This is a genomic window from Flavobacterium pectinovorum (assembly GCF_900142715.1).
Classification (GTDB): Bacteria; Bacteroidota; Bacteroidia; order Flavobacteriales; family Flavobacteriaceae; genus Flavobacterium; species Flavobacterium pectinovorum.
In genome coordinates this window covers 230,391-288,061 of sequence record NZ_FRBX01000002.1, presented here as the reverse complement: position 1 = coordinate 288,061, position 57,671 = coordinate 230,391, and the positions used below count along the sequence as shown (strand labels likewise).

Sequence of the window (57,671 nt, the reverse complement as noted above, 5' to 3'; positions counted from 1 at the left end):
CTTTTTCCGCAGAATCGAATTGGTTATTGTGAGCTGTATTCCTATTGCCCTAACAGGAATTGTTACGGCAGGAATTATGGGCATTTTTGGTATTCAGATGAATATTTTCAGTATGATTGTCTGTACTTTGATTTTTGGACATGGTGTCGATTTTAGTATTTTCATGACAAGTGCGTTGCAAAAAGAATACACAAACGGAAAAAACGAAATTGCAATTTACAGAACGTCAATAATTTTGGCCGTTATCACCACTATTTTAGGAATTGGCGCGATGATTTTTGCAGAGCATCCAGCACTTAGATCTATCTCATCAGTTTCCTTAATTGGGGTTTTTGCCGCGTTGATTATCACGTTTATCTTCTACCCGATTCTCTTTAAATTATTTATATCAAATCGTTCGAAAAAAGGAAATCCTCCTTTTGTTTTGCGAACTTTTATTCATGGTGTAATTTCATTTACCTATTATGGTCTTGGCGGAATTTTAATGTCCCTTTTCAGCATCACAATCATGCCGATTATTCCAATGAAAGAGAAAACGAAAATGAAGGCGTTCCGTTATTTCATTTCAAAATTCATGAATTCAGTTTTGTATTCGAATCCTTTTCTTCATAAAAAAGTTATCAATAAATACAATGAAACTTTCGAAAAACCAGCCATAATTATTGCCAATCATACCTCGTTTATTGATATTCTGGCAATGGGAATGCTGAGTCCAAAAATTATATTTTTGGTAAGCGATTGGGTTTATAATTCTCCTATTTTTGGCGGAACGGTTAGAAAAGCAGGATTTTATCCGGTTTCTGAAGGAATTGAAGGCGGTGTTGAACATTTGCGTCAAAAAGTAAACGAAGGATATTCGTTAATGGTTTTTCCGGAAGGAACCCGTTCAGAAAGCAATCAAATTAAGCGTTTTCATAAAGGTGCTTTTTTCCTTGCCGAAGAATTTAATCTGGATATAGTTCCCGTTGTTATTCACGGTGCTTCAGAAGCGATTCCGAAAGGTGATTTTGTTATTCATCACAGTCAGGTTACGGTTTCTATTCTAGAAAGAATTGCGCCTGATAATCTTTCTTTCGGAAAAAATTATGTTGAAAGAACGAAACAATTAAGTTCCTTTTTTAAAGAGGAATATCGCAAGATTCGTCAGGAATTTGAAGGTTCGTCATACTTCAAAAAAATGCTGATTCACAGTTATGATTATAAGGAAATGGAAGTCATAAAAAGTGTGAAAAGCAATCTCGAAAGTCATTTAGAAATCTATCATCGTCTTAATAAACATCTTTCGGCGAAAGCCAAAATATTACATTTAGCAAATGATTATGGGCAGTTGGATGTTTTACTTACATTGCAGGAACCGCAGCGAAAAGTAGTTTCTTTTATCAATGACGAAGAAAAACGATTGGTTGCAAAAACCAATTATTTCCTCAAAAAAAGAAAAATTTCTTATTTAGAAAATATTGATTTGGTGTTACAAAATGAATACGATGCTGTTTTAATTTCTGATGAAAATATTAGCAACATCGAAAAAATTGCTGCCGTAACTTCCACTATTATTTTAATCGATAATTCAGGTTTAAAAAACACATTGCTTAACTTTGGTTTTTCTTCTGATTTGGAAGAAAATAATATAATTGTATTAAAGAAAAATTAAATGAAAGAGCAGTATGATGTTGTAATTGTAGGCAGCGGTTTAGGCGGTTTGGTCTCGGCAATTATTCTGGCCAAAGAAGGTTACAGCGTTTGCGTGCTCGAAAAAAACAATCAATACGGCGGAAATCTGCAGACTTTTGTTCGCGATAAAACCATTTTTGATACCGGAATTCATTATATCGGCGGTTTAAGCGAAGGAGAAAATCTGTATAAATATTTTAAATATCTGGGCATTATCGATCATTTGAATTTAAAAAAAATGGACGATAATGGTTTTGATATTATCTCTTTTGATGATGATGAAAACGAATATCCTCACGCACAGGGTTACGATAATTTTGTCAATCAGTTAGGTGTGTTTTTTCCGGATGAAAAAGAAAATATTGAAAAATATTGTGACAAAATAAAAGTGATCTGCGAATCTTTTCCTCTTTATAATTTGCAATGGGAAGGAAAATATGACAATGAAATCCTGTCGTTAAATGCAAAAGAAACCATTGACGCTTTTACTGAAAACGAAAAACTAAAAGCGGTTTTGGCGGGTTCTAATTTTTTGTATGCCGGTATTCCGGATAAATCGCCTTTTTACGTTCATGCCCTTTCGGTAAACTCATATATACAAAGTTCATGGCGCTGTATTAATGGTGGAAGTCAGATTACGAAACAGCTTTTAAAACAGCTCAAAAAATACGGCGGGGAATTTTATAAATACAAAGAAGTTGTAAAATTTAATGTTGAAGAAAACAAAGTAACTTCTGTAGAAATGAAAGACGGAACTCGGGTTTCTGCATCTTATTTTATTTCGAACATTGAACCCAAAACTACTTTGAAAATGGTAGGCGAGGAACATTTTAGAAAATCTTTTTTCAGCCGTGTTCAAAGTCTCGAAGGTGTTATTTCTGCGTTCAGTTTATACATTGTTTTTAAACCGGAAACGTTTAAATACATCAACCATAATCATTATCATTTTAAGAAAAGCAGCGAAGTCTGGACTTGTCATGAATATGATGAAGAATCCTGGCCAAAAGCATTTATGGCTTCTATGAATGCTTCTAAAAAACAGGAAGAATGGGCAGAGGGAATGACTTTTATTACCTATATGAAATATGATGATGTTGCTCCGTGGGTAAATACGTTTAATACAACTGCCGAAGAAAGTGATCGTGGCGAAAGTTATGAAGAATTTAAAGCCCGAAAAGTCGAAAAGTTTCTAAAAGAAATCGAGATAAAATTTCCGGGAATTAAAGAATGCATTCAGTCTATTCATACTTCTACCCCGCTTTCTTACCGCGATTATATTGGCGGCAGCAATGGCAATATGTACGGTTATGTAAAGGATGCCAGCAACCCGATGAAAACATTGATTCCGTCAAAAACCAAACTGGACAATCTTTACCTTACAGGTCAAAGTATTAATATGCATGGCGTTTTGGGCGTAACAATTGGAGCGGTTGTTACCTGTTCTGAAATTGTTGGAAAAGAATATTTAGTAACTAAAATCAATCAGGCATCTGAATAAAAAAGTGTTATGAGAAACCAGTTTGTACATATATCCTTTATATTTTTTATACTGATATTTGTTTCTTGTGGTACCTCAAAATCAATGCATCATTTGCCGGAAATTTCAAATTATAATACCGTAAAACCAGTTGTAACAAAACATTCAAATGCACTTTTTACATCTGGAAAAAATTCACTTTTAAAAAACAAACAAGGCCTTTGGGAATTGTATGTTGAAGGCGATCCATTAGAAATTGGACTTAGAACCGGAGCTTTATCAGATTCGCTTTTAAAGAAACAGGAACAAATATTTTTCGGCAGAATTGAAGATATTGTGCCTTCAAAATTTCAGCAAAATTTACTTCGGAATTTTTTAAAATGGTACAATCGAAAATTATATTTGAATGTTCCCAATGAATATCAAACGGAAATTTACGGCGTTTCGCAATATACTTCGCAGGATTTTAATAACATCGCACCACAATATCAACGCAGTTTATACCTGCATGCCGCGCACGATATTGGTCACGCTCTGCAGGATTTGGCTTTGGTTGGCTGTTCGTCTTTTGCTGCCTGGGGTGAAAAATCTGAAGATGGAAATTTGATTTTAGGTCGTAATTTTGATTTTTATGTTAATGATGCTTTCGCAGAAAATAAAATCGTCGCGTTTATAAATCCGAAAGAGGGCTATCCCTTTATGACTGTTACCTGGCCCGGAATGGTGGGTACGGTTTCGGGAATGAATAAGGAAGGTTTAACGGTAACGATCAATGCCGGAAAATCGAAAATTCCGATAATTGCCAAAACACCAATTTCGATTTTAACTCGGGAGATTTTACAGCACGCAAAGAATATTGATGAAGCAGTTGCAATTGCAAAAAAAAGACAATTGTTTGTTTCAGAATCTATTATGGTTGGAAGTGCACACGATAATAAAGCCGTTTTGATTGAAGTTTCTCCAGAAAAAATGGATGTTTTTGATGTCGCAAACAGCAATCAATTAATTTGTTCAAACCATTTTCAAAGTGATGCTTTTAAAAATGATGAACGAAATCTGTCGCAAATTGCCAACAGTCATTCTAAATATCGTTATGACAGAATGCAGGAACTTTTTAGCGAAAACCCAAAAATTAATCCAAAAATAGCAGCTGATATTTTGAGAAATAAAGATGGTTTACAAAATATAGCACTAGGTTATGGTAACGAAAAAGCACTAAATCAATTAATGGCACATCACGGAGTTATCTTTAAACCTAAAGAAAAATTAGTATGGGTTTCTGCAAATCCGTATCAATTGGGCGAGTTTGTGTGTTATAATTTAGATTCGATTTTTAAAGAAAGAAAAACAGATCTTCCTGTTTCATTTGAAGAAGAAAACCTTAATATTGCCAAAGATCCTTTTTTAGAAACTACGGCTTTTTTAAACTATCAAAAGTTTAGAATTGAAGATCACAAAATGGATTTATATTTGAAGAATAAAACGAAAATTCCTTTCGAATTTATTCAGAATTACCAATCTTTAAACCCGGATTATTGGGTTGTATATTATAAAGCGGGATTGTATTTTTACGAACAAAAATATTTTCAGTTTGCGCAAAGCAATTTTGAAAAAGCATTAACCAAAGAAATTACAACTGTTCCTGATAAAGAAGCAATTGAAAAATATTTAAAAAAACTCAAAAGAAAATGAACACGATTCCAACAATAGAGAAGGATTCTTTAGAACAAATTAAAAATTTTCAAGAGCAGAAATTAGCAGAACTTTTATCTTATATCAGTCAAAATTCTCCTTTTTACAAACGTCTTTTTGCCGGTCAGAATATCGATATTTCGAAAGTTAAAACGCTGGAAGATTTACAGCATTTACCAGTTACAACAAAAGAAGATTTACAACAATATAATGATGATTTTGTGTGTGTTCCGCAGCATAAAATTATCGATTATGCCTCAACTTCAGGAACTTTGGGCGATCCGGTTACTTTTGGTTTAACTGATTCTGATTTGGATCGACTGGCTTATAATGAAGCGATTTCGTTTGCCTGCGCCGGAATTGCAGAAGGCGATGTTGTGCAATTAATGACAACAATTGACCGAAAATTTATGGCTGGTCTGGCTTACTTTCTGGGATTAAGAAAACTGCAGGTTGGTGTTATTCGCGTTGGTGCGGGAATTCCGGAATTGCAATGGGATTCCATTTTAAAATACAAACCTTCGTACTTAATTACGGTTCCTTCTTTTTTATTGAAGTTAATTGAATATGCAGAAGCACACGGAATTGATTATAATAATTCGAGTATAAAAGGTGCAATTTGCATTGGCGAATCATTACGAAATCAGGATTTTTCGATGAATACTTTGTCTAAAAAAATCACTGAAAAATGGAATATTCAGTTGTTTTCGACTTATGCTTCTACAGAAATGAGTACTGCTTTTACAGAATGTGAACATGGTATTGGCGGACACCATCACCCGGAATTAATTATTATTGAAGTTTTGGACGAAGAAAATAATCCGGTAAAAAATGGTGAAATTGGCGAGTTGACTTTTACTACTTTGGGTATTGAAGCTATGCCTTTATTGCGTTTTAAAACCGGAGATATTGTACAGCTTCATAATGAACCTTGCGCGTGCGGAAGAAATACCGTTCGTGTTGGTCCGGTTGTGGGTCGTAAAAAGCAAATGATAAAATATAAAGGTACTACGCTTTATCCGCCTGCGATGAATGATGTTTTGAGCGATTTTGATAACATCGAAAACCATATTATCGAAATCTCTACCAACGATTTAGGAACAGATGAAATCCTGATAAAAATCGCTGCCAAAAATCAAACCCCTGAATTTTTACAAGAAATAAAAGATCACTTTAGAGCCAAATTAAGAGTAACTCCAAAAATAGAATTTGCTCCAAAAGAAATATTAAATCCTTTGGTTTTTAATCCGATGAGCAGAAAACCTATTCGCTTTTTTGATTACCGTAAAACAACTGTTTAAAAGGTACAAAGTTGCAAAGGTTCACAGGAACAAAGGTTTAGCCTCTCAATATAAAACCTTTGCAACTTTGTTACTTTGAACCTTTGAACCTCAATTTGGTACAAATTAAACTAAATGTTGTAATTTTGCACAAAATATTGAAGATGGTCAAGATTGGCAACATAGAATTACCCGAATTTCCTTTATTACTCGCACCGATGGAAGATGTAAGCGATCCGCCGTTTCGCAGATTATGCAAAACGCATGGCGCTGACATGATGTATTCAGAATTTATTTCTTCGGAAGGATTGATTCGCGATGCTATCAAAAGTCGAATGAAGCTGGATATTTTTGATTACGAACGCCCGGTTGGAATCCAGATTTTTGGTGGTGATGAAGAAGCAATGGCGCTTTCGTCTAAAATTGTTTCTACAGTAAAACCAGATTTGGTTGATATTAATTTTGGATGTCCGGTAAAAAAAGTGGTTTGTAAAGGAGCCGGAGCCGGAGTACTGAAAGATGTTGATTTGATGGTGCGTTTGACAAAAGCCGTTATCAGAAGCACTGATTTGCCTGTAACAGTAAAAACACGTTTGGGCTGGGATGACAGTTCTATTAATATTGATGAAGTTGCAGAAAGACTTCAGGATATTGGTGTTCAGGCTTTAACAATTCACGCCAGAACCCGCGCGCAAATGTATAAAGGCCACGCCGATTGGTCGCATATTGCACGTGTAAAAAATAACCCGAGAATTACAATGCCAATTTTTGGAAATGGCGATATCGACAGTCCTGAAAAAGCATTAAAATATAAAAATGAATACGGAATTGACGGTATCATGATTGGCCGCGCCGCAATTGGTTATCCGTGGATTTTTAACGAAATCAAACATTTCTTTAAAACCGGAGAACATTTACCTGCACCAACAGTTATTGATCGTGTAGAAGCCGCCAGAAACCATTTAATGTGGTCGATGGAATGGAAAGGCGAACGTTTGGGAATTGTTGAAATGCGCCGTCATTATACCAATTATTTCAAAGGTATCCACTCTTTTAAAGAATACAAACAAAAACTCGTTACAACCGACGAACCTGAAAATCTTTTTGCTATTATGAAAGAAATTGAGCAGGTTTATGCCGGATATGAATTTGTTTAAAACATATAATCTTTGTCAAAGTTTTGAAACTTTGACAAAGATCTAAATACAAAAGACCTTCAAATTTGAAGGTCTTTTTTTTATTATGCGGAGAATGTTATTTATTCTAAAACATTTTTCGTTGAATTTCTTTTAGCAAGATCAATTGCTGATTTTAACTCAGAAAAGAATAATTCAGCTTCTTTAGCATTTCTAATAGATTTAGATAAATTATCATTGTTTTTTAATTCTATGATATTATTATCCATCATGCTTTTTTTAGCCCTGGAAGCTAAGGCAATTTCTTGAATTTTATTAATTTTATTTTGAATAGAATCTTTCATACAGCAAATTTAAAAATTATGATTTAAATTAAACATATAATATCTATAAAGATCACTAGATTTTCTTTGTAGATTAAATGGCTCTGGTTTTGGTTTAAAAAATGCCAATCCATCAATATCTAGTTCAATTGTTCCATTTCTTAATAATCTCACATACCAGTCTACTCCAATAATAACTATGAAGTCTTGTAAATCTTTATAATTATATCTAAACATTCGATGATATAAATTGGCGCGTATATCATCTGAACCGTCTATACCAATTGTTGCATGAGGATTGTCTTTTAGAAAAATTATAGAAAATAAGATAATGGTTGAAAAAACTTTATTACTATCTTGATGTTTAAGATTTATAGAATCATTAATTTTTCCAGTTGAATCAAATGGACCAAAAGCGAGATTGTAAACATTTGGTAACAAAGAATCTGCGATGTTTGTAAACTTAACTTTTAGTTGAACTATTTTATTATTCTTTAATTGAGATTCAAAAATATATTGATCGAAATTAGAACTTACATACGTAGCTTCAAAAGTATTTTCTAAATTAATTTTAATCATAAGAAATATTAAATTTTACAAAACAAAATTAATGTAAATTTCTTACAAAAAAGGCCTTCAAAAAATTTGAAGGCCTTTTTTTATTTTAAAACTAAACTTGAATACGTTTCCACTTTCCTCTTTTATAAAAGAAAATCCCTGCTAAAGTTATAGCTGTTTCGGCAACTGGAATTGCGATAAACACTCCTGTTGGTCCCATATTAAAATGTTTTGCTAATACATAAGCTAACGGAATTTGGAACAACCAAAATCCAAAGAAATTAATTCCCGTTGGTGTCCAGGTATCTCCTGCTCCGTTGAAAGTGTTTATTAAAACCATTCCAATTCCGTAGAAAATAAATCCTACACTCATAATTTGTAAAGCTTCAACTGCAACTGTTCGGACCATTTCATCATTCGTGAAAAATGAAATAATATATTTTCCAAAACATAAGGTAATAACCATAATGGTTGCCATAAAAATCACGTTGTATTTAGCTGTTGTAAACACAGATTTTTCGGCACGTTCAATTTGTTTGGCTCCTAAATTTTGCCCTACCAAAGTTGCGGCGGCATTACTTAACCCCCAAGCCGGAAGAATGAAAAACATCATAATTCGCAACGCAGTTTGATAGCCCGCAGATCCGTGATCGCCTCCGGTTGTTGCTACTAATTGTGCCAGAAAAATCCAGCTGCAGGATGCTATTACAAATTGTAAAATCCCCGGAGCTGCAATTTTTACTAATGCTTTTATCTGCTTGAAATCTGGTGCGAAATAGGCAATTTTGATTTTTAAAACATTGTTTCCCGAAAACAAATGATACACTTGATATAATACTCCAATGCTTCTTCCTAAAGTTGTAGCCAACGCTGCGCCTGTTAACCCGAAAGCAGGAATTGGTCCAAGACCGTTAATTAATATCGGACATAAAATAATGTTGCAAATATTGGCCAGCCATAAACTTTTCATGGCAATTGCTGCGTTTCCTGCTCCGCGAAATATTCCATTAATTAAGAATAAAAGCATGATACATAAACTTGAGCCAATCATAATTTGTGTGAAACGGTAACCATGTTCTGCAGCATCTGCAGACGCTCCCATTAACATTAATATATCTTTAGCATAGATAACTCCGAAAATGCTCATTACACTATTGACTGCAAATGCAATAATGATGGACTGCATTCCTGCTTTTGCCGCTGCGACAGGATCTTTTTCTCCAATACGTCTTGCCACAACTGCGGTTGCCGCCATGCTCATTCCAATTGCGAGGGAATATATAATTGTTAAAACAGATTCGGTTAAACCTACGGTTTGAATTGCAAAACTACTGTGCTCTAAATGTCCGACGAAATATAAATCGACTAAAGCAAAAACGGATTCCATCATCATTTCTAAAACCATCGGAATGGCTAATAAAATGACTGCTTTTTTGATACTTCCGGCAGTATAATCAAAAGATTCATCGCCTTTTAATGCTTGTGTTAATGTGGTGAAAATTTTAGAAAATAAACTTCTCTTTATTGTAGTTTCTGTCATGATTTGTTAGGATAAATGATAAGATTAGCCCAGATACACTATATCTGAACTCAAGAAAATAAACGTAAGTATCCTAATTATTCTAAAAAATAAATTAGGACTAAGCAGAAACAATCATAAGGCTGTACTTTTTGAGAGGATAAATATAGTAATATTTTTAGGAAGAAATATTAATCTAATAAGTTTTTGCTTACGCGACTGCTAGCAATTAAAGATGCTACGAAACCAAGCGAAACAATTGTTGTCATCACAATCAATACATTTTCCAGATTAAAAACAACCGGATATGCTAAAGTTGGCGTTATCATAATCAGCTCGTATTGCTGTTGTAACAGGACTAAAATAATACCCAAAACAAGACCAACAATTCCTCCAAAAACACTTAACAAAGTTCCTTGCAATAAAAATATTTTTCGGATACTTTTAATTTCAGTTCCCAAATTGAAAAGGGTTTTTAAGTTTCCTTTTTTCTCTAAAATCATCATAATTAATGCTCCAACCAAGTTAAAAAGTGCCACGATAATTACTAATGTAAAAATGAGGTAAACCACAATGTTCTCTGTATTGAGCATTTTATATAGAGATTCATTTAGTTGTGCTCTATTTTTTAAAGTGATTTTGTTTTTGAAAATTTTATCTAGTTGAGTTTTGATTGCGCTTTCATTTGCATTTTCTTTTAAATGAAATTCAATTCCTGAAATTTGATTGGGTTTGTACATGAGTAATTCCTGTGCTAAACCTAAATCAGCAAATACATATTTAGAATCTAAATCTTCGCTAATGGAATAAATTCCAACTGGCAAAACATCAGTTTTATTAAATGCTTCTTCGGGATTTTCAAAAGCTCCTTTTCCGGGTTTTGGCGCAAATATCTGCAGCGGATTTTCAAAATCTAAAATTCCCATCGAGAAATCTCGGGCAATTCCATAACCCACAACAACCTGATATGTTTCAGGCTTAATCCATTGCCCGTTAAAAAGTTTTTTGTTGATGTCATTTACTACGGGATAAAGACTATCAACTCCTTTTAAATACGTAACCTGCTGTTTGTCTTTAAATAAAAACAAAACACGTTCTTCAATAATTTTGGTATACGAAGCAACTCCGTCAATTTTCTTAAGCTGTTTATCCTGATCCGGGGTTATCAAAAATGATTTTCCAATTGTACTTGTCATTTTTAAGTCAGGATCTATTTCGTTTGTAAACGAAAGACTGAAGACTTTTAATCCGCTAAAAACAGATAAAACCACAAACAAAGCCATTGTACCAACTATGATTCCTAAGCTGGCAATACGATTGATAATATTAATAGCATTATTTTTACTTCTGCTAAAAATGTAACGTTTGGCTATGTAAAGGGGGAAATTCAATTTATGATTTTCTTCTTTTTTCTAAAAGATCACGGTTTTCTATTGGGTTTTCTCTGTTTGATAAAGCATTATCAATTTTCTCAATATAATCTAATGAGTCATCGATAAAAAATACCAGGTTTGGTACACGGCGCAATTGCAAACGTACACGTTGTGATAAATCGTGTTTGATTAATGTGGTATTTGATTTTATTCCTTCTAAAGTTTCCTTCGCTTTATCCTGAGGAAAAATGCTTAAATAAACCGTTGCCACAGATAAATCTGAAGTAACACTAACTTTGGATACCGAAATTACCAAATTACTAATTCCGTTTTTTCGCACTTCACCTTGCAAAATATCAACCAGATCTTTCTGGATGACACCGCCTATTTTTTTCTGTCTATTTGTTTCCATAATGCAAAAATACTATTTTTAAATTTCATCAATGCAATTTTCAAATGAACAATGGGATGATTTTTACATTCTTATCTTCTTTATTTCAAATTTCGATCTTTTTCATCAAAAAAACCAATAAATCCTCTAGTTGGTTCATTGTTTGGTGATGATAAAAATCATGTTATTTGTGAGAATTATTACACATCTTTGATAGAATAATAAACTCTTTAACTATGAAAAAGCGAGAACCAATCAGTCATATCATGACCAAAACCGTAGTGACTGCAAATGAAAATGACAACTTAAAAAATGTTGTTGAGCTATTAAGAAAAAATACTATTCGACACATTCCAATTGTTCGGGGTAAAGATGTAGTTGGTATTATCAGCCGAACAGATATCAACCGATTAACTTTCGGTGCTTTATTTGAAGGACAGGAAGGTGCAGATGAAGCCATTCTTGACATGCTTACTATTTCTCAGGTTATGACTTCAAAACCCAAAACCGTTTCATCTGATACTATAATTAGGGATTTGGCTGAAATTTTTGTGAAAGAAGATTTCCATGCTTTGCCTGTTGTAGATAATGGTCAGCTTAAAGGAATTGTCACCACGACAGATGTTGTAAAATATTTTCTTGAACAATATACTAATTAAATACTTATAAAAAAGGGAGCCAATTGCTCCCTTTCTTTTATCTGTTTTGTAACCATCCTTCCGGATTATTATTTGATGTGTTTTGAAGAATCAAAAACTTAATAATTGTTTTTCCGGTGTCGCCACTTGTTCTTACTTTTCCAATACTTTGTTTAACTTTTACTTTGTCACCTTGTTCAACAGATACCTGACTTAGATTTTGATATACTGTAAAGTAATCTCCATGCTGAATAAAAACAGCTTTGTTTACAGGCGACAAGGCTATAACTTTTGATACTACTCCCTCAAATACTGCGCGTGCATTTGCTCCTTGTTCTGTAGTAATCTCTACTCCAGAATTATGAACCGTCAATGTTGGATATACTGGATGTGGCTGATCTCCGTAGCCAAGAGATATAAATCCTTTCTCTACCGGCCAAGGCAGTTTTCCTCTGTTTGCTTTAAAATCGGCAGCTAAAATTTTACCTTCCGGGGTTAATGTAATTCTATCTGATGAATAACTTTTAGGCGCTGCAGCCTCTGCTTTATCTGCTTCGCTGGCTTTACCTTCTGCGATTCTTTTCCGTCTCTCTTCTTCGGCCCGTTGATTGGCTAATCTAATTTGTTCACGGATAAGATCCTTAATTTTTGCGTCAATTCTTTTTGATTCCTGCTGTTTAGATCTTGTATCGGCAATAATTTTATTTTTGTCTTTTTTAATTTCGTTAACCAATTTTTGCTGTTCTTTCTTTTCAACTTCTAAGCTTTGCTTTTCTTTTTCGTTTTCAGCAATAATTTTTTTCTTAACTTTTCTTTGTCCGTCCAATTTGGCATTATAATCAACTAATTCATTGGTTTTTGACTCAATTTCTAAACCTTGATTTTTTCTGAAATTGGTATATTGTTTTAAGTATTGTGCTCTTTTATAGGCTTGCAGAAAACTTTCTGAAGATAAAATAAACATGGCTCTGCTTTGTTCAGAGCGGCTTTTGTACGATTTTAAAATCATTTTGGCATAATCTTCTTTTAAAATAGCCAATTCTCTGTTTAGTTTATTAACCTTCAATTGGTTAATATACATATCGTTATTTAGAATCTTTTCTTGTTTTGCCGTTGTATTGATAAGTTTTTCTTTCAGCTTAATTTTATTAGCCTGAATTAAAAACACATTTACTGCTGATTTTTCTTTTTTCTTTACAGATTGCAACATTTTTTCGTTGTCTCTAATTTCCTGCTGAATCTGAGCTTTTCGCTGTTCAAGTTTTTCTTGCTGCGAATCCTGTGCCCATCCAAAAGTTGTGGCACATATAAAAATTAGGCTGAGGAGAAATTTCGGCATGTTTATCTTTTTCTTTTTGCAAATTTACTTAATTAAAACTTTCTTATAACCACCCGGTACGCTATAAGGGAAAGAAAGTTCTTCATTAAACGAAATATTATTGTAATTTAAATTGATGTCTGTTTTTCCTTTCGGCTGAATTGCATTGATTTCGATACTTGTTGGAAGATTTCCCTGATCGAAAGTTTTATTATCAGCATATTTTATCTCTAACATAATATTTTCTGTTGCCTGAGAAATCTGTTCTTTTTGCAGCAAATATTTTTCAGGTTCAAGAAAGAAAGCTTTTTTCAACTTAGTATCTTTTTCATCTTCTAAACGAATCAGATTTTCCACAATTGTTTGCGTATATTTTCCTTTTCTTAAATCGTCAAGCGCTTCTCCAACTAATAAGTTTTGCACTTTACTATAATCAAGTTCTGTTCCCAGCCATTTGCTTAAACTGGTAAAATCTCCTTCATAATAAGTACTGTTTATTTTTTCGTAATAGCTTACGCTTGTTGGTGTAATCAATGCTTTTGCCATTGTGATTCCAAGAAAACGAACGCTTATTAAAATCTGTTTGTCTTTTTCAATTTTAATTTCGGCAGTAACATTCTGACTTTGTTTTTCGTCAACATATCTGGCGCCTGCTTTTATGTATAATGTTTTAAAATCTAATTTATTCTCGTAATATTTATCTACGACTTTGCTGTCTTTTTTTGGCACAGCTTCTGTTGTGTTATTTTGTACTGCGACAGCTTTCGATTTACATGAAATCACAAAAACTGATACTAATACAAGTGCTATATATTTTTTCATCTGAATTTTTCTCTTTTACTTCTTTTTCTTTAATAATTCATTTGCCTTCAAAAAGTATTCCTCTTTTTTCTTAGCGTCTCCCAATCCATTATAAGCTTCTCCTAATTGAAAATTAAAATTTGCCTCCAGCTTAGCATCATCAACCACATAATCCAATCCCATTTCTAAAACGGTTTTTGCATTTTTAAATTGCTTGAGCTGATTGCTTCCCATTCCGGCAAAATAGTAAAATTGCGGCTGACTCGGGTAAACTTCAATCATCATCATGGCTCTTTTTGTCAGAGGTTCAAATTGTTTTGCCTGTGTATAAGCATCAAGCAAAAGCAAATTGGTTTCACGATCTGTATCTGAATTGGCGCTTAAATCTTTTTCATAATACTTAATTGCATTTTCAAACTGATTTTTGCTATGATAAAATTTTCCTATTTCTTTTGCAACATCAACGTTCGGGTCATTATCAAAATAACCAATTGCTTTTTCTAAAGCCGGCGCATATTGCGGGTTTTTATTCGTATAAATCAAAAACTCATTTAGTGTTCGATGTTTTATTTTCGAATCAATTTTTGAGCTTGCCAAAATTATATTCATCGAATTAATCGCTTTGTCAGCCTGGTTAGCATCTAAATATACTTTAAACAAACTTACCTGCGCCCACTCTGATGTTGGGATTTCTTTTGCCAATTGTTTTGCAACATCCAAAGCTTTATCCGTTTCATTTGATTTTGAATACAAAGAAATCAGATCTATATAATTGGATTCTTCTTTCGGATTTTTTTTAATCTGATCAATCAAATTCGACGCCTCTGCATTTTGATATTTTCCCTGCGATAAAATCTGCATTTTATAACGATCGCGATCTTCAGATTTTCCAAACTTATCGTTCATTTCATTAATCGTTGCAAGCGCTTTGTCATACTGATTTGAAATCATATACAACGAAATTAAATCGTCTTTATATTCTTCGTCAAACGGAATAATTTTTTGAATCGTTTCGATTGCCAAAGGATAGTTTTTGGTTTCGTAACTTACATCGTAAATTCCCAGCCAGTACCATTTATTTTTTGGATCTAATTGTGTCGCTTTTTCAAAAAAACTTTGGGCATTACCATAATCTTTTAAAGACAGGTAATTTTTACCTAACTCAAAATAAGCTACGGCATCATTAGGCTTTAGTTTGATACATTTTTCTAATGATACGATTGCTTTATCGTAATTTTCAATTCCTTTTTGTTTCAATGATTCATAAAAAGAGTCCTGATATTCATCCGTTGCCATAGCAATATCTTCCGGGTTGGTTTGCGCCATAACCGAAAATGCATTGCTGAACAAAGCGAATACTAAAATTACTAAAACTCTTTTTTTCATCATTTACATAATTTCTTTTTAAATTATTATTCTAAAACAGAATAATCGCCAATGCTAATACTTGTAAACTTACCATCGTAATTAACGTGGTTTCCGATCATTGCATTGTCCAGGTTAGCATTTTTTATTTGCGAAAAAGTTTGTACCAAACTGTTTTTAATAACACTGTCACTTACATGGCATCCATTTCCTAAAGATACATTTGGACCAATTGTTGTATTTTTCAACACTACATTTTCGCCAATAAAACACGGCGGAATAATCGTTGAGTTATCTAAAGTTACGTTATAATCTACTAAATGTTCGCCATCATTATGTAAAAATCCTAACATTCTTGTGTTGGTTTCTACAGTTACATCTTTGTTTCCGCAATCCATCCATTCATCTACGCTTCCGGTTTTAAAAACTTTTCCGTTAGCCATCATTGCTTTGATTCCGTCATTAATTTGATATTCACCACCATTCTGAATATTATTATCCAAAACACCCTGAAGTTCTTTTTTCAAATCGCCAACTTCTTTAAAATAATAGATTCCGATAACGGCAAGATCGCTTACAAACTCTTTTGGTTTTTCTACCAATTCTATTATTTCATTGTTACTGTTTAATTTAACAACTCCAAATGCTTCCGGCTGATCTACTTGTTTTACCCAAATTACAGCATCTGCAGAAGGATCTAATTCAAAATCTGCTCTGATCAAAGTATCTGCATAAGCAATCACAGCAGGACCTGATAAAGATTCTTTGGCGCACATAATCGCATGACCGGTTCCTAAAGGCAAATCCTGACGATAAATAGAAGCTTTTGCTCCTAAACTTCCAGCTAATTCTTCTAAACTTTCTACAAGATCATCGCCAAAAAAAGCAGGATCTCCCAAAATAAAAGCCACTTCTTCAATTGGTTCTTTTAATATTTTGGCAATATCTTCAACTAAACGATGCACTATAGATTTTCCGGCAACCGGAATTAATGGTTTTGGTACTGTTAATGTATGTGGTCTAAGTCTTGATCCGCGACCCGCCATTGGAACGATTATTTTCATTTTGAAATTATTTAATATGGGAAGATTTAAAATCTTCAGTTTGGTTAGTTCAAATTATGATGCTGGCGTAAAAATTAAATTTGTTCTAATTTTTTACCGCAAAGTTCGCAATCCCGATAGCTATCGGGATTCGCAAAGATTTCTAAGTTTTTTCATTTTAAAGATCGCAAAGTTTATAAACTGTTGTTTGTAAACTGCGACTGAAAACTGATTACTAAAAACTAAAAAACTACTTCACTCCTGTGCTTCCAAATCCGCCTTCGCCTCTTGATGTTTCAGAAAGTTCTCCAACTTCAATCCACTCTGCTCTTTCGTGTTTGGCAATAATCAATTGTGCAATTCGTTCTCCGTTCTCGATTACAAATTCTTCGTTTGATAAATTTACTAAAATTACACCTATTTCTCCTCTATAATCAGCATCAACAGTTCCCGGAGAATTTAAAACGGTTACTCCTTTTTTTGCAGCCAGACCACTTCTTGGTCTTACTTGTGCTTCGTAACCAATTGGCAATTCAATAAAAAGTCCCGTTTTTACAATGGTTCTTTCTAATGGTTTTAATGTTATTGATTCGGTTAAATTCGCACGTAAATCCATTCCTGCCGAAGCAATTGTTTCGTAATTAGGTAATGCGTGCTGTGATTTATTGATTATTTGTATTTTCATTTTTATTTTTAAAAGATTAAAAAGTAAGATTACTTTCTATTCATAATTCCTTTGATTGTGCTTTTTTCGTTATGATAAACAAAATAGATAAACACTAGTAATAACGGGATTCCAACAAAATAATTTTCTCTAAATCCATAAAAAGAAATTGCCGAAAACAGAATTGAAATGCCCAAATAAGCACCAATTTTATTCATATCATAAGGTATTGGATAATATTTATTTCCTAAAATGTATGAGATCAACATCATACTTCCGTAAGCAGAAATTGTAGCAATTGCAGAACCATAATAACTGTATTTTGGAATTAACATATAATTTAAAACCAAAGTTACAATAGCACCAACTATAGAAATGTAAGCGCCTATTTTTGTTTTGTCCGTCAGCTTATACCAAACCGATAGATTGTTGTAAATACCCAAAAAGAAGTTCGCCAGAATAATTAATGGAACTACTTTCATGGCTTCCCAATAGGATTTATTATCAAGCAGTAGGTATTTTAAAACATCTGCAAAAACAATTACTCCCAATAAAATTAGCGATCCGAAAATCACAAAATATTTTGTGATTACTGCATATGTTTGCGGGGCATTTTCATTTTTTGCATGACTAAAAAAGAAAGGCTCAATTCCTAATCTGAAAGCGGTTGCAAATAAAACCATGAATAAACCTAATTTATAACAGGCCGAATAAGCTCCAACCTCTGATTTTGCTAAATTTTCAGGTAACAAATATCCAAGTAAGATTTTGTCGAAATGTTCGTTTACTGCAAATGCAAGACCGGCAACCAAAATTGGTAAACCGTATTTCATCATTTTTTTCCAAAGTACGGGATCAAATTTTCTGCCCAAATAAAGATAATTTGGCGAAAGCACGACAAATGTGGCTAAACTTGCCAATAGATTTGCGATGAAAATATAAGCAATCTGGAAATTTTCTACATATAAATTATCCCAAACCGAATTAGGATTTGCAGCTGCAAGTTTTGGCAGGTATATTAAAAAGAAGAAATTAAGCAGCATATTAATTACTACGTTTCCTATTTTTATTGCTGCATAAACCATTGGTCTTTGGTTGGCTCTTAGTTTTGAAAATGGTACCAAAACCAAAGCATCCAATACTAATATCCAAACCGAATAAGTGATATATTGTGCGTCGACTTCTGCCCAATTTGCTAAGGTATTTCTAAAAATTAATGCTGCAAAAAGAAATCCAATTGACGACCAAAATATTGATATAGTTGATGTTGCAATTACATTTTGCTTATCTTCTTCGGCACTGTAAAATCTAAAAAAAGCGGTTTCCATTCCGTAAGAAAGAACCACGTTAAAGAAAACCATCCATGATAAAACAATCGAAACTTCTCCGTATTCAGACGTTGGTAAAATCCCGGTATAAAGCCGCACTAATAAAAAACTTAGCATTCGGGGTAATACTGTCGCTAATCCGTAAATAGCCGTTTGTTTGAATAGATTTTTATATAATCCCAAAATATGTGTGTAATAAAGTTTGTAAGACAAAAATAACCAATTCTTTCGTTTATTATTGATTTTGTTGATTCAATAAAAAAACTTAGACATAATTTATACTGTTAATTTTTTTTTGTCTAAAATTTTAACAAAATGAAAACCCTTTGGTCCGTAACCTTGATTGTAGTAAAAACGGTGCGCCGCAAAATTTCCAGTAAAAGCATCTAGGACAATACTGCTGCAATCGAGATTTATTGCTTTTTGTTCAATATAATCCGTTAGTATTTTTCCAATTCCTTTTGAACGAAATTCAGGATTAACTACAAAATTATCGATTTCAAGATATTTACCTGTCCATAATTTAGTTGCCGACCAACATCCGGTAATTCCAAGACAAACTTCATTTTCAAAAACTCCAATCTGAATATAGTTATGAGGTATCATTTGAGAAAGATATTCCTCATATTTCTCAATGGAAAGATTAGGATAAAGAAATCGCATCGTTTCAATTTGCTGCAGCATTTCCTTAATTGTGGTGAGTTCTTGTATCTGTAATTTCATTATAATAGTAAATGGAAGTCAAAAATACTCAATTTTTTTTATAGCCAATTATAAGATACAAAACTAAAACATGTGAAATGTATAAAATTTTCATAAAAATTATATAACTTTTTTTACGACGTATCTTCTTAAATTTGTAATACAGGGATTGAGAAAGCTAAATACAACCCTTATAAAAAAGGAAGCACTGGGACTGATAAAGCTTGTTTGTTCCCATAAAAGACAAAGCACAAGGGATTGATTCTGCTGTATTGTAACCCTAAAAAAACAGAGCATTGGGACTAATAAAGCTAGTTTGTTCCCACGAAAGACAAAGCACAAGGGATTGATTCTGCTGAAATGTAACCCTCAAAAAAACAGAGCATTGGGACTAATAAAGCTAGTTTGTTCCCACGAAAGACAAAGCACTGCAGATTTTTATCTGTCAAGTAATTTTATAAAATGGTATTGATTCTCGGTTTATGAATGAATTGAGAATCACCATTTTATAAGTTTTAAAAAGAAAACTACAAACTACTATAAATAAAAAGAGCCGACAATTACTTGTTGGCTCTTTTTTGTATGTCTTGAATAAATTATCCGTTCAAAGCCTCTGCCCCACCAACGATCTCTAAGATTTCATTAGTAATAGCTGCCTGACGTGCTTTATTGTAAGTCAATTTCAATTGGTTTCTCAATTCAGTTGCGTTGTCAGTTGCTTTATGCATAGCTGTCATACGCGCTCCATGTTCTGAAGCAAATGAATCACGAATACCTTTATACAATTGTGTTTTCAATGATTTAGGAATCAAAGTCAATACAATTTCTTCTTTTGAAGGTTCGAAAATATAATCTCCTGTTGAAACTGCAGTATCAGATTTAATTGGAGCTAACGGTAAAAACTGCTCTGTCTGAACAATTTGAGTCGCAGCATTTTTAAACTGATTGTAGATTAATTCAATTCTGTCGTATTCTCCAGATAAGAATTTTTCTGTAAGATTATCAGCAATTCCGGCAACGTTTTCAAAAGTTAAATGATCAAAAATTGCATTATGATGACCGTGAACTTTATGTGTTTTACTTAAAACATCATTTCCTTTTTTACCAATAGCAAAAACGTCAACTTGTTTACCAGCGTAAAATTCGGTACGGTTTTTAATCTCTTTAATTACGTTTGAATTGAATGCTCCACATAAACCTCTGTTTGAAGTTATAGCAACAAGCAATACTTTTTTTACCTCACGTTGAGTTGTGTAATCACCACCTACTTCACCATCAAGTGTAGCAGAAAGATTTTGTAACAGCTCCGTTAATTTCTCGGCATAAGGGCGCATTGCAGTGATTGCATCTTGTGCTTTCTTAAGCTTTGCAGCAGAAACCATTTTCATTGCCGATGTAATTTGCATCGTCGATGAAACGGAAGTAATTCTATTACGGATTTCCTTTAAATTTGCCATTTGTCGATTAAAGAATGTGACAATTTGAAAATTAGATAATTAGAAAACTCTTAAAGATTCTAATTATCTAATTGACAATTATCTTATTAGTTATATTTTGCTGAAATTTCTTTTGCTGCTTTTTCGATAACATCAGTAATGTTGTCATCTAATTTACCAGCTTTCAACGCGTTAAGCGTATCTTTATGCTTACTGTTTAAGTAAGCAATAAAATCAGCTTCAAATTCTTTTACTTTATTTACAGGAACGTTTCTTAATAAGTTTTTAGATCCAGCATAAATAATTGCAACTTGGTTTTCAACAGGATAAGGATCGTTCAAACCTTGTTTCAAGATTTCAACGTTTCTTTTTCCTTTTTCAATTACGTTTAAAGTAACAGAATCCAGGTCAGAACCAAATTTAGCGAAAGCTTCTAATTCACGGAATTGAGCCTGATCTAATTTTAAAGTTCCAGAAACTTTTTTCATTGATTTAATCTGAGCATTACCTCCAACACGAGATACAGAGATACCTACGTTAATCGCAGGACGAACTCCCGAGTTGAACAAATCTCCATCAAGGAAAATCTGACCATCTGTAATCGAAATTACGTTTGTTGGGATATATGCAGAAACGTCACCAGCCTGAGTTTCAATAATTGGCAATGCAGTTAATGAACCACCACCTTTTACGATAGACTTAATAGAATCTGGTAAATCGTTCATGTTTTTAGCAATTCCGTCATCAGCAATTACTTTACAAGCACGCTCTAATAAACGAGAGTGTAAGTAGAAAACGTCTCCAGGATATGCCTCACGTCCCGGTGGTCTTCTTAATAAAAGAGAAACCTCACGGTAAGCAACAGCTTGTTTAGATAAATCATCATACACAATAAGTGCCGGACGACCTGAATCTCTAAAGTATTCTCCAATTGCTGCACCTGCGAAAGGAGCATAAACTTGCATTGGAGCTGGGTCAGAAGCATTTGCAGCAACAATAACAGTATAAGCCATTGCACCTTTTTCTTCTAACATTTTAGCAATTCCTGCTACAGTTGAAGCTTTTTGCCCAATTGCAACATATATACAAAATACAGGTTTTCCTGCATCGTAAAATTCTTTTTGATTTAAGATTGTATCGATACAAACAGTTGATTTACCTGTTTGACGGTCACCAATAACAAGCTCACGTTGTCCACGACCAACCGGGATCATAGCATCAACTGCTTTTACTCCTGTTTGTAATGGCTCTGTTACCGGCTGACGGAAGATAACTCCAGGAGCTTTTCTTTCCAAAGGCATTTCGTATAAGTCTCCACCAATTGGTCCTTTTCCATCGATTGGAAAACCAAGAGTGTTTACTACACGTCCTACCATTTGCTCACCTACTTTAAGAGAAGCGATACGTTGTGTTCTTTTTGCTGTTGATCCTTCTTTGATTCCTGTTGATGGTCCTAAAAGTACCACACCAACATTGTCTTCTTCAAGGTTCAATACAATAGCTTCAAGTCCGTTGTCAAATTCAACCAACTCACCATATTGTACATTCGATAGCCCGTAAATACGAGCAATACCGTCTCCAACTTGAAGTACTGTTCCTACCTCTTCTAGCGTAGCACCAGATTCAAAACCTTCTACTTGCTTTCTTAATATTGCTGAAATTTCAGCAGGTTTGATTTCCGCCATCTTAATTTATAATTTAGACACTTTTATGTGTAATAAAACTAATTACTTAACTCTCTTTTTAATACTTGCAATCTGTTTGCCACAGAAGCATTATATTGATTATCACCTATTCTTAAAATAAATCCTCCAATAATTGCGGGATCTACTACATTTTCAATTGTAATTTTCTTATCTGATAATGTTGCAATTTTAGCCAGAACTTTAGCTTCTAATGCTGCATCCATTGGAATTGCTGTTGTAACTGTTGCTACTTCAACACCATTGTTTTCATCAAATAATTTTTTATATTCTAAAGCAATTGCTTCTAAAATTTCGAATCTTTTGTTTTCAAATAATAAATGAAATAAACCTTTAGTAACTCCATTTACATTTGCAAAAACTTCTAAAAGAGCACTTTCTTTTACTTCAACCTTAGTAGTTGGGTTTTGAATAAAGGTACTCAATTCTTCATTTGTTTCAATTGCTGATGCAATTGACTTCATGTCGTTATTGACAGCTTCGGCAACACCTTTAGAGTTTGCTAAGTCTAGAATTGCTTTTGCATAACGAATTGCTGCTCTTGTACTTGCCATAATCTTAGTTTAACTTTACGTCACCTAACATTTTCTCTACTAATTTAGTTTGAGATTCTTTGTTAGATAATTCATCTTTCAACAATTTTTCTGCAATGCTTAATGATAGTGTTGAAACTTGTAATTTCAATTCTGCCATTGCAGCATTTTTTTCGTTTTCGATAGCAGCTTTTGCCTGCTCGATCATTTTTTGACCTTGCTCTTGTGCTTCGTTTTTAGAATCAGCTATCATTTTCTCTTTCATTTCACGAGCTTCTTTCAACATCGCGTCACGTTCAGCACGAGCTTCATTCAAGATTCTTTGATTATCAGCTTGTAAGTTTTCCATATCTCTCTTTGCATTTTCAGCAGAAAGTAATGCATCTTTAATACCTTCTTCTCTATCTGTAATAGATTGCATGATAGGTTTCCAAGCAAATTTTACTAAAAGTAAAATTAAAACCAACAAGATTAAAGCTTGCCAAAAGAATAAACCGAATGAAAAATCGTTAATTAACTTATCCATTTTATACTATATTAAAATATTTAATTTCTTTTTTTAAAAGGTAACAACACCTTTAACCAACCGTTAAAGATGTTGCTATTTTCTTCTTTATTATTTTCCTAAGATTAAAGCAGCAAATGCTAAACCTTCTAATAAAGCCGCGATAATAATCATCGCAGTTTGAATTTTACCAGCAGCTTCTGGCTGACGAGCAATCGCGTCCATAGCAGATCCACCGATTTTACCTAAACCTAAACCTGCACCGATTACTACTAAACCTGCACCTACTAAAGTTGGAATTGTTCCCATAAGTATTTATATATATAAAATTAAACTTCTAAAAAAATTAAATGATTGCTGTTTCATCTTCATGGTGATGTGCATGATCATGATCCTGAACAGCCATACCTATAAATAGTGATGATAACATAGTGAAAATGAATGCCTGTAAAAATGCAACTAAAACTTCGATAACAGAAATAAATAATGTTAATCCTAAAGAAATTGGCAAATCAGCAGCTAAATTTTTTCCAACAAAAATCATCGCAATTAAACTCATAATTACTACGTGACCTGCAGTAATATTTGCATACAAACGAATTAATAAAGCAAATGGTTTTGTTAATGTTCCTAACACCTCGATTGGTGCAAGGATAATTTTCATAGGTACAGGAACTCCCGGCATCCAGAAGATGTGTCCCCAATAATCTTTGTTTGCACTAAATTGTGTAATGATGAAAGTAAACATTGCCAAACAAACCGTGATTGCAATATTTCCTGTAACGTTAATTCCTAGTGGAGTCATACCTAATAAGTTTAACACCCACACAAAGAAAAATACGGTTAATAAGTAACCCATATATTTTCTGTATTTTTTTTCACCAATATTTGGAACAGCGATTTCGTCTCTGATAAAAATAATTAGCGGTTCTAAAACTCTGCCAAATCCAGTTGGGATTGGTCCTTTTTTATATGACTTGGCTAAACCGGTAAACATGAAGAATAATAGTACTGCAACAAAAAGCATTGACACAACATTTTTTGTAATAGAAAAATCTAACGGTTTTTCATTTTCAGGATGTCCGTGCTCATTAAAAGTAATTGTTCCGGCAGCATCTGTTTTGTATATTTTACCGTGAACGAGTTTGTAGAAGTTTCCATCAACTTCTGCAACTTCTTCTCCATGGTGTAATTTTGAAGACGAGAAAATTTTCAAACCTCCATCAATAAGAATAACCGGTAATGGGAAACCATAATGTTTATTTTCTTTATCATCTGAAAAGAAAACAAAATCATGAGAGTCTTGTAAGTGGTGATCAATAAAAGCATCAACTTTTGCTTTTGGATCCTGTGCTACATGTTCTGCTTCTGCATGATTATCATGTGAAACAACTTTCTCCTCATGAGTTACCTCACTTTGTACATGCGTTGAGTCATTCTCTGAGTTTGCAAAACCCGATACTGGAAGACAAGCTACTAAAGCTGCAAGAATAAATTTAAGCGGTCTGTTTGAAATCACCATATCTGTTAAAAATCTTATTTTTACGTTTCTGAAATTTGGTGCAAAGGTACATTTTTTATTAATATTCAAAAGGATATGAAAAATTATTTTTAAACCTTGTTTTACAGAATCGTTATTTTAACGCTTTTCATTTAATAATCGGACAGTTAAAAGCGTCTCAAATAACAAAAATAAAATAAATGTTACAAAAAAATTGATTTTCTCAATCATGACCTCTTCCGATTTGCTTTCTAAAATAGGTCTCAAAATTAAATATCCTAATAACATTTGCGTAAAGGTCCCGAACAGGAAAACCATTCCAACAATTTCAAAATTCTTCTTTTTTACTATTAATAATATAAGGTATAACAATGCGGAAATTCCGAAAAAAATTAAATACAAAAATTCTATACTATAATAAAAGTTGTGGGGGTTAACTTTTAAAAGTAAAAAAGCTGCTTTCTGCAAAACATATGCGGCTAAAGCTAAAAAGAATAATTGTAAAATAGGTTTGTAAATTTTTAAAAGCATTTGAAATAATTTTTATGCAAAGATGCAATATTTATTTAAAGCACTTTTAAACGTAATTTACTTTGTTTTATTAATGTCGTTTACTTGCCGAATAACATTATATAAGGCAAGTCCAACACCAAGCATTACAAAAATTGTATTATAATAAACTTTGGGACTTGGATGATTTTCATCTAACCAAGTACCAAAATAGGAAAACAAAAAAATAATAATTCCCATTTGAACGGGAATATTTATTAACGGCAGCCATTTATTCCGCCTGTTTTTGTTGGGCTCCTTTTCCATCTTTATTTGTTACTTCGTTATTGCTTTTCAACATCGTACAAGTAGCTGTAAATTCGGCTCCTGGCTCAATAGATAATTTCCCAACAGCAACTTCTCCATGAATTCTTGCCGTTGCTTTAATATTAAGAATTTCAAGTACTTTTATTTTTCCATGAAATTCTCCTTCAATATCGGCATTGTTACAAATAATTTCTCCTTTAATAACACCACTTGCACCAATCACTAATTTTCCCTGTGATGTAAAGTTTCCTATTAACTCTCCATCTAACCTAAAATCGGCTTTAGAAACAATATCGCCAATAATGGATGTGCCTTCTACAATTCTGTTTGTTTTACCTAATTGCTCAGTTCCGTTTTTTTTTACTTTGTCAAACATTTTATTATGGATTTTTGGGGGCTAAATACGCTTCAATGTTTTTCTTGATTTGAATAACTTTATAATTGTCACTCGAGATAATAATTCCTGGCTGTGCAATTTTATATTTTTTATCATCTCTTAAGATTCCAACAACATCATTTGCATACGCCTCTGATTTAATTCCATGGATAACTACAAAATTGTAGGTTTTATTGTACTTATCTACAGAAGTTGTTAACCTCTCATAATTTTCAACTAATAAAAATACTCTTATTGCTTCTTCAATTTTTTTACTTATTTGAGAATCAGTACTAGAAACCTGATATAAAATTTTCCAGTTTTTATTATCAACTGTTGTAAAATCAAGCTTTTCTAAACTCGGAATTTGTTTCTCCAGGATTTCACGTGCATTTTTTCCTTCTTCAGTATTTGGATAATTATCTGCAACTGCTTCCAGACCTTTTTTATAAGCCGCTAAACCATTTGTTTTCCCTAAAGTATTCGCTTTCAGCAGTTCATATTTAGAAACAATTTCATCACCTGAATATTGATTTATTAAATTATCAATATTGTCTAAAACAACATAATACTGTTCTTCTTCAAACAGCTTATACCATTTCTTGTATTCTTTGTCGGGTGTAATTAAATCATCTTCACTTGTCTTATTCAAAATTTGGGCATATCTCGAATTTGGATAAGTTCCTGTAATATTTGCTTTTATTGCTTCGGCTTTAGCAGGATTTATAATTTGATAGATTTTATACAAATTATACATTGATGGCAAAACCAATTTCTCTTCAGGATTGTTTTTTAATAATTGTTCCAGCTTATCACTTGCTAAATTATATTCTTTAAATTTTTCTTTATAAATAAGCCCTAACTGATAGTAAGCAAAATTTCGTTCTTTACCAATGCTGTCCATTACAATTTGAGACGTTGGAAGCTGTTTTTCATAAAATTCTGTGGTGTACTTTTCAATAACAATGGTATCTTTTAATGCATTAATTGCATCTGGATTATTATTTAAAGTATCATTTAATGCAATATTATTTGCAGATTTTACAGCTGCCAATCTCCAGTTTGTTCCTAAAGTTCGGTTGTTGCCCCACATTTTTTTAAACTGCAACTTACCGTAGGCAACTGTTGTAGGGTTATAAAAATAGAAAGTACTTACCGTCGAATTTCCATCAGGCGGCATAATAGCTCCCACATTTGGATCTGAAGGTTTTCCTATTGATGCAGGATTCACAGCTGTTGGCCCGCCACCACCAGAATTTGAATTACGTTCTATATTTGCCAGTCTTTCTTTTTCCTTTTCTTCTAAAATACGTTTAGCTTCATCTTTCTTTTTTAATTCAGCGATGTAATTTTCAAAATAAATTTTTCGATCCGGTGCCGGTAAATCATGAACTTTTATAATACTGTCATTTCTTTTGGCAATTGCTTCATATTTAATGACGTCATCCAGATTTTTTCGGTTTTTTTGAATAAAAGCGTATTCTCTCGTTTTCGGATCTAATTTTACCAATGTACTGTCATAATATTTGGCAGCCATTGTATAATCTGTATTTTTAAAATACATATCTCCTATATTTCTATAAGTCGAAGCTACTAAATATGAATCTTGCGATTTTCTTGCTAATGATTTATTATAGAATTTCAAAGCGTTGTCTTGCTGTTTCTTTTTATCATAAAAAACACCCATTTCATAAAAAAGGACATCATAGTAAGGTCTGTTTTCACGATCCTTTACTAAATCATTATAGGTTTTTAAAAATATTGTGTCATTGCCATTTTCATAATCATACATCTGCGCTTTTTTAGCATACGCATGCATCATATATTTTCTGTCAGCTTTGCGGTTCATATCAATTACACCATCATAAAAATAATTGGCGCTGTCTTTTTTTCCAATTTCCTGATACATCTGTCCAAGAATAAAACGATAGCGCGCTTTGTCTTCGTTTATTCTCGAAAATTCTTCTGCAATTTTAAGCTTCGTCACAGCACTATCTCTTTCTTCTAAATTTAAAAAAGCTTCGGCTAATAATGCATTTGCATCCGAAAATGTTTGCTTATTTAAATCCGTATTTTTTAATAAAAGATTGATGTTTTTTACTACAATGGCATCATTACCTAAACGCATATTGGTTTTTTCGCGCCATATTTTTGCTGTATAAATATTACTGCTGTTTGGGTATTTATATAAAATATAATTGAATGCTTCCAAGGCGGGAATAAAGCGCTGATCGTAGTATCTGGCTTTTCCTAACATTAAGTAAGCCTCATCAATTTGGGAGTTTTTTTCTCTTCCCCCAATATTCATAGAATGTTTTTGAATGGCTTTTGTTGCTTTGGTTTCTGCTTTTTCAAAATCTGCATTTTTTGCTTTTCCTTCTTCAGAAAAATTTTCATCAACCTGCATTTTTTCAATAGGAAGCATCTTCCAAAAATTATCCTTATTATCTGCCTGAATAGATTTTAAGCCTTTGTCTAAACCAATACCGCCATTGTACAAAATATTATATTTTGTACTTAAAGCATGAGAATTTCTTGACAAAAAAGTGTTCTTTTTGGTAGAACAAGCTATCAAGACAAACAGAAATGCCAAAGCAGAACTATATTTAAGAGTATTCTTTTTCAATAGAAAAGATTTTAAATCAATTAACTTCTAAAAAGGATTTTTAGTATAATGCCCCGTAAAATTACGCTTCTTTTTGATATAACTGTACTTTAAACAGCAAAAAACGATTCGAGTTCTTGTAAGGTTTCTTCTGATGTTTGAATATCTTTTACAATTTCACCCTTATTAAGTGCAACAATACGATCGCAAACTTCCACTGTATGCTGCAAATCATGGCTGGAAACCAGAACTGTAACGTTTGGATTTTGTGCCAGCTCTTTTATAATTTTTTTCAATCGGCTTACAGTTGTCGGATCTAAATTTGCAAACGGTTCATCCAGAATAACAACTTCAGGATTTCCTATAAGTGTGGCAATAATCCCCACCTTCTTCTGATTTCCCTTAGACAAATCACGAAGATATTTTTTGTTGTTGAGAATTTCTCCATTAAAAAACTCTTCATATTGGGCTAACAAAGCATCTATATCTGCTTTATTTTGATGGCGTAAATCTCCAATAAAATAAAAATATTCTTCGGGAGTTAAATAGCCAATCAAAAAACTTTCATCTAAAAATGAACCTGTAAATGATTTCCAGTTTTCACTTGTATTTACCTCAATATTATTGCTTTTAATATTTCCTGTTGATGGCTGAATCAGGTCTAACAGTAAACTAAAAAAAGTAGTTTTCCCTGCTCCGTTATTCCCCACTAATCCAAAACTTTGACCTTTTGGTATTTCAAGATATTTAATGTTTAAAACTGTTGTTCCGTTATATATTTTTGAAAGCTGATTTACTTGTATCATCTGTAATTTTAGATTTTAGTCCCGAAGCTTCGGGATTGATTTTAGATTAAAAAATCTGATAAATTATCTCATCATCAAATTGGCACATTGTCTAATTAACTCTTTTGTTTGTAAGCATTGATAGTACTATACTTTTCTATTTTATATCTTTTTTCGATTAATGAAAAAACACTGTTTCTGAAAATAAAACCCAAAACTCCCGCCCCGGCAACAAGAGCTAATCCGAGATTTTTATTTCCTAAATAAAGCCCGATGCCGTATAATCCCAAAGGCAATAATAATTTTGGTAAAGTGAGCAACATCGCACTTACATTAAATGCTTTTTTGTCTCCAAAAGCACCGCCGGCATTACTTAAATCAATTGGAGTCTTTGTAAACGCACCTCCAAGAAGTACCAAATGCGAATTGACTCCTATATTATAGATGGCTCCAACGACAATGGTTAAATAAATTTCCCATCCGTACAAAAGATAAAATGATGCTAAAATTGTCGAAATAAAAGTGGCAATTACAACCAGCCACCATTTTGAAGTAATGTATCCGCGATATGGAATGTTTTGTGTCATCATCAACTGATAATACGAACTGTCCCAGCTTGGTACAAACTGTCCGAAGACAAATAAAAATCCGCCCGAAACAAATATTCCGGCAAAAATATGCATGATTGGTGGTTGATGCGTATTCCCAAAAAAGATCAATCCGTAAAACAAAAAGAAAAAACTCATAATAAGAGTCGTTTTTGATCTTTTATTTCTTCTGATTAATTTAATATCATTTTTAAGAAATGTTCCTAAAGTTCCAAATTGATTTAACCAAACTAAATTTTCGGTCGTTGCAATATCTTCTTTTTTAGAAAGTCCGGCATCTAAAAATAAATTGTTTTTAAAATATTTAAACGTAAACTGATACAATGCAATTAAAATTAAAACCGGAATTAAAAAAAATCCCTTTTTACTATAAAGTCCCTGAAAAAATGGTGATGTAAAAACCGTGATGTCAAATAATTTATAATATTGCGCTGCTCCAAGAGCCAAAGCAATTGCTATAAAAACAACAAACAATTTATCGATATTGCTTAAAATAATATTGAGAAAATTGTTGATGTAGATTAAAGAAAAAATCGCCAAAAGCCAAAATGCAATTCCAATGATATCATAACCTTCTATTATTAATACAATTGCAAACGGAACAAAGAAAAGCGCATGAACCCAATTGAAAAAGGACAAAGCCGTTTTGCCCAATGAAAAATGAACAATTGTATTTTTATTAAAAGGTAAAACCAATAACGGTTTTATATTAAGAACAGGAATTGCCTGCATTAACAAACGAATGACCAAATCGAATAAAAAATAATAAATCAAAAATCTATTGACTGTTGATAATGGTTCAAAATTCATTTCCTTGAGCAGGTAAAAAGTACCAACGCCCATTGCGATAAAGATGACCGAGAAATAGATCATCAAAAAGCCTATTAAAATTTTCATGGCCAGATTTGCTCCAAAAGATGCAGATCTGGTAAAGGCTTTCCATTCCAGATAAATAAACTTTCTAATCATTGTTTTGGTTTTGAGTTTATAGTAAGAGTCCAAATGTAAGAAAACATTACAAAAAAAGTTAAAAATAATAAATTCGTATCTATCAATTAAGCGCCGTTTGCTACTTTTGCATAAAAATTAAATCATGCCTTCATTCTTAAAACTTATAATTAAAGAGGTAAAACGTGAAACTGCCGATGCGGTTTCGATACTTTTTAATGTTCCCGAAGAACTAAAATTAGATTATAAATTTATTGCCGGACAATACGTAAACTTAAAGTTAACTCTTGATAATCAAGAAATTCGTCGTGCTTATTCTATTTGCTCAGCTCCAGAAAGCGGCGAACTAAGAATTGCTGTAAAAGCAGTAAAAAACGGTTTGTTTTCGCAATTTGCCAATACTAAATTAAAAGCAGGAGACGTTCTTGAAGTAGGGCAGCCAGAAGGAAAATTTACTTTTGAACCAGATGCCGAAAGACAAAAAAATTATGCAGCTTTTGTTGCCGGAAGCGGAATTACTCCAGTACTTTCTATTATAAAATCGATATTAAAAAGTGAGCCAAAAAGCTCATTTGTATTAGTTTACGGAAATAGAACTCCAGAAGACGCCATCTTTTACCAGGAATTGCACGACTTGCAATTGCAATACGTAGGACGCTTTTTTGTACATTTTGTTTTTAGTCAGGCTAAAGCTGAAAACGCATTGTTTGGCAGAATCGAAAAATCGGCAGTAAATTTTGTTTTGAACAACAAACACAAAGAACTTGAATTTGATAAATTCTACTTGTGCGGTCCCGAAGAAATGATCAATACCGTTTCGGCAATTTTGAAAGAGAAAAACGTAAAAGATTCCGCAATTAAATTTGAACTTTTTACTTCTTCATCTCAGGAACATGAAATAAAAACTTCATTAGAAGGACATACAAAAATCACTGTTTTGGTTGATGATGATGAAGTTTCTTTTGAAATGTCTCAAAAACAAACCATTCTTGACGCAGCTTTAAAACAAGGAATCGACGCTCCGTATTCTTGTCAGGGCGGAATTTGCAGCAGCTGTTTAGCGCGTGTAACATCCGGAACTGCAGAAATGACTAAAAATTCTATTTTAACCGATAAAGAAATTGCTTCAGGTTTAATTTTAACTTGTCAGGCTCACCCAACTTCAGAATCTATTTATGTAGATTATGATGATGTTTAGAGGTTAAAATTCCAATAAAAAATTAAATTCCAAATTCCAACTTTACAATTGGGATTTGGAATTTTTTTTGTTTGTAATTATTAGCAATCTTTGTCAAATTGGAATTTGGGATTTATCCCGAGACTTCGGGATTGGAATTTAATATTAGCTATTATGAAATCAGTACGCGAAATTTTTAAAAACAAAGAATATCTTTTAGAAGAGGCAGAAGTTGTAAAACTTATTGATTATTGTGAAGAACTGCAAGATGAAATTGTGGAGTTTAAATTTCAAAAAAACAATAATAAAGAACTGGCAATGCTAGACATGCTTAGGGAAGTTATAAAAGGCTGTAACGAAATTGAAAAAGCACAAATGGAACATGAACGATTTGGCTTTGAAGTTCCTGATTATCAAGCTACAATTTCAAATCTTAAAAGTTATATTTATGGAAGATGTCGCGATGAAAAAATTTGGTTGTGAAAATTAAAATTCCAAATTCCAACTTAAAATTAAAATTAAAACCGCTATGTGTAATTGACAAAAAAGCACATTATATTTTAAGTATTTTTTAAAAAACGAGCTAAAATTTTAGTATATTAGTACTTCAAAAGCTGATACATTTTTATCTATGTAAAGCTATTTCTATTTGTCAACACGTTTAAAACATTAAATTATGGCAATGCATCACTACCTCCGTTTAACTTTTATATTCCTTTTTGTTGTAACATCTTTGTTTTGTGTCTACTTTATAATTAAAAAAAGAAGAAACAGAAAAGTTCCTAAACTACTTTCGAAAGAAAAGTATAATTCGACAATAGCTGGGGAAATGGCAGAAATATCAGTCTCTACCGATAGTTTTTTTAATATTTGGCCTTATATAAGTGAATTAAAAGCTGCTAAAATTTTATCAAACAAAATCAAAGAATCTCAATTGATTCATAAGGTTTACAGAAATTCGACCGAAGATTTTGAACACATTTTACTCGCTACTGAAAAAGAAAATCATTTTGTTAAAATCGTAGTTGATAAAAACAAAAAGAAACCAATAGGATATCTTTTTCTTGATTTATGAGAAAATTAAATTCCAATAAAAAAATTCCAAATTCCAACTTTACAATTGGAATTTGGAATTTTTTTAGATATTTCTATTTTGGAATTTTTATAATAACCGCTGAATCTTTTCAACAACAGTCTTCGAAGAAATCGTTCTCATAGCATCCTCGTAACCTTCAACAATTTTATTTCCGTAAACAGATGTTGGCAATTTCGGATATTGATTTCTGTCTGAAGTTAAAGCATTTTCCAAGCTTTGATTAAACGGCAAAAATCCAGCATAAGGATGCGTTGCGCCCCAAAGCGTAATAACTTTAACGCCTAACATTGCTGCAATATGTGCATTGCCGGAATCCATAGAAAGCATTACATCGAGATTGCTTATTAGTTGTAATTCCTGCTGAAATTTAATTTTTCCAGCCATGTTTATTACATTTTCAAATGGTTGTGAAAGTGAATCTAATATTTCGATTTCTTTTTTTCCTCCGCCAAAAAGCAAAATTTTATAGTCTTGATTTTGTGCCAAAGTTGTAATAACCTCTGTCATTAAATCCAAAGGATAAACTTTAGAATCATATTGTGCAAAAGGCGCAATCCCAATTAATTTTTGATTTTGACCGCCAATAATTTCTAAAATCTCTGCACTCAAATTTGCCTTTTCAGGAAAAGTAGTATTAGATAGATCCAGAATAAAACCAAGTTCTTCAAAAACCTTTGCATGTCTTTCGAACATTGTAGGTAATTGTTTGAATATTTTATTTTCTGTCCGGGTTAATTCTTTTTTTCCTTCACGGCCTTTGTCAACAGTGGCTCTTTTTTTTCCGCTTAAAGCGAAAAGCAAACTCACAATTTTAGATCGTAATACATTATGAAGATCTGCAAAAGCATCAATTTTTAATTTTCTGACATCCTGAAACAATCGTAAAAGTCCTCCAAAACCTTTATGGCGTTCTTTTTCATCAAAAGCAAAAAAATCCAGATTGGGAATTCCTTCAAAAAAGGGTTTAAAAAACGGACGTGAAATTACTGTTAGTTTAACTTCCGGATATTGTTTTACAAAAGCGCGTAAAACAGGAACCGTCATGGCGACATCTCCCATTGCGGAAAGTCTCATGACGGCTATATGCTTAATATTGGACAATTTTGCCAATTATTTTTTATTTTGATATAAAACAGGATTTAATTCATCGTCGTTGTACATTTTCATTTGTTTGTACACTTTCATGAATTTTTCTCCACTTTCGATGTCTGCCAACAAATCATCAATAGCTGTAGACAAATCGCTTCTTTGCTCTAAAAGAATGTTTAATTTTTCCTGGCATTTATCTCTGTGTTCTTGTGAAGCCTCAGCACGAGTAGCTTCTTCGTTCATGTGATAAATTTTTAAAGCCAAAATAGATAATCTGTCAAAAGCCCAGGCCGGACTTTCAGAATTGATTTTTGCACCATCTTTTGCTTTTACATCACTGTATTTTTGCAAAAAATAACTGTCAATATATTCCACCATATCTGTACGTTCCTGATTTGAAGCATCAATTCTTCTTTTTAAAGTTAATGCAGCAACCGGATCAATTTGCGGATCACGAATAATATCTTCAAAATGCCATTGAACTGTGTCAATCCAGTTTTTTAAATATAATAAATGCTCGAATTTATCCTTAGAATATGGATTGTGTATAGGTTGATCAACGTTATCAAACTGGTGATAATCTTTGATGCTTTGTTCGAAAACAGAATATGCTAATTTTGAAAACATGTCTTTAATTATTAGAGAAGCAAAGATACTTTTTATACTTTTATGCTGTGAAAAAAACGTTGGTTTTTTCATTTTAGTATCACAAATCATTGATAATTCTAAAAACTCCACATGAAAATTCATTATATATCTGAAAATAATAGCGTTTTAAATCATTTTTTGGGTCAAATCAGAAATGTAAATGTTCAAAATGACAGTATGCGTTTTAGAAAAAATATCGAACGAATTGGCGAAATTATGGCTTATGAATTAAGCAAAAATTTGTCATATAAAAATGTAGATATTCAAACGCCGCTTGGCATTAAAAAAACTACCGAAATTAATGATGATTTGGTTTTATGTTCAATATTAAGAGCCGGATTACCATTGCATAATGGCTTTTTAAATTATTTTGATCATGCTGAAAATAGTTTTGTTTCTGCTTGCAGATATCATCCGAATAACGATCATGAGTTCGAAATTCGGGTTGAATATCAAGCCGTTTCAAATATCAATAATAAAACAGTTTTACTTCTTGATCCCATGTTGGCGACGGGACAATCAGTAGTGGCAGTTCATGAAAAATTGGTTCAGAATGCTACTCCAAACGAAATTCATATTGTTGTCGTTATTGCAGCTCCGGAAGGTGTAGCTTATCTTGAAAAAAATCTTCCGGACAATTGTCATCTTTGGGTTGCGTCTCTCGATGAAAAACTGAATGAAAAAAATTATATAGTTCCGGGATTGGGCGACGCCGGTGATCTTGCTTACGGCAGCAAATTATAATTGGCTGAAAAAAGTAAATAAACTACACGCAATTAAAGTATAAAATACAATTTCGCTGTTTAATTTTTGCTGCACATATTCGACATAACTTGCCGCCATCATTGTTAAAGGAGCAATGCTGAACAATAATAAATCGTTGCTTTTATCTGGCGAAATAATGAAAACAAAAGCCGCTATAAAAAAACAGGCTACGATTTTTTTGTATGAAGAATGCACAATTTGAGGTCTGTTTGAAAAAGTCATTAACATCGAAACGACAAAAAATAATGACACGGCAACATAAATTGATAGTGCTCCGTTTTCGTAATTGTTTTTAAAATAATCAATATTAAAATCAACCACAGCGCGTTTTTGAAAAAATTCAATTGCGTTAATATGGAAGATTAAAGAGATCAGTAAAAAGATAACCGCAACGGCCATAAGTGCTATAAATGGCAAAACCCAGTTTCTATAATCGCGCGAAACGTGAAAAATAATCGATATAAAAACCAATATCAGGAAAAGAATAGACCAAAATTGAAATAAAGAAGCTATTAAAATCCAAAAAGAAGCATCAAATATTTTTTCTTTTGAAGCTTTTAAAGATTGTAAAGAAATCAATCGTCGAAGTGCCAGCAAAACAAAAAAGTTGGCATATACTACATTTGCATTATTAAATATTGTGGGGAAAAACAATATAAACAATAAGTAAAAAAATATCGCGTAACCATTGTCTTTACTGAGTCCGTTCTTTTTTACAATAAAATTTATCAGAAAAAAAGAAGCAAATATAAAGCACAATAAACTTATTTTCTGAAACGCCAAAAATGAAGAACTCATCCATGATGGTTCCTGAAATTGAAACAGAAAAAAGAAAACCAGTATTAAAATTACGACCAGCGAATAATTTAATGGCGTAGATTTTCTAAAAACACTTGTTATCATAAGGATATTTTATACTTTTGTGATTGTAAATATAATACTTGTTTAAAAAGTAAAACCAACAAGTTGAAAAAAGATTCTATAATCTGAATTTGATTTCAATGCGTTACACAACAATAAATAACATATAATTTTAGAAATTATGACAGCTTTTTTTGAAGGAATACAATACTTATTCGTTAACATTTTATTTGCTCCACTTGACTTTTTACGTCGCTTAGAACTTGTTACATGGTTTGGTGCAAATACAATTAACTGGATTTTTATGATCATCTGCGCATGCGCAATCGTTTATTGGATTAAACAATTACGCATTTTTGATGACGCTGGAACAGAAAACCAAGATACTACAGCTCACTCTTTTTTAAAGTAAGTCGAAGCCAATATCTTTTCTAAAATACATCTTATCAAAATTTAGTTTATCTATGTTTTGGTAAGATTTTTTTATGGCTTGTTGGAAATCATCTCCATAAGATGTTACTGTTAATACACGACCTCCATTACTAACGACATTTTTGCCATCTAATTTTGTTCCTGCATGAAAAACAATAGAATCTGTAATATTTTCTAATCCGGTAATTACTTTTCCTTTTTCAAAATCTTCAGGATATCCGCCGGAAACTACCATAATTGTAGTCGCGCTTCTTGGATCTACTTTTAATTCGAAAGAGTCTAATTCCTGATTAGCAACTGATAAGAATAATTCAACCAAGTCAGATTCTAATCTTGGCACTACAACTTCAGTTTCAGGATCTCCCATTCTTACATTGTATTCAATAACGATTGGTTCATTTTTTACATTAATTAAACCAATAAAAACAAAACCTTTATATTCGATTCCATCTTTTTGGAAACCTTCAATTGTTGGTTTTACGATTCTTGTTTCAATTTTCTCCATCAAAACGGCATCAACATAAGGAACCGGAGAAACTGCTCCCATTCCGCCTGTGTTTAATCCTGTGTCACCTTCACCAATACGTTTGTAATCTTTTGCAGTTGGAAGAATTTTATAGCTTTTTCCGTCTGTCAAAACGAAACAGCTTAACTCGATTCCGTCCAAAAATTCCTCAATAACTACTTTTGAACTTGCTGCTCCAAATTTTTGGTGAACCAGCATGTTTCTCAATTCAGTTTTAGCTTCTTCAAGATCCTGAATAATTAAAACACCTTTTCCGGCTGCTAAACCATCTGCTTTTAAAACGTATGGTGGTTGTAAAGTTTCAAGAAAAGCACATCCATTCTCTACTGTTTCGGCAGTAAAACTATCGTAAGCTGCCGTTGGAATATTGTGTTTCATCAGGAATTCTTTAGCAAACTCCTTACTTCCTTCTAATTGAGCACCCAATTTTGATGGTCCAATAACCGGAATATGTTGTAAACTTTCGTCATTTTTAAAATAATCATAAATCCCTTTTACCAAAGGATCTTCTGGTCCTACAACAACCATTTTTACATTTTCTTTTAGTACAAATGCTTTTATGGCATCAAAATCGGTTGGAGACATTGCAACATTTGTAGCAATTGCAGCTGTTCCCGCATTTCCCGGTGCAACAAAAAGTTTTTCGCAAAGCGGACTCTGAATCATTTTCCACGCAAAAGCATGTTCTCTTCCGCCTGATCCCAATAGTAAAATTGTCATGGTATAGTTGTATTTAGTTGTGGTGCAAAAATAATTGCTTTTGTACGTAAAAAATAATTAAATCTTAAAAAGTTGTTGATTCTTCTATATTAGTAATTGGTAAATATTATTTTTGGTGAAAATTTATCTTCAAAAAATGCTGTCACTTTTCGATCTTTCCTTAAAATTAAATGGTTTTCCGATAAAGAAAGCAAAAGCCGAATTAGAATCAATTGTGAATTTATCTACTGAGGAACATGCGAAATTCATTCAGGATAAAAAAAGAGAAATTGTTGATTTTCATTTACAAAACAATTCTTTTTACCAGGAATTAGTTGGAAATAAAACGAATATCAAATGGGAAGATTTACCCATTTTAAACAAACAAAATCTACAAAAACCGCTTGTAGAAAGACTTTCTAAAGGATATACATTAAAAAACGTTTACCTCAACAAAACATCCGGATCTAGCGGAACCCCTTTTGTTTTTGCCAAAGATAAATATTCTCACGCTCTGACGTGGGCATCGAATATTATGCGTTTTGGATGGTTTAATATTGATTTCAATCATTCGTACCAAGCGCGTTTTTACGGCATTCCAATGGATTTTATTGGATACCAAAAAGAACGTTTTAAGGATTTTTTGAGCAGACGTTTTCGCTTTCCGGTTTTTGATTTATCTGATGAAGTTTTAGAAAAATTCCTGGGAAAATTTAAAACGAAAAAATTCGATTATATCAATGGTTACACGAGTTCGATCGTTTTGTTTGCTAAATTTTTAGAAAAAAGAAATATCATTTTACGTGAAATTTGTCCGACTTTAAAAGCTTGTTTTGTTACTTCGGAAATGCTTTTTGAATCGGATAAAATATTGTTGGAAAAACAATTCGGCATTCCAATTATCAATGAATACGGAGCTTCAGAATTGGATTTGATTGCTTTTGAAAATACAAAAGGCGAATGGCAAATAAATGCTGAAACATTATTTGTTGAAATTTTGGACGAAAATAATCAGATTCTCCCTTACGGGAAAGAAGGCCGAATTGTGATTACTTCTCTTTTCAATAAAGCAAATCCATTTATAAGATATGATATTGGAGACATTGGAATTTTGGATGAAAAAAGTACGCCACAAAAACCAATCTTAAAAAAATTGGTTGGTAGAACAAATGACATTGCCATTTTACCTAGCGGAAAAAAATCTCCTGGTTTGACATTTTATTATGTAACAAAAAGCATCATTGAAGATGATGGAAATGTAAAAGAATTTATTATCAAACAAACCAAATTAGATTCTTTTGAAATTGAATATGTTTCTGAAAATGAATTAACTGCAGAACAAATTCACAAAATAAAAGAAGCAATTGCCCTTTATCTTGAACCAAATTTGAGCTTCATTTTTACCCGAAAAAATGTTTTAGAAAGAACCAATCGTGGTAAATTAAAGCAATTCAAATCATATTTATAATATAAATAAAATCTTACATTTGTTTTTTATTTAAAACTTATGGAGGATCGATCATTACTTTCTGAAGAAACTATTTCAAACAAAATATATTTTATCCGCAATCAAAAGGTGATGCTTGACTTTGATTTAGCTGCGCTTTATGGAGTTGAAACCAGAAGATTAAACGAACAAGTTAAAAGAAATATATCCCGATTTCCTTCTGATTTTATGTTTCAACTTACTGAAATAGAACTCGAAAACTTGATGTCGCAAATTGCGACATCAAGTTGGGGAGGAATAAGAAAATTACCGTTTGCTTTTACTGAACATGGTGTTTTAATGTTGTCAAGTGTGCTAAAAAGCGACAAAGCAATTCAAACCAATATTCAAATTATGCGCATTTTCACTAAAGTAAGACAAATGCTTCTGGACACAACAGAAATTAAAGTTGACATTCTTCAGATTCAAAAGAAACTAGAAAATCATGATAAAAATATCGAATTAGTTTTTTCTTATTTGGATGAATTGACAGAGAAAAAGGAAAATGAAAGTGAAAGAGTGAAAATTGGATATAAAAAATAATTGGAAATCAAAAATTATGATCTCCAATTATTAAGTCCGATTTTCTAAGGTCGCAAATTGCGACCTTAAAGAATTAAATCACAATCTTGAGGTCACAAATTGTGACATCAAGATTGAAATAAAAAACGAAATTCTTCAAGGTCACAATTTGTGACCTTGAAGAATATTAAATCTTCTTTATATAACGTGATTTAATAATCAACTGTGTGAATAAAAATCGCGTCATCAATAAAACAGAAAACACAAAATTGAATCCGTGGAAATCCCGATAAACACCAAAGTTGTGTTTTATCAATTTGAATTTTGAAGAAGATATGGAATCTTTTCTTATTCTGTAAAGAGCTAAAATCTCTGGTACTGGTTTCGTTACTTCAATTTGTTTTAAAATCGTAAGCCATAATCGCCAGTCTTGTCTTTTTTGGGTCGCTTCGATAACAATCTTTCCGAAAAAATCTATATCATAAATTGCGGTTAAGTTGCCAACGTGATTGCAAAAAAACAATTGATGATAAGTCAATTCTAAAGGTGCTTCAACTCGCCTGTTTAAAGAATTTCCTTCTTCATCTATACAATCATAAAAACTGAAAGTAAATGGTAAATTATTATCTTTTAAAAACTTGATTTGCTTTTCTAGTTTTTGTGGCAACCAAATATCATCTGCATCTAAATAAGCAATATATTTCCCTATTGCTTTTTCTAAAGCCATATTTCTCGCAAAACCATTTCCTGAATTTTTAAGTAATTCCGTTAATTTTATCCGATTGTCTTTTATGGTAAATTCTTTTATAATGGCAATCGTTTTATCTGTAGAAGCATCATCAACCAAAATCATTTCCCAATTTTGATAACTCTGATTTAGCACAGATTCTATCGTTGCCCGAATAAATTTTTCGGCATTAAAAGTTGGCGTTATAATTGAAACTAATTCATTCATTAATATGCTTTTTTATCGCCTTTAAAAATATTGATTACGGTTTGAAGAATTATTTTCAAATCTAAAATAAGAGACCAGTTTTCGATATAAAAAACATCAAATTTAATTCGGTTAATCATGTCTCTTTCTATTGTGATTTCACCTCTAAAACCACTAACCTGTGCCAATCCGGTAATTCCGGGTTTAACACAATGACGAATCATATATTTTTTTACTTTGTTTCCGTATTCTTTATTCTGCGACCAAAGATGTGGCCTTGGCCCAACGACCGACATGTCTCCTTTTAAAACATTAAAAAATTGCGGTAGTTCATCTATACTTGTTTTTCTCATAAAACGACCAATTGCCGTAACGCGGGGATCATTTTTTGAAGCTTCTGTTTCGGTTGTTTTATTAATTCGCATAGAGCGAAATTTATAACATACAAATTCATTTTCTCCTAATCCAGGTCTTCCCTGTGTGAAAAAAACCGGGCCTTTAGACTCTAATTTTATTAGAATTGCTAATATTGGGCCTAACCAGGATAACACAAACACAATGATTAAAATAGAGAAAACAACATCAAAAGTACGTTTCAATACTTGAATTGCCGGTTCATTAAGCATGGTCTGCTTTAACGAAAGTACGGGGAAAAAATCGTAATAATCTATTTTTAGATTCTTTGAAAAAATCTCTTTAGTATCTGGAATAAACTTTATTGTTTTATTATTTTCATCGGCAAAATCAATCAAATCTTTCAGGTATTTGTTTGATACTTCATTCAAAGAACAATAGATTTCATCTACTTCATTTTCAATTATAAAAGGTTTTAAATCTGTCAATTTTCCTGTGATATTCTCGCCTGATTTCTTATCCGAAAAATATCCCAAAAATCGATATCCATAATCTTTTCTGGTTTCAAAAAGGTTTTTTAATCGAATTGCTTCTTCTGTAAAACCTATTATAACAGCGCTTCGATAATTGCTTCCTGTAATTATTCTGTATTCTTTTAAATAAAAAAACAATGAGAATTTAAAAATTGTTACCAATAATATAGCTAACATTATAAATATTATAATGGCAGTTTGGCTAAAAATCACTTGTGGCGAAAAAGGAAAAAATGCAATTACAACGAGAAGAAATAAAATTTCCTGTCTTAGCATTTTTGCGGCAATTTCTATTGGAGTTGTAAATCTGTACACATCATAAAAATGTGTTGAAAAAGCTATTAAACCCCAGCCAATATATTGATACAAAACAAAAACCAACATATTTGAAACTAGCTCTTTAAATATAAAAAAGCTTAATACTGTAATAATTGTCAGATCAATTAAAATACTAATTGGCCTGATATATTTTGAGTATCTTCCTGTTTGAAATACTGTCATAATTTGTTCCTCTATACAATCATTTTATTGCACATGTGATTTTAAATAGCCGTACTTATAATAGCTATTTTATATAATTCGAAAAATCCTTGTGCTCTTCTTTTGAAAGTTCTTCTTTTGAAAGTGATCTAAAATAATCATATGTGATTTTCATTCCTTCAGAACGGCTTACTTTTGCTTCCCAACCTAACAATTCTTTTGCTTTGGTTGTATCTGGCTGACGTTGTAACGGATCATTTATTGGCAGCGGATGATAAACCACTTTTTGATTTGTTCCTGTAAGTTTGATAATTTCTTCCGCAAAATCTTTAATTGTGATTTCATCCGGATTTCCAATATTTACCGGATAAACATAATCAGAATGCAGCAATCTGAAGATACCTTCAACCTGATCGTCAACATAGCAAAAAGAACGCGTTTGCATTCCGTCTCCAAAAATGGTTAAATCCTCACCACGAAGTGCCTGACCAATGAATGCTGGAATTACACGTCCGTCGTTGAGACGCATTCTTGGTCCGTAAGTGTTAAAAATACGAACGATTCTGGTTTCAACACCGTGAAAAGTATGATAAGCCATTGTTATAGATTCCTGAAAACGTTTGGCTTCGTCATAAACGCCTCTTGGTCCAATTGTATTTACGTTTCCGTAGTATTCTTCGGTTTGGGGATGAACCAAAGGATCTCCATAAACCTCAGAAGTTGACGCGATTAAAATTCTTGCTTTTTTAACTCGGGCCAAACCTAATAAATTATGTGTTCCTAATGATCCAACTTTTAATGTCTGAATCGGAATTTTTAAATAATCGATTGGGCTTGCCGGTGAAGCAAAATGTAATATATAATCTAAATTTCCCGGAATATGAACAAATTTAGTGATGTCATGATGATAAAACTCAAAGTGCTCTAATTTGAATAAATGTTCGATGTTTTTAAGATCACCGGTTATTAAATTATCCATACCAATAACATAATATCCTTCTTTGATAAATCGATCGCACAAATGCGATCCTAAAAAACCCGCCGCTCCGGTAATAAGTATTCTTTTCATAATGGTTTTATTGAACCTATTGGTTTTGATAATCTCTGCAAATATCCACAAATGTAATAAAATATCCGGCCTTTAAATTGACTAAATTTTTATGCAAAGAGAGATTCAATTTTTAATTCATTATTAATTGCTTTATTCTACTTTTACTAAACTAAATTTAATTATTTTGAAAGTTGTACATATCGTTGAAGCACTAGAAGGTGGTGTATATACTTATTTTAGAGATTTGTCTAATTTTTTTGGAGATGATGGAATAAGTAAAAATATAGAAACCACTATTGTCTACAGCAGTAATAGAAAAGGAATTAGTTCTGAGAAAGTAAACTCTGAATTTTCAAATGGTGTTAATCTGATTCATCTTAATATGGTTCGGGAGATTTCTCCTTTTGAGGATCTAAAATCTATTTTTAAATTAATTAAAGAACTTAAAAAAATTAACCCTGATGTAATTCATCTTCATTCATCAAAAGCAGGTGTTTTAGGCCGAATTGCTTATTTTCTGCTATTCAAAAAAAAGAAAGTTTTTTATACACCTCACGGATATGCTTTTCTAAGAACTGACATTTCAAAATCTTCCAGAAAATTATACTCGATCATTGAAAAAAGTTTTCAGAGATTATTTGGCGGAACAATTGTGGCATGTGGGGATACCGAATTTGAAATTGCTAAAAAAATTGGCCCCTCAAAATTGGTGAGAAATGGTGTAGATATTCCGCCTATTCGTGAATACTTTTTACCTCATCAAAACTCAAAATTAACTGTTGGCATTTTAGGCCGAATCACAGCCGCAAGAAACCCTAAATTATTTAATGATATTGCCCTAAAATTTCCGGATTTTAATTTTATCTGGATAGGCGATGGCGAACTAAGCCATTTAATTACTTCTGAAAATATTAAAATTACCGGATGGATTATGGATAAAAATATTGTTTTTGAAACTTTAAATTCAATCGATATTTATCTCCAAACCTCTCTTTGGGAAGGCTTACCAATTGCATTATTAGAAGCAATGGTTTTAGAAAAACCAGTTATAGCAACCAATATTATTGGTAATAAAGATATTGTCTTACATAATAAAACAGGATTTCTTTTTGATAATATTGATGAACTTGAAAATTATTTTGAAATTCTAAAAGAGAATAAAACAAGAGCTGATTTTGGAAAAAAAGCATTAAAAAGATGCGAAGATTTATTTGATACAAATCAAAATTTTAAGCAGCTTTTTGCCCTTTATCAAGAATCGTTTTCTGCTGAAGCCAATAAGATGCAAAAATAGAAAACCATAATCCGCTGAAAGCTATTCCATCAAAACGAAGTAAAAAATCATCGGTTAAATTTGAAGTAAAAAAGATCATAAAAAATGAAATTATGATGGCACTTTTTAAATCGTAACCTAAAAATCCAATCGTAAACATATAAAGCAACGCTACTATTGGCCCAAGAATCCCAAATTTTAATAAAAAATCAAGAAACTGGTTATGTGTTGGAAATTCATATTTAGCCAAAAATTGCTGATTGGTTTGTTTGTAATATTTAACCAATTCCGGCTTTCCGTCAGATGCTCCAACCCCAAAAGGAAGGTTTTTTACAGACAATTCCCAAACTGATTTCCAGATAGAAAGACGGGTTACAAAAGAATTAAAAACCTTAATTTCAGGATGATCAATTTCATCTAATTTCCCTACTTTATCCATATAAGCAAAAGTTGCTTTAGAATATTTCTCTTTCATATATGGATTTTTCTGAACGAAGAAAAACAAAATACTTCCCAATAAAATCAAAGCAATTGCTGAAATTATTCCCGTTTTTTTTACGTTTATTTTTGATTTAAATTCAAGAAAGAAAACAATCGCAAATCCAGCCAAAACATTCACCAATGCCATTCTGGTATTCACAAAAAGCACGAAGAAAAACGATAAAAGAAAAACAATTAATCGAATAATCTTAAAACTTCTTTTTTCCTCATTTTTAATACTGTAAAAAACAAAAAACAGAGCACAAACCGAAACAAAAGCCAAGTGCATATTTAAAGCCGGAGCATGAATACCAATACTGTCTGCAAATTGATATCCCATTTCCCATAAATCGATTCCGTTAAGGTATTTATTCATCAATTCGGGATAAATAACATTAAAACGGATAAACAACAACAACATTAAAATTGTTGTTGCAATGCTGTAAATTTGTGTTATTCTCAAAAAATTAATTCTTTGATAATTACCAATAATAAAAATTGGAAACAATAATAACGAAGTGCTTTTTTCTATTGCTTTTAGTCCTCTTGTAAAAGAATCATTATTCCAAAAAAACAATAACTCCAACAATATAGGTGAAGCAATACAGGCCATTAAAATAAGGCTCGTTTTGGTGAATTTTAATTTTCGAATAAAAAACAAATTAAAAACAGCAAATAAAATTATAAGCAATGAACACGGTTTTCTAAAAATCATCGCAATAGCGATCAGACATAAAAAAACATGGAATATTTTATTGAAGTTCTTTTCGGAAAGATTCATAATATAACGCAAAATAAATTAAAGGAAAAATACCTATTTTATGTCGAACGGCAGTGCCTAAATCAGGTTCGAATACACCCTGCACAATAAAAAAAGAAAAAATAATTAATAAAATCAGAAGTTCTTTCGAATACGTTTTTCTCTCTTTTAGGCATTTAGAAAAGCGAACTAATAAAATGTAAAACAACAAAAGCTGCCAAATTATAAACATTATGATTTGAGGCGAAAATATATGTTTTAACCCATTTAAAGGAAAATTCACTGTAAAAAAGCCGTAAAAAACACTCACCATTTCTCCATACCAGGTATCTGTTTTTAATGGAGAAGTAATCATAGAGTTTGCATCGGCAGAACCTATCCGGTCATTATTTACCAATTCACGACTAATTTCTGAAAGATATTTTCCTTTTATGATACCGTGGCTCAATGATAAAAAAAAGGCAATTAATAAGCCATAAAAAATGGTTTTTATGGTTTTGTTTTTAAAACTTATCAAACTAAGTAAATACATTCCACCTCCTATAATTGGAATCATCGCATAATATGGACGGTAAATTATTCCAAAAAATAATAACATTAAAATTGTATACAGAATTGTTTTTTTTACCGAAATTTTATCGTTTTTACACATAAAAACTATTGGTGTAACATATAGAAAAGTAAGGAATTCTTTTGATGGCATAGAGATAAAAATCGCAATCATTAAAATTCCCATATAAACTAAAATGTTTTTGACATTGATTTTTTCAAAGTTGCCCGGAATACCAATTTTGTATAAAACATACATTAAAACAGGAAATTGTATTAAGGCAATTACAGGAAAAGGTAAATTGCGCAAACCTGAAATTTTATAGAACAAAATCGTGAGAGGATAACTACCTATATATCCTATTAGGTTTCCTTTATCATAAGCAATAGTGGCAGCGTCGTAGAAAAACTTAGGTGGCAAAATAAAAAAAACAGCAAATGCAACAACCAAATTGGCTATTGCAATAAGCAAAAAAGTAGCAGTGCTTTTTTTAAGTGTCTTATACATTATTCGAGTATTTCTTTATATAAAGCTATATGTTTATCTACCATAAATTCAATATCGAATTGTTTGGCTCTTTCTTTACATGAATTTACAATTCTTGCATAAAAATCTTTTTCATTAATTAATTTTTTAATAAAAAATGCAAGTTCTTCTGCGTTTCCTTTTTCAAACAATATCCCTGCCCCCTCAACAATTGACATTCCACGAACATTTGAAGCAACAAAAGGTATTCCTGAAGCCATACTTTCAATTGCGATCAAACTTAATCCTTCTCCGTTTGAGCTTAAAATAGATATATCTGCTGTTTTTAAAAGTTGTGGTACATCTACACGATTTCCTAAAAAAAGAACCCTTTTTGTTAAGTTAAATTCTTGTACAGCATTTTCACAATTTCCTTTTAAAGGACCATCACCAACAAAAATAAGTCTGAAATTCTCAGGTAAATACTGCAATGCTTTTATAACTGTTTGCTGATCTTTATGTTTATTAAAACTCGAAATTTGTACCAGTAAAATATCCTCATCATTAAACAACGTTGAGATTGCCTTTTTGGCGTAAGGATGTGCATCATAAACATTTTGCAGTTTAACACCATTTTGAATTACTGAAAATTTAAATTTTTTTCCTTTTAAATGTTGATATAATATTTCATAGACCTCATCTGTAATGCAAACGACCTTTTCATAAAATTTATAAATAAACCGATCTATTATACTTAAAAAAAAAATATTTATACGAGGATTGGTTGTACTATGTTCTGTTACAATTAATTTGATTTTGGATAAAGAAAATATCTTAGCTAAAACAATCCAATATTGCGAAGGAAATAAATGAACGTGTGCAATATCATACTTCCGCAAAAATGGTATCATTCTAAAAACATGAAATGGATTGTATGCCCTAGAACCTATCGAATAGATATCACAGCAATTCATGGCTTTTAAAGCTATCAAAAATGGAGTTTCTTTCCCGTTTAATAATAATAAATCGGCTTTAATGCCTTTTTTATTATAAAGCGGAATTGTTTCTAAAAGCAGCTTTTCAGCTCCTCCAATTTCTAAACTGTTTATTACATGAAGTATTTTCATTTTAATTAATTCAAAAAAACTATTATTTTATCTTTTTTATAAATGATTATTGCAACCATAAAATTCCAGAAAAAAGAGCTGGAAACAAACGCAATTGCGGCACCGTTCATGCCATAAACAGGAATTAAAAATCGATTCATTATAAAATTAATTATAACAGTGATTATCAAAATAACCTGAAAAGCATGCTGTCTTCCCGTCATATTTAGATAAACAGGAGCGGCTCCAAATGCAGAACAAATTCCCTGACCTATTATTAAAATTAAAAATGCCTGTTGGGCGACCACATATTGGTGGCCAAAAAAGTTCAGAATATTTTCTGAAAAAATGCACATTGCAATAATTACCGGAACTGTAATTCCGAAAATTAAACGCGAGCTATTTCTTAATGTTTTTGTTAGTTCTGCTTTGTTCTCACTTGAAAAATATTCTGAAATTTTAGCCGAGATCGTAATATTGATTGACAAAATAACTACAGAAACAATAGTCATTAATTTGACTCCAATAGAATAAAAGGCAACTGTTTCATCATTACGGTACTTTTTTAAAAACATAATATCAAAACACATTAATAAAAACATAGCCATGCTGCTGATGGCAATTGGATATGATTTAAAAAAAATTTCTTTACTAGAAATACTGTAAGCTGTTTTTACAATTTTTACTTTTCTAAAATAATGTAAAACCAATGCTGAACTCACTATTGCTAATAAAACAAATCCCCAAAAGAAAACATCAACCAAATAGTTTTCTTTATTCCAATAAAGCAAAACGATAGAACCTATTATGAGCGGTATATATTTGAGAATGTTTCTGAATAATTCTGCAATGTAGAGTTTATCTAAAGCTCTTATGACTTCTGTATTTAATATTGAAAGGCCGTAAAAAAATAAGGTTGCAGCACCTTTTAGAAAAATAAGATATACCTCAGAATCACTAAAATAACCATTCACTATTTCGTCATCGATCATTAGAATTATAATGAATGCAAGTACAGAAGTTGCAAAAAGCATCTTTACCATTTTAGCATAAATCTTTTTCAATTCTGAAATCGCATTGTCACTGGCTAATTTCCCTTTAAAATATAAAATGGACTGATCAAAGCCCAACATACAAATACTGCTAACCGATATCAAAAACGATCTTGCAAAATCATATTGCCCTACTAATTTTGGGCTGTAAGATTTGGTTAGAAGAACCGTAAAACCAAACAACAAGAGAACTCCAAAAACCCTTAAAAGCAAAGTGGCAAAACTTTGTTTTAAAAATGGATTTCGAGATAATTTCTCAAATATGATATTGATTTTCAATTGGTGTATGTTAAAGAGAATATCCTTTAAATTGATTTTGTATTATGAATTCTCTGCTGTTTACTGTAAAATTTAGAAAATAAGCTGATAAGGACAAAAATAAATATGAAGAAAACCGGAAACAAAAATTTAAATCTGCCGTTTGTAATTTTATTATCATTTATGTTAAGCGTCGAATTAATTTCTCTAATGGTTTTGTCAAAACTTATTAATTTTAATCTGTTTTCTCCCTGATCTGTAACTAATTTTTGTTTGGTTTTTATAATATCGTTTAGTTGTAAATTTTCGTTGTAATAAATCAGTTTGTCGTTGTTTGAACCTCCTTTTACTTTATTCGAAAATCCGTTTAAAACATTGTCTATCTGCAGCAATATCGTATCGTTTTGAGCAATTTGCTGTTCCAGATTTTTATATCCTATTTTTTGAATTGCGGCAAAATATTCAGAATCATTCAAATATTTCATCAACGGTTCAACTACTTCTTTTTCATTTATAGCTTCATCTGAAACGAAAGAAATTGTATGAAAAGTATAGTTTTTACTCGTTACATTATCTTCTAAAACTTTTTTTACTTCGCCAACCTCAGCCATTAATTTTATAAGTTCAAAGTTTTGCTCTTTGTCTTCAATAAATTTATAAACGTCGGCAACAGGTTTAATCTCTATTTTCTTAATTAATTTTGGATCTGAAATTCCTACTACATTTTTTAAGAAAGAAGCATCTCCAGAAATAACTTTAGATTGAATTAAATCGATTTTAGCATACAAGTAATCAACACTTCCAAAATTTGGTGTAACAATTACCTGATTTTCAAATGATTTTTTATTAGAATCTAAGTACCATCCAAAACCAAAACCAACTATAAGCAAAATCAAAACAACAACCCAGTTTCGAACAAAAAATTGAATCGACTGAAAAATTGCAGCATTAATTCTATCAAAAAAATTACCAATACTTTTTGAAAGCTGAAAAATATCAATTTCCTGATCTGTCGTATTTTCGGGTACTTTTGTACTCATTTAAGTTTTTATTTTACGTTGAAAATTTGTTCCAAAATTTTAATAGTAATCAAATAAGTTGGTTTTACACCAGTTGTTCCTAATCCGCCCGAAGCAAGTGTGCTTCCGGTTTCCAATGGGTTATCTGAAGCATAATAAGCATAGCGAACTTTAATATCATGCGGCACGCTTTTTCTAATTTTTGATGCCGATTGTATTGCTTTTTGATAATAAGAACCTTCCATTTCAAGACCAATTACTCCCCAGGTCGACTCGTGAAAGAATTTCAATAAATCTCTGTTTTGTAATGATGTTCCTAAAACAGTAACCATTGCGCCTTCAAAAACAGCAATGTCGTTACCTTCAAACATAGCGCCTGTTAATTCATTTTCGAAGAAATAATTATCTGCCGTTCCCTCATTTATATGCGCAGACGGAATCATAATATCGCCTTTTCCGCCTTCCAGAATTCCGGCTTTACCCATTATCGAAACTGATTTTACATTTAGTAACGTTTCTTTTTTATACGGTTTTAAAAGCTCATCGATAGTTTCATAAGCCTGCTCGCCAAATGCATAATCCATTACAATGATTACAGGTTTTTCTTCATCTATATTTCCATATGAAAATGCCGTTTTTGACCAGTCAATTTTGGCCGTGTCAAAAATTTGAACATCAATATTTGTTCCCGAGCTATCCGGTAATGAAATCATTCCGTTTTTCAACGCCAGTTCTTCAACGTGTGCTCTAAGTTCTTTTGCGCCAGACTTGCTTAGTTCTTCATAAATAAAGAAATCAGATTTGTCCTTGAATTTTGTTTTCAACAACGGCGTTGCAAAAATCGAATTCATTACACTGTGCATATTCGCACTTATCACATGAATTGGGCGCTTTAAAAGGCTATTAGCTTTTAAAACTTCCTTGATATTTGTTGCCCAGATTTCACCATGAATGTGATGTCCAAGACGTTCTCTCAAAACAGGACTAAAAGTGATTGTACGTTTATTATTATCGATCATTTCTTCTATCGCTAGTTTCCCTAACCAATAAATAACGTGCAGAAAACGATCCGGAGCATTTTCTGATCCAAAAGCATCATAAATATCCAGAACTTCTTCAAATGTTCTGCCTAAAATATTGGCAACATGCGAGATTGCTTTTTCTTTTTCTATTAAAGAAAGCTTTTTCGTTTGTAATACAGCTTGTTCCAATTTCATCCAATCGCGCGAAACTTCACCGCCGTCATCCAATAAAACTCTGTTTTTTATTTTGTGCGATTCGATAAAAATAAAAGTCAAATGCGTCAAAATATCATAAATGTCAGATCGTCCTCGTGTGATTTCAACGTTCATTTGTTCCTCATCAATTCGGTAACAATTTCTTCTTCTTTTTGGAGGAACAATGGCCTGAAAATGTGATTTAGAATATCCTTCATCCGAAGTTAAATTAATAAATCGACATTGTTCAATTCCTATCGGAAGACGCTCTATAACGTATAAAAGACCATTAAGTTCTACTTTTTCTTCACCAATGTTTCCGTAAATTTCCGGACGCAAAGCCAATAATGATTCGCGTAAACTATCCCCAGAAACTCCCATAGGTTTATAAAAACCACGGTTGAATAAGTGACGCATTGTTATGTACATTTTTTCAATCGCTGCAGATGATTCCTGCGCTCTTGATCTTGATATATGTTTGGTTTCTTTCATGCTTTATATTTTAAAAATCTTCCGTTTTAGAAGATTAATCGGAGTATTATTAATTTTAGCGAAAATAGGAATTAAAAACGTCAACTCTGCAAAACATCATTATTACTAAACTGTTATTACAATATAATTTTATGGTAAGTAATTTATTATCTGTAATTTAAAAAATTTAGAAGAAGAATTTATCTTAAGTTTTCTATTTCAAATTATCGCTGTTATTTTGATAATTTTAAACTATTTATTATTGTATTGTTATTTATAATCTTCGAAGTTAACTTCTGCTTTATAGAAATTTTTATCTTTTAGTAAAATCAAATTTATCTTGTTGATACATTCCTGATTATTATCTGACATTATAAAAGCCAGATCCCAAATGTCTTTTGAAACATAGAGTAAACCAATATCTGAGCTAACTTCTATCTCAATTTCATCATTCATCCAAAGGTCATTCATTTTATCAACTTTTGGATTTATTTCTGAAATTGAATCTAATAGGTCTGTGAGAAAACATTCGTCTTCGGCACCACTAAATATCTCAATTAACAGATCTTGAGATTTATATCCAGGTCTCAAATAATATTTATATTTCATAAATAAACCTTTTGCTATTTCAATCTTAAGATTTCAATCACCTCGCATTCTGCTACTTTCCTTGGGCCTTCCATAAAATAACCTTTTTTCCCAATTTTAATTCTTGATTTGTGTAATTCTTGATTTACTCCGGTTACGATCCACATTTTGGCTTTCCCGAAAGTTGAAACATGTATAGATTTATCTAAAATTACATTATTTTCATTATCTAAAAATTCAGGTCAGATCATCCATATTTTTATAGATTTTTCATCTTCCGCGTACATAAAATCTGAACGATAACCTTGTCCAGGATTTATTTTTCTTCCTCCTTCTTCCTCAGAAAAAAAACGATATTGAACTATAAAATCACATTCACGATTTTTAATTTGCTCATATGAAATATGTTTATCCATTTTATTTTTCCTATTTCAAATTATCAGCAATATCTCTATTGTTTGACAATCTCGGAATTTTATTTTGTCCGCCTAATTTTCCCTGCGATTTCATATACTCCTGAAATCCGTTTTTAGAAACTTTGGTTACAACCACTTTTCTTAAAACATTACCAGTTATCAAATCATCGTAGTAGATGTTTTGTTTTCGCATCGAATTGTCAATTGCTTCTTCAAAAACTTGCATATTCTCCGGCTCATTTTCAAATTCTACAAACCATTCGTGATAGGGTAATCCGCCTGACGGATTAATTTGTGGTGCAACTGTAAATTCGTTTATAACCGTTTTTGTTGCTTCGGTTGCTTCTTTCATCGCTTTTTCGACTTCATTGGCAATAACGTGTTCGCCAAAAGCAGAAATAAAATGTTTAATTCGACCCGAAACAATTACACGATGCGGGAATAAAGACGTAAACTGAACTGTATCTCCTATATTATATCCCCAAAGTCCGGCATTTGTAGAAATAATTAAGGCATAATTTACACCTGTTTCTACTTCGCCAATAGTGTGTCTTTTTGGATTTTCTGTAAAAAATTCATCGGCTTTAATGAACTCGTAAAAAATTCCTGAGTTCAAAAGCAACAACATTCCTTTTTCTTTTTGTGAATCCTGATAGGCAAAAAATCCTTCTGAAGCTGGAAACAACTCAATGCTATCAACTTTTTTACCAATCATTTGTTCAAACTTGGCTCGGTATGGTTCGTAATTTACGCCACCGTAAATAAACAGATTAAAGTTCCTGAAAATCTCGCTTATTTTTTTTCCACCGCTTTTTTCCTGTAAACGCTCAAAATACATTTGAACCCAGGCCGGAATTCCGGAAATAACCGACATATCTTCTTTAATTGTTTCGTCAACAATCGCATTTACTTTTGTATCCCAGTCTTCTATACAATTGGTTTCCCACGAAGGCATTCGGTTTTTCTGCAGATATTTAGGAACAAAATGCGCCACGATTCCGGAAAGTCTTCCAAATTTAATTCCGTATTTTTCAGTCAAAATAGGGCTTCCCTGCAAAAAAATCATTTTTCCGTCTACAAAATCTGCATTTCCGGTTTCATTAATATAATGAAGAATAGCATTTCGCGCTGCATTTACGTGCGTAGGCATTGATTCTTTGGTAAGCGGAATATATTTTGCCCCGGATGTTGTTCCGGATGTTTTGGCAAAATAAAGTGGTTTCCCTTTCCAGAGAATATCTTTCTCTCCCGTTCTAACTTTGTCGATATAAGTTTTTAAATCTTCGTAATCGCGAACCGGAACATTTTTTCTAAAATCTTCGTATGTTTTTATTTTATCAAAATGATGATCAATACCAAATTCAGTCCTTTTTGCATCTTTGATTAAATTCTTAAAAACTGCCAATTGAGTTTCAACAGGTTTATTGGCCCAGGTTTTCGTTTGATGGTATATTTTGCCGGCAAATAATTTTGCTGCTACTGATTTAATTGACATTTTGTGGTATTTATTTTTTGGCTTTTTTGTTTTTATTTCCCGTTTTACCGCCTGACCCTGACTCCTTTTCTATATTATTTACTTCTTCTCTCAATTCAATTTCCTCTTCTGAGGCTTTCATATTAAGGTGCGGAGTCTCTTCTGCTTCTGATAAAATAGAATCTTTATTGAATTTTGCATAATCCAGTTCGCCTCTCAATACTTTTTGAATTCCTTTTATATAAGCTTCGTTTTTCTTTAAAGCAACAGCGAGAGAATCTGATTTAATGGCCAATTGTGTTGCGTTCTTTTTTAATTGCGTAGAAGAGTATCCCGGAATAAATTCTCTTAATGGTGTAAAAGCAATAATAAAAGTTGTTACTAATATTAAGAATATTCCACCCAAAGAAAAAACTACAAAAACATTCATTAAGGTTAGTTTAAATGAAAAAATCTCTTCAAAAGTATCTTCATTCAAAATTACCAATCGATTTTTTGTATATAATTTTTTCCGTAAATCGCGTTTTTTCCTTGCCATTGTTATAAGATATACTCGCAAATATAATAATTAATCGCCTTGTTAATATCAGACAAAAATTGGCAAGCGTATTAATTTACTTATTTTATAAAATATTTAACGCTCTAAAAAATAAATTTTTAATCCAAAAACACTTGTTGTTCGTATATTCTATATAACTTTGCGTCAAAATTAAGAATTAATTTGCTTCGGCATTAAATATACAACCATGGGAAGATTAGGTCTTACAGAAATCCTTGTTATAGTAGGTATTGTGATATTACTTTTTGGAGGTAAAAAAATTCCAGAATTAATGAAAGGTTTAGGAAGTGGAATTAAGGAATTTAAAAACGCTGCTAAAGACGATCAACCTGCGCCTGCTAAAAAACAAGAAGAGGAAACTAAATAATAACCTTCAAAATTTATTGAAAATCCCAAACAACAATTCTATAATTGTTGTTTGGGATTTTTTTTATATCTAAAAATTCTTACTTTTAGAGTCCCTAAATCAAATAAATAATATTTTATGAAAAACCTACTTTTAGTAAGTATTGCAGTTTTGTGTCTCAAAAGTTATTCACAAACCCCTACCCAGCCCTTTCCTGCCAACAAAGTTTATGGAAATGGCCTTATGGCAACCAACAAAAATAGTCAGGACGCTAAAACTAATTATGATACCTGGAAAAACAATTTTGTTGCAGATTGCGCAAATGGCCGAAAACGAATAAAATTTGACGATCCTAATAAAACTGTTTCTGAAGGAATTGGTTATGGAATGCTTCTGTCTGTTTATATGGCCGATAAAACGCTCTTCGACGGACTTTGGCTGTATTATAAAGACAATGTCAATTCAAACGGTGTTATGAACTGGAAAATCAATGGCTGTTCCGGAATTGACGGTCCCAATGGTGCAACAGATGCTGAATTGGACGCGGCTTTTGCTCTTATCGTAGCCGATTATCAATGGGCAAGCACCGGAAGTATCAATTATAAAACGGATGCCAAAACATTAATCGCAGTTATTAAAGCACATGAAGTCGAAGCAAATACCTTTGTTTTAAAGCCCGGAGATCAATTCGGCGGAAGCCAAATTACAAATCCTTCTTATTTTTCACCAGCTTATTACAGAGTTTTTGGAACTTTTACAAACGATGTGGCTTTTTGGAATTCGGTTGCTGCAAAATCGTATACGATTATCAACAATAATTTAACTGTAAATAATGCCACCGGAGGATTGGTTTCTGACTGGTGTATGGCATCCGGTGCATATTCGCCTGTAGCTTCTGCGAATGGATACAATAGAGAAGGAAAAGCATATACTTATGATGCGGCAAGAACGCCATGGAGAATTGCGGTAGATTATTTATGGTACGGCAATGCCGATGCTAAAACTTATTCTAAAAAATCATCTGATTTTGTTCGCTTAACTCTGGCTGGATCTGCCAACATTAAAGACGGTTACAGTCAAAATGGTTCTTTAGTCGGACAGTATCACAATGCTACTTTTGTGGGAGCGTTTGCCTGCGCTGCGATGGGAGGAGAAAATCAAACACATTTAAATACTTCTTATACAGATTTAAACAATTTAAATGAGCCAAACAATTACTTTAATCACACTTTAAAAACACTATATTCTTTGTTATTAACGGGTAACTTTTATTTGCCGTTGAATGCAACGTTATCGAATGATGAATTTGAATTAGAAAATTCGACTGTTACTTTATTTCCAAACCCAAGTGCCGATAAATTTACCGTTTTTGCTCCCGAAAAATCTGTGATTTCAGTAATTTCGCCACAAGGAAAAATTATCTCGGAACAAAAAACAAATGCCGAAACCACCGAAATTAATTTGACCAATCATTCGTCTGGTTTGTATTTGATAAAAATTTCAAACGAAAATAAAAGTATAACAAAGAAAGTTATTTTGAAATAATCCCAGAAACATAAAATCCCAAACTACAATCGTAATTTGGGATTTTTTTATTTTTGAATTTAACAAAACTACAGAATTGGAATTTGGGATTTCAAAATTGGAATTTAGATTTAAAGAACCATCGTCAACTGAATTCTTTTTCTATCTTCATCAACCTCAGTAACTTTTACGTCAACATGCTGATGTAATTTTACAACCTCATTTACATCGCTTACAAAACCTGCTTTTAGCTGCGAAATGTGAACTAATCCGCTTTCTTTGATTCCGATATCAACAAAACAGCCAAAGTTGGTAATGTTGTTTACAATACCCGGTAAAATCATTCCGGTTCTTAAATCCTTGAT

At 32.1% G+C, this 57,671-nt stretch carries 58 protein-coding genes (2 of these 58 cut by a window edge); 16 read left to right on the top strand and 42 right to left on the bottom strand.

What is annotated here, in order from left to right; all coding sequences use genetic code 11:
- The 5 genes from BUE22_RS07855 to dusB form a co-directional block, all read left to right on the top strand.
- Positions 1–1,651, top strand: the 3' portion of a protein-coding gene (locus BUE22_RS07855; RefSeq protein WP_073394484.1) for a 1-acyl-sn-glycerol-3-phosphate acyltransferase. Its footprint begins 2,027 nt before the window's first position; only the last 1,651 of its 3,678 coding nucleotides appear in the window; its start codon lies off the left edge, out of view; it ends in the stop codon at positions 1,649–1,651.
- A complete protein-coding gene (locus BUE22_RS07850) occupies positions 1,652–3,169 on the top strand; it encodes a phytoene desaturase family protein (RefSeq protein WP_073394483.1) in 1,518 nt (505 codons plus the stop codon).
- An 84-nt stretch (positions 3,170–3,253) separates the two neighbouring features.
- Positions 3,254–4,840: a C45 family autoproteolytic acyltransferase/hydrolase gene (locus tag BUE22_RS07845; RefSeq protein WP_394332798.1), complete on the top strand. Its 1,587-nt coding sequence runs from the start codon at positions 3,254–3,256 to the stop codon at positions 4,838–4,840.
- Positions 4,837–6,141, top strand: a complete 1,305-nt coding sequence (locus BUE22_RS07840; RefSeq protein WP_073394481.1) for a flexirubin biosynthesis putative acyl-CoA ligase FlxY — start codon at positions 4,837–4,839, stop codon at positions 6,139–6,141. The genes BUE22_RS07845 and BUE22_RS07840 overlap by 4 nt, the downstream gene beginning before the upstream one ends.
- A gap of 143 nt (positions 6,142–6,284) precedes the next feature.
- Positions 6,285–7,277 carry a tRNA dihydrouridine synthase DusB gene (gene dusB / locus BUE22_RS07835; RefSeq protein WP_073394480.1) on the top strand — a complete coding sequence of 331 codons (993 nt, stop codon included), beginning with the start codon at positions 6,285–6,287 and terminating at the stop codon, positions 7,275–7,277.
- A gap of 101 nt (positions 7,278–7,378) precedes the next feature.
- Here the strand turns inward: dusB and BUE22_RS07830 are convergent, their stop codons facing one another.
- The 5 genes from BUE22_RS07830 to rbfA all read right to left on the bottom strand — a co-directional run bounded on the left by BUE22_RS07830 (position 7,379) and on the right by rbfA (position 11,441).
- On the bottom strand, positions 7,379–7,600 hold the full coding sequence (locus BUE22_RS07830; protein ID WP_073394479.1) for a hypothetical protein: 222 nt from the start codon (positions 7,598–7,600) through the stop codon (positions 7,379–7,381).
- Between the two features lie 9 nt (positions 7,601–7,609).
- Entirely contained in the window at positions 7,610–8,158 is a 549-nt protein-coding gene (locus BUE22_RS07825; RefSeq protein ID WP_073394478.1) for a DUF6934 family protein, read from the bottom strand.
- 91 nt (positions 8,159–8,249) lie between these two features.
- Positions 8,250–9,677 carry an MATE family efflux transporter gene (locus tag BUE22_RS07820; RefSeq protein WP_073394477.1) on the bottom strand — a complete coding sequence of 476 codons (1,428 nt, stop codon included), beginning with the start codon at positions 9,675–9,677 and terminating at the stop codon, positions 8,250–8,252.
- A 170-nt stretch (positions 9,678–9,847) separates the two neighbouring features.
- Positions 9,848–11,047 carry an ABC transporter permease gene (locus tag BUE22_RS07815; protein WP_073394476.1) on the bottom strand — a complete coding sequence of 400 codons (1,200 nt, stop codon included), beginning with the start codon at positions 11,045–11,047 and terminating at the stop codon, positions 9,848–9,850.
- A 1-nt stretch (position 11,048) separates the two neighbouring features.
- Entirely contained in the window at positions 11,049–11,441 is a 393-nt protein-coding gene (gene rbfA, locus BUE22_RS07810) for a 30S ribosome-binding factor RbfA (RefSeq protein ID WP_042564857.1), read from the bottom strand.
- Between the two features lie 215 nt (positions 11,442–11,656).
- Here rbfA and BUE22_RS07805 point away from each other — a divergent pair, with 215 nt between their 5' ends.
- Positions 11,657–12,079 (top strand): CBS domain-containing protein, encoded by a 423-nt coding sequence (locus BUE22_RS07805; RefSeq protein WP_073394475.1) that lies wholly within the window; start codon positions 11,657–11,659, stop codon positions 12,077–12,079.
- Between the two features lie 37 nt (positions 12,080–12,116).
- Here BUE22_RS07805 and BUE22_RS07800 read toward each other — a convergent pair whose 3' ends face one another.
- From BUE22_RS07800 to BUE22_RS07710, 19 genes are all read right to left on the bottom strand, one after another.
- Positions 12,117–13,397 carry a murein hydrolase activator EnvC family protein gene (locus BUE22_RS07800; protein WP_042564859.1) on the bottom strand — a complete coding sequence of 427 codons (1,281 nt, stop codon included), beginning with the start codon at positions 13,395–13,397 and terminating at the stop codon, positions 12,117–12,119.
- Between the two features lie 24 nt (positions 13,398–13,421).
- Positions 13,422–14,198 (bottom strand): lipoprotein insertase outer membrane protein LolB1, encoded by a 777-nt coding sequence (locus BUE22_RS07795; RefSeq protein WP_073394474.1) that lies wholly within the window; start codon positions 14,196–14,198, stop codon positions 13,422–13,424.
- A 15-nt stretch (positions 14,199–14,213) separates the two neighbouring features.
- Positions 14,214–15,563, bottom strand: coding sequence for a tetratricopeptide repeat protein (locus BUE22_RS07790; protein WP_073394473.1), 1,350 nt, complete (start codon positions 15,561–15,563; stop codon positions 14,214–14,216).
- Positions 15,564–15,589: 26 nt separating this feature from the next.
- Complete coding sequence (locus BUE22_RS07785; RefSeq protein WP_073394472.1) at positions 15,590–16,606, bottom strand: sugar phosphate nucleotidyltransferase; 1,017 nt, start codon at positions 16,604–16,606, stop codon at positions 15,590–15,592.
- A 229-nt stretch (positions 16,607–16,835) separates the two neighbouring features.
- Positions 16,836–17,270, bottom strand: a complete 435-nt coding sequence (gene dut / locus BUE22_RS07780; RefSeq protein WP_042564863.1) for a dUTP diphosphatase — start codon at positions 17,268–17,270, stop codon at positions 16,836–16,838.
- 29 nt (positions 17,271–17,299) lie between these two features.
- Positions 17,300–18,760, bottom strand: coding sequence for a lipopolysaccharide biosynthesis protein (locus BUE22_RS07775; protein ID WP_073394471.1), 1,461 nt, complete (start codon positions 18,758–18,760; stop codon positions 17,300–17,302).
- Positions 18,761–18,853: 93 nt separating this feature from the next.
- Positions 18,854–19,300 (bottom strand): GNAT family N-acetyltransferase, encoded by a 447-nt coding sequence (locus BUE22_RS07770; protein WP_073394470.1) that lies wholly within the window; start codon positions 19,298–19,300, stop codon positions 18,854–18,856.
- 575 nt (positions 19,301–19,875) lie between these two features.
- The gene (atpG, locus tag BUE22_RS07765) at positions 19,876–20,736 is read right to left on the bottom strand and encodes an ATP synthase F1 subunit gamma (RefSeq protein WP_042564869.1); all 861 of its coding nucleotides are present in this window, start codon (positions 20,734–20,736) and stop codon (positions 19,876–19,878) included.
- An 86-nt stretch (positions 20,737–20,822) separates the two neighbouring features.
- Positions 20,823–22,400, bottom strand: coding sequence for a F0F1 ATP synthase subunit alpha (gene atpA, locus BUE22_RS07760; protein WP_042564870.1), 1,578 nt, complete (start codon positions 22,398–22,400; stop codon positions 20,823–20,825).
- A gap of 38 nt (positions 22,401–22,438) precedes the next feature.
- On the bottom strand, positions 22,439–22,972 hold the full coding sequence (gene atpH / locus BUE22_RS07755) for an ATP synthase F1 subunit delta (RefSeq protein ID WP_073394469.1): 534 nt from the start codon (positions 22,970–22,972) through the stop codon (positions 22,439–22,441).
- Positions 22,973–22,976: 4 nt separating this feature from the next.
- Complete coding sequence (locus tag BUE22_RS07750) at positions 22,977–23,477, bottom strand: F0F1 ATP synthase subunit B (protein WP_042564872.1); 501 nt, start codon at positions 23,475–23,477, stop codon at positions 22,977–22,979.
- A gap of 90 nt (positions 23,478–23,567) precedes the next feature.
- Positions 23,568–23,765, bottom strand: a complete 198-nt coding sequence (gene atpE, locus BUE22_RS07745) for an ATP synthase F0 subunit C (RefSeq protein ID WP_008465835.1) — start codon at positions 23,763–23,765, stop codon at positions 23,568–23,570.
- Positions 23,766–23,802: 37 nt separating this feature from the next.
- Positions 23,803–24,978, bottom strand: a complete 1,176-nt coding sequence (gene atpB / locus BUE22_RS07740) for a F0F1 ATP synthase subunit A (RefSeq protein WP_073395013.1) — start codon at positions 24,976–24,978, stop codon at positions 23,803–23,805.
- A 117-nt stretch (positions 24,979–25,095) separates the two neighbouring features.
- The gene (locus BUE22_RS07735) at positions 25,096–25,488 is read right to left on the bottom strand and encodes a hypothetical protein (RefSeq protein WP_073394468.1); all 393 of its coding nucleotides are present in this window, start codon (positions 25,486–25,488) and stop codon (positions 25,096–25,098) included.
- A 57-nt stretch (positions 25,489–25,545) separates the two neighbouring features.
- The gene (locus BUE22_RS07730; protein WP_042564874.1) at positions 25,546–25,773 is read right to left on the bottom strand and encodes an AtpZ/AtpI family protein; all 228 of its coding nucleotides are present in this window, start codon (positions 25,771–25,773) and stop codon (positions 25,546–25,548) included.
- Positions 25,739–26,149, bottom strand: a complete 411-nt coding sequence (locus tag BUE22_RS07725) for a bactofilin family protein (protein WP_073394467.1) — start codon at positions 26,147–26,149, stop codon at positions 25,739–25,741. The genes BUE22_RS07730 and BUE22_RS07725 overlap by 35 nt, the downstream gene beginning before the upstream one ends.
- Before the next feature lie 4 nt (positions 26,150–26,153).
- Complete coding sequence (porW, locus tag BUE22_RS07720) at positions 26,154–28,775, bottom strand: type IX secretion system periplasmic lipoprotein PorW/SprE (protein ID WP_073394466.1); 2,622 nt, start codon at positions 28,773–28,775, stop codon at positions 26,154–26,156.
- An 89-nt stretch (positions 28,776–28,864) separates the two neighbouring features.
- Positions 28,865–29,560: an ABC transporter ATP-binding protein gene (locus BUE22_RS07715; protein WP_073394465.1), complete on the bottom strand. Its 696-nt coding sequence runs from the start codon at positions 29,558–29,560 to the stop codon at positions 28,865–28,867.
- Positions 29,561–29,655: 95 nt separating this feature from the next.
- The gene (locus tag BUE22_RS07710; RefSeq protein WP_073394464.1) at positions 29,656–31,116 is read right to left on the bottom strand and encodes a DUF5687 family protein; all 1,461 of its coding nucleotides are present in this window, start codon (positions 31,114–31,116) and stop codon (positions 29,656–29,658) included.
- A 124-nt stretch (positions 31,117–31,240) separates the two neighbouring features.
- Between BUE22_RS07710 and BUE22_RS07705 the strand changes: the two genes are divergently transcribed.
- From BUE22_RS07705 to BUE22_RS23885, 3 genes are all read left to right on the top strand, one after another.
- The gene (locus BUE22_RS07705; protein ID WP_042564879.1) at positions 31,241–32,293 is read left to right on the top strand and encodes a ferredoxin--NADP reductase; all 1,053 of its coding nucleotides are present in this window, start codon (positions 31,241–31,243) and stop codon (positions 32,291–32,293) included.
- A 153-nt stretch (positions 32,294–32,446) separates the two neighbouring features.
- Complete coding sequence (locus tag BUE22_RS07700; RefSeq protein ID WP_073394463.1) at positions 32,447–32,755, top strand: hypothetical protein; 309 nt, start codon at positions 32,447–32,449, stop codon at positions 32,753–32,755.
- 346 nt (positions 32,756–33,101) lie between these two features.
- A complete protein-coding gene (locus BUE22_RS23885) occupies positions 33,102–33,347 on the top strand; it encodes a hypothetical protein (RefSeq protein ID WP_242607193.1) in 246 nt (81 codons plus the stop codon).
- Between the two features lie 87 nt (positions 33,348–33,434).
- Here BUE22_RS23885 and BUE22_RS07690 read toward each other — a convergent pair whose 3' ends face one another.
- Complete coding sequence (locus BUE22_RS07690) at positions 33,435–34,442, bottom strand: glycosyltransferase family 9 protein (protein WP_089075968.1); 1,008 nt, start codon at positions 34,440–34,442, stop codon at positions 33,435–33,437.
- A 36-nt stretch (positions 34,443–34,478) separates the two neighbouring features.
- Positions 34,479–35,084, bottom strand: a complete 606-nt coding sequence (locus tag BUE22_RS07685) for a DUF4254 domain-containing protein (protein ID WP_073395011.1) — start codon at positions 35,082–35,084, stop codon at positions 34,479–34,481.
- 111 nt (positions 35,085–35,195) lie between these two features.
- Between BUE22_RS07685 and upp the strand changes: the two genes are divergently transcribed.
- Positions 35,196–35,849 (top strand): uracil phosphoribosyltransferase, encoded by a 654-nt coding sequence (gene upp / locus BUE22_RS07680; RefSeq protein WP_073394461.1) that lies wholly within the window; start codon positions 35,196–35,198, stop codon positions 35,847–35,849.
- Here the strand turns inward: upp and BUE22_RS07675 are convergent.
- Complete coding sequence (locus tag BUE22_RS07675) at positions 35,844–36,773, bottom strand: DUF6427 family protein (RefSeq protein ID WP_073394460.1); 930 nt, start codon at positions 36,771–36,773, stop codon at positions 35,844–35,846. The genes upp and BUE22_RS07675 overlap by 6 nt on opposite strands.
- A 139-nt stretch (positions 36,774–36,912) precedes the next feature.
- Between BUE22_RS07675 and BUE22_RS07670 the strand changes: the two genes are divergently transcribed.
- Positions 36,913–37,143 (top strand): DUF6341 family protein, encoded by a 231-nt coding sequence (locus tag BUE22_RS07670; RefSeq protein WP_042564884.1) that lies wholly within the window; start codon positions 36,913–36,915, stop codon positions 37,141–37,143.
- Here the strand turns inward: BUE22_RS07670 and purD are convergent.
- Positions 37,135–38,409, bottom strand: coding sequence for a phosphoribosylamine--glycine ligase (gene purD, locus BUE22_RS07665; protein WP_042564885.1), 1,275 nt, complete (start codon positions 38,407–38,409; stop codon positions 37,135–37,137). The genes BUE22_RS07670 and purD overlap by 9 nt on opposite strands.
- A 136-nt stretch (positions 38,410–38,545) precedes the next feature.
- Between purD and BUE22_RS07660 the strand changes: the two genes are divergently transcribed.
- Together BUE22_RS07660 and BUE22_RS07655 are read left to right on the top strand one after the other, a co-directional pair.
- A complete protein-coding gene (locus tag BUE22_RS07660) occupies positions 38,546–39,856 on the top strand; it encodes a phenylacetate--CoA ligase family protein (RefSeq protein WP_073394459.1) in 1,311 nt (436 codons plus the stop codon).
- A 39-nt stretch (positions 39,857–39,895) separates the two neighbouring features.
- Complete coding sequence (locus tag BUE22_RS07655; RefSeq protein WP_073394458.1) at positions 39,896–40,417, top strand: ORF6N domain-containing protein; 522 nt, start codon at positions 39,896–39,898, stop codon at positions 40,415–40,417.
- Positions 40,418–40,583: 166 nt separating this feature from the next.
- On the opposite strand, the gene BUE22_RS07650 is transcribed toward BUE22_RS07655, so the two are convergent.
- The 3 genes from BUE22_RS07650 to BUE22_RS07640 all read right to left on the bottom strand — a co-directional run bounded on the left by BUE22_RS07650 (position 40,584) and on the right by BUE22_RS07640 (position 43,766).
- Positions 40,584–41,351 carry a glycosyltransferase family 2 protein gene (locus tag BUE22_RS07650; protein WP_073394457.1) on the bottom strand — a complete coding sequence of 256 codons (768 nt, stop codon included), beginning with the start codon at positions 41,349–41,351 and terminating at the stop codon, positions 40,584–40,586.
- On the bottom strand, positions 41,351–42,718 hold the full coding sequence (locus tag BUE22_RS07645) for an undecaprenyl-phosphate glucose phosphotransferase (protein ID WP_073394456.1): 1,368 nt from the start codon (positions 42,716–42,718) through the stop codon (positions 41,351–41,353). Before BUE22_RS07645 ends, BUE22_RS07650 begins: the two co-directional genes overlap by 1 nt.
- A gap of 64 nt (positions 42,719–42,782) precedes the next feature.
- Positions 42,783–43,766: a UDP-glucuronic acid decarboxylase family protein gene (locus tag BUE22_RS07640; protein WP_073394455.1), complete on the bottom strand. Its 984-nt coding sequence runs from the start codon at positions 43,764–43,766 to the stop codon at positions 42,783–42,785.
- A gap of 166 nt (positions 43,767–43,932) precedes the next feature.
- On the opposite strand from BUE22_RS07640, the gene BUE22_RS07635 reads away from it, so the two are divergent.
- On the top strand, positions 43,933–45,042 hold the full coding sequence (locus tag BUE22_RS07635; protein WP_073395010.1) for a glycosyltransferase: 1,110 nt from the start codon (positions 43,933–43,935) through the stop codon (positions 45,040–45,042).
- Here the strand turns inward: BUE22_RS07635 and BUE22_RS07630 are convergent.
- The 10 genes from BUE22_RS07630 to BUE22_RS07585 all read right to left on the bottom strand — a co-directional run bounded on the left by BUE22_RS07630 (position 44,978) and on the right by BUE22_RS07585 (position 55,415).
- Positions 44,978–46,114 carry an O-antigen ligase family protein gene (locus BUE22_RS07630; protein ID WP_243396821.1) on the bottom strand — a complete coding sequence of 379 codons (1,137 nt, stop codon included), beginning with the start codon at positions 46,112–46,114 and terminating at the stop codon, positions 44,978–44,980. The genes BUE22_RS07635 and BUE22_RS07630 overlap by 65 nt on opposite strands.
- Positions 46,115–46,253: 139 nt before the next feature.
- Positions 46,254–47,318 (bottom strand): hypothetical protein, encoded by a 1,065-nt coding sequence (locus BUE22_RS07625; protein ID WP_073394453.1) that lies wholly within the window; start codon positions 47,316–47,318, stop codon positions 46,254–46,256.
- Positions 47,318–48,403 (bottom strand): glycosyltransferase, encoded by a 1,086-nt coding sequence (locus BUE22_RS07620; protein WP_073394452.1) that lies wholly within the window; start codon positions 48,401–48,403, stop codon positions 47,318–47,320. The genes BUE22_RS07625 and BUE22_RS07620 overlap by 1 nt, the downstream gene beginning before the upstream one ends.
- 5 nt (positions 48,404–48,408) lie before the next feature.
- The gene (locus tag BUE22_RS07615) at positions 48,409–49,713 is read right to left on the bottom strand and encodes an MATE family efflux transporter (RefSeq protein WP_073394451.1); all 1,305 of its coding nucleotides are present in this window, start codon (positions 49,711–49,713) and stop codon (positions 48,409–48,411) included.
- Positions 49,714–49,739: 26 nt separating this feature from the next.
- Positions 49,740–50,732, bottom strand: a complete 993-nt coding sequence (locus BUE22_RS07610; RefSeq protein WP_073394450.1) for a hypothetical protein — start codon at positions 50,730–50,732, stop codon at positions 49,740–49,742.
- Between the two features lie 8 nt (positions 50,733–50,740).
- On the bottom strand, positions 50,741–52,420 hold the full coding sequence (locus BUE22_RS07605; protein WP_042564895.1) for a DUF6909 family protein: 1,680 nt from the start codon (positions 52,418–52,420) through the stop codon (positions 50,741–50,743).
- Positions 52,421–52,669: 249 nt separating this feature from the next.
- Positions 52,670–52,870 (bottom strand): hypothetical protein, encoded by a 201-nt coding sequence (locus BUE22_RS23880; protein WP_243396820.1) that lies wholly within the window; start codon positions 52,868–52,870, stop codon positions 52,670–52,672.
- A gap of 359 nt (positions 52,871–53,229) precedes the next feature.
- Positions 53,230–53,403 (bottom strand): hypothetical protein, encoded by a 174-nt coding sequence (locus BUE22_RS23835; RefSeq protein ID WP_207761276.1) that lies wholly within the window; start codon positions 53,401–53,403, stop codon positions 53,230–53,232.
- A gap of 10 nt (positions 53,404–53,413) precedes the next feature.
- Positions 53,414–54,898: a GH3 auxin-responsive promoter family protein gene (locus BUE22_RS07590; protein WP_073394448.1), complete on the bottom strand. Its 1,485-nt coding sequence runs from the start codon at positions 54,896–54,898 to the stop codon at positions 53,414–53,416.
- 10 nt (positions 54,899–54,908) lie between these two features.
- Positions 54,909–55,415: a peptidase gene (locus BUE22_RS07585; RefSeq protein WP_073394447.1), complete on the bottom strand. Its 507-nt coding sequence runs from the start codon at positions 55,413–55,415 to the stop codon at positions 54,909–54,911.
- A 208-nt stretch (positions 55,416–55,623) separates the two neighbouring features.
- On the opposite strand from BUE22_RS07585, the gene BUE22_RS07580 reads away from it, so the two are divergent.
- Together BUE22_RS07580 and BUE22_RS07575 are read left to right on the top strand one after the other, a co-directional pair.
- Entirely contained in the window at positions 55,624–55,803 is a 180-nt protein-coding gene (locus tag BUE22_RS07580) for a Sec-independent protein translocase subunit TatA/TatB (RefSeq protein ID WP_042564899.1), read from the top strand.
- A 117-nt stretch (positions 55,804–55,920) separates the two neighbouring features.
- Positions 55,921–57,327 carry a glycosyl hydrolase family 8 gene (locus tag BUE22_RS07575; RefSeq protein WP_073394446.1) on the top strand — a complete coding sequence of 469 codons (1,407 nt, stop codon included), beginning with the start codon at positions 55,921–55,923 and terminating at the stop codon, positions 57,325–57,327.
- A 110-nt stretch (positions 57,328–57,437) separates the two neighbouring features.
- Here BUE22_RS07575 and BUE22_RS07570 read toward each other — a convergent pair whose 3' ends face one another.
- A protein-coding gene (locus tag BUE22_RS07570; protein ID WP_073394445.1) for a Tex family protein crosses the window boundary here: on the bottom strand, positions 57,438–57,671 show its 3' portion. Its footprint extends 1,890 nt past the window's final position; 234 of the gene's 2,124 nt are visible here — the last part of the coding sequence; its start codon lies off the right edge, out of view — the gene reads right to left on this strand; the stop codon is at positions 57,438–57,440.

Coding starts and splice junctions, on each gene's coding strand:
- BUE22_RS07850 (WP_073394483.1), top strand. CDS start 1,652: ATGAAAGAGCAGTATGATGTTGTAATTGTAGGCAGCGGTTTAGGCGGT.
- BUE22_RS07845 (WP_394332798.1), top strand. CDS start 3,254: ATGCATCATTTGCCGGAAATTTCAAATTATAATACCGTAAAACCAGTT.
- BUE22_RS07840 (WP_073394481.1), top strand. CDS start 4,837: ATGAACACGATTCCAACAATAGAGAAGGATTCTTTAGAACAAATTAAA.
- dusB (WP_073394480.1), top strand. CDS start 6,285: ATGGTCAAGATTGGCAACATAGAATTACCCGAATTTCCTTTATTACTC.
- BUE22_RS07830 (WP_073394479.1), bottom strand. CDS start 7,600: ATGAAAGATTCTATTCAAAATAAAATTAATAAAATTCAAGAAATTGCC.
- BUE22_RS07825 (WP_073394478.1), bottom strand. CDS start 8,158: ATGATTAAAATTAATTTAGAAAATACTTTTGAAGCTACGTATGTAAGT.
- BUE22_RS07820 (WP_073394477.1), bottom strand. CDS start 9,677: ATGACAGAAACTACAATAAAGAGAAGTTTATTTTCTAAAATTTTCACC.
- rbfA (WP_042564857.1), bottom strand. CDS start 11,441: ATGGAAACAAATAGACAGAAAAAAATAGGCGGTGTCATCCAGAAAGAT.
- BUE22_RS07805 (WP_073394475.1), top strand. CDS start 11,657: ATGAAAAAGCGAGAACCAATCAGTCATATCATGACCAAAACCGTAGTG.
- BUE22_RS07800 (WP_042564859.1), bottom strand. CDS start 13,397: ATGCCGAAATTTCTCCTCAGCCTAATTTTTATATGTGCCACAACTTTT.
- BUE22_RS07795 (WP_073394474.1), bottom strand. CDS start 14,198: ATGAAAAAATATATAGCACTTGTATTAGTATCAGTTTTTGTGATTTCA.
- BUE22_RS07790 (WP_073394473.1), bottom strand. CDS start 15,563: ATGAAAAAAAGAGTTTTAGTAATTTTAGTATTCGCTTTGTTCAGCAAT.
- BUE22_RS07785 (WP_073394472.1), bottom strand. CDS start 16,606: ATGAAAATAATCGTTCCAATGGCGGGTCGCGGATCAAGACTTAGACCA.
- dut (WP_042564863.1), bottom strand. CDS start 17,270: ATGAAAATACAAATAATCAATAAATCACAGCACGCATTACCTAATTAC.
- BUE22_RS07770 (WP_073394470.1), bottom strand. CDS start 19,300: ATGAAATTACAGATACAAGAACTCACCACAATTAAGGAAATGCTGCAG.
- atpG (WP_042564869.1), bottom strand. CDS start 20,736: ATGGCAAATTTAAAGGAAATCCGTAATAGAATTACTTCCGTTTCATCG.
- atpA (WP_042564870.1), bottom strand. CDS start 22,400: ATGGCGGAAATCAAACCTGCTGAAATTTCAGCAATATTAAGAAAGCAA.
- atpH (WP_073394469.1), bottom strand. CDS start 22,972: ATGGCAAGTACAAGAGCAGCAATTCGTTATGCAAAAGCAATTCTAGAC.
- BUE22_RS07750 (WP_042564872.1), bottom strand. CDS start 23,477: ATGGATAAGTTAATTAACGATTTTTCATTCGGTTTATTCTTTTGGCAA.
- atpE (WP_008465835.1), bottom strand. CDS start 23,765: ATGGGAACAATTCCAACTTTAGTAGGTGCAGGTTTAGTAGTAATCGGT.
- atpB (WP_073395013.1), bottom strand. CDS start 24,978: ATGGTGATTTCAAACAGACCGCTTAAATTTATTCTTGCAGCTTTAGTA.
- BUE22_RS07735 (WP_073394468.1), bottom strand. CDS start 25,488: ATGCTTTTAAAAATTTACAAACCTATTTTACAATTATTCTTTTTAGCT.
- BUE22_RS07730 (WP_042564874.1), bottom strand. CDS start 25,773: ATGGAAAAGGAGCCCAACAAAAACAGGCGGAATAAATGGCTGCCGTTA.
- BUE22_RS07725 (WP_073394467.1), bottom strand. CDS start 26,149: ATGTTTGACAAAGTAAAAAAAAACGGAACTGAGCAATTAGGTAAAACA.
- BUE22_RS07715 (WP_073394465.1), bottom strand. CDS start 29,560: ATGATACAAGTAAATCAGCTTTCAAAAATATATAACGGAACAACAGTT.
- BUE22_RS07710 (WP_073394464.1), bottom strand. CDS start 31,116: ATGATTAGAAAGTTTATTTATCTGGAATGGAAAGCCTTTACCAGATCT.
- BUE22_RS07705 (WP_042564879.1), top strand. CDS start 31,241: ATGCCTTCATTCTTAAAACTTATAATTAAAGAGGTAAAACGTGAAACT.
- BUE22_RS07700 (WP_073394463.1), top strand. CDS start 32,447: ATGAAATCAGTACGCGAAATTTTTAAAAACAAAGAATATCTTTTAGAA.
- BUE22_RS23885 (WP_242607193.1), top strand. CDS start 33,102: ATGGCAGAAATATCAGTCTCTACCGATAGTTTTTTTAATATTTGGCCT.
- BUE22_RS07690 (WP_089075968.1), bottom strand. CDS start 34,442: ATGAGACTTTCCGCAATGGGAGATGTCGCCATGACGGTTCCTGTTTTA.
- BUE22_RS07685 (WP_073395011.1), bottom strand. CDS start 35,084: ATGTTTTCAAAATTAGCATATTCTGTTTTCGAACAAAGCATCAAAGAT.
- upp (WP_073394461.1), top strand. CDS start 35,196: ATGAAAATTCATTATATATCTGAAAATAATAGCGTTTTAAATCATTTT.
- BUE22_RS07675 (WP_073394460.1), bottom strand. CDS start 36,773: ATGATAACAAGTGTTTTTAGAAAATCTACGCCATTAAATTATTCGCTG.
- BUE22_RS07670 (WP_042564884.1), top strand. CDS start 36,913: ATGACAGCTTTTTTTGAAGGAATACAATACTTATTCGTTAACATTTTA.
- purD (WP_042564885.1), bottom strand. CDS start 38,409: ATGACAATTTTACTATTGGGATCAGGCGGAAGAGAACATGCTTTTGCG.
- BUE22_RS07660 (WP_073394459.1), top strand. CDS start 38,546: ATGCTGTCACTTTTCGATCTTTCCTTAAAATTAAATGGTTTTCCGATA.
- BUE22_RS07655 (WP_073394458.1), top strand. CDS start 39,896: ATGGAGGATCGATCATTACTTTCTGAAGAAACTATTTCAAACAAAATA.
- BUE22_RS07650 (WP_073394457.1), bottom strand. CDS start 41,351: ATGAATGAATTAGTTTCAATTATAACGCCAACTTTTAATGCCGAAAAA.
- BUE22_RS07645 (WP_073394456.1), bottom strand. CDS start 42,718: ATGACAGTATTTCAAACAGGAAGATACTCAAAATATATCAGGCCAATT.
- BUE22_RS07640 (WP_073394455.1), bottom strand. CDS start 43,766: ATGAAAAGAATACTTATTACCGGAGCGGCGGGTTTTTTAGGATCGCAT.
- BUE22_RS07630 (WP_243396821.1), bottom strand. CDS start 46,114: ATGGCCTGTATTGCTTCACCTATATTGTTGGAGTTATTGTTTTTTTGG.
- BUE22_RS07625 (WP_073394453.1), bottom strand. CDS start 47,318: ATGTATAAGACACTTAAAAAAAGCACTGCTACTTTTTTGCTTATTGCA.
- BUE22_RS07620 (WP_073394452.1), bottom strand. CDS start 48,403: ATGAAAATACTTCATGTAATAAACAGTTTAGAAATTGGAGGAGCTGAA.
- BUE22_RS07610 (WP_073394450.1), bottom strand. CDS start 50,732: ATGAGTACAAAAGTACCCGAAAATACGACAGATCAGGAAATTGATATT.
- BUE22_RS07605 (WP_042564895.1), bottom strand. CDS start 52,420: ATGAAAGAAACCAAACATATATCAAGATCAAGAGCGCAGGAATCATCT.
- BUE22_RS23880 (WP_243396820.1), bottom strand. CDS start 52,870: ATGAATGACCTTTGGATGAATGATGAAATTGAGATAGAAGTTAGCTCA.
- BUE22_RS23835 (WP_207761276.1), bottom strand. CDS start 53,403: ATGGATAAACATATTTCATATGAGCAAATTAAAAATCGTGAATGTGAT.
- BUE22_RS07590 (WP_073394448.1), bottom strand. CDS start 54,898: ATGTCAATTAAATCAGTAGCAGCAAAATTATTTGCCGGCAAAATATAC.
- BUE22_RS07585 (WP_073394447.1), bottom strand. CDS start 55,415: ATGGCAAGGAAAAAACGCGATTTACGGAAAAAATTATATACAAAAAAT.
- BUE22_RS07580 (WP_042564899.1), top strand. CDS start 55,624: ATGGGAAGATTAGGTCTTACAGAAATCCTTGTTATAGTAGGTATTGTG.
- BUE22_RS07575 (WP_073394446.1), top strand. CDS start 55,921: ATGAAAAACCTACTTTTAGTAAGTATTGCAGTTTTGTGTCTCAAAAGT.